47 protein-coding genes (1 of these 47 cut by a window edge) are annotated in these 56237 nt (G+C 71.2%); 16 read left to right on the top strand and 31 right to left on the bottom strand.

What is annotated here, in order from left to right; genetic code table 11:
* Positions 1-168 precede the first annotated feature (168 nt).
* The 4 genes from ACG01O_RS13280 to ACG01O_RS13295 all read right to left on the bottom strand — a co-directional run bounded on the left by ACG01O_RS13280 (position 169) and on the right by ACG01O_RS13295 (position 4617).
* Positions 169-1734, bottom strand: a complete 1566-nt coding sequence (locus ACG01O_RS13280) for a Do family serine endopeptidase (RefSeq protein ID WP_394385309.1) — start codon at positions 1732-1734, stop codon at positions 169-171.
* A 203-nt stretch (positions 1735-1937) separates the two neighbouring features.
* The gene (locus ACG01O_RS13285; protein WP_394385311.1) at positions 1938-2951 is read right to left on the bottom strand and encodes an ABC transporter substrate-binding protein; all 1014 of its coding nucleotides are present in this window, start codon (positions 2949-2951) and stop codon (positions 1938-1940) included.
* A 26-nt stretch (positions 2952-2977) separates the two neighbouring features.
* On the bottom strand, positions 2978-3850 hold the full coding sequence (locus tag ACG01O_RS13290) for an ABC transporter permease (RefSeq protein WP_394385313.1): 873 nt from the start codon (positions 3848-3850) through the stop codon (positions 2978-2980).
* A 5-nt stretch (positions 3851-3855) separates the two neighbouring features.
* Positions 3856-4617: an ABC transporter ATP-binding protein gene (locus tag ACG01O_RS13295; RefSeq protein ID WP_394385315.1), complete on the bottom strand. Its 762-nt coding sequence runs from the start codon at positions 4615-4617 to the stop codon at positions 3856-3858.
* Positions 4618-4683: 66 nt separating this feature from the next.
* Between ACG01O_RS13295 and ACG01O_RS13300 the strand changes: the two genes are divergently transcribed.
* Both ACG01O_RS13300 and ACG01O_RS13305 read left to right on the top strand, forming a co-directional pair.
* Positions 4684-5352: a response regulator transcription factor gene (locus ACG01O_RS13300; protein ID WP_394385316.1), complete on the top strand. Its 669-nt coding sequence runs from the start codon at positions 4684-4686 to the stop codon at positions 5350-5352.
* Entirely contained in the window at positions 5349-6734 is a 1386-nt protein-coding gene (locus ACG01O_RS13305; RefSeq protein ID WP_394385318.1) for a sensor histidine kinase, read from the top strand. The genes ACG01O_RS13300 and ACG01O_RS13305 overlap by 4 nt, the downstream gene beginning before the upstream one ends.
* Positions 6735-6773: 39 nt before the next feature.
* Here ACG01O_RS13305 and ACG01O_RS13310 read toward each other — a convergent pair whose 3' ends face one another.
* From ACG01O_RS13310 to ACG01O_RS13325, 4 genes are read right to left on the bottom strand one after another with little or no spacing between them, the layout of a single operon-like run.
* Positions 6774-8324: a metallophosphoesterase family protein gene (locus tag ACG01O_RS13310; RefSeq protein ID WP_394385320.1), complete on the bottom strand. Its 1551-nt coding sequence runs from the start codon at positions 8322-8324 to the stop codon at positions 6774-6776.
* The gene (locus ACG01O_RS13315; RefSeq protein ID WP_394385322.1) at positions 8321-9733 is read right to left on the bottom strand and encodes a metallophosphoesterase family protein; all 1413 of its coding nucleotides are present in this window, start codon (positions 9731-9733) and stop codon (positions 8321-8323) included. The genes ACG01O_RS13310 and ACG01O_RS13315 overlap by 4 nt, the downstream gene beginning before the upstream one ends.
* Positions 9734-9769: 36 nt before the next feature.
* Entirely contained in the window at positions 9770-11383 is a 1614-nt protein-coding gene (locus ACG01O_RS13320) for a metallophosphoesterase family protein (protein ID WP_394385324.1), read from the bottom strand.
* Between the two features lie 8 nt (positions 11384-11391).
* Positions 11392-12999: a metallophosphoesterase family protein gene (locus ACG01O_RS13325; RefSeq protein ID WP_394385326.1), complete on the bottom strand. Its 1608-nt coding sequence runs from the start codon at positions 12997-12999 to the stop codon at positions 11392-11394.
* 142 nt (positions 13000-13141) lie between these two features.
* On the opposite strand from ACG01O_RS13325, the gene ACG01O_RS13330 reads away from it, so the two are divergent.
* Entirely contained in the window at positions 13142-13402 is a 261-nt protein-coding gene (locus ACG01O_RS13330; RefSeq protein ID WP_394385328.1) for a hypothetical protein, read from the top strand.
* Positions 13403-13725: 323 nt separating this feature from the next.
* The gene (locus tag ACG01O_RS13335) at positions 13726-14292 is read left to right on the top strand and encodes a hypothetical protein (protein ID WP_394385330.1); all 567 of its coding nucleotides are present in this window, start codon (positions 13726-13728) and stop codon (positions 14290-14292) included.
* 142 nt (positions 14293-14434) lie between these two features.
* Here ACG01O_RS13335 and ACG01O_RS13340 read toward each other — a convergent pair whose 3' ends face one another.
* The 11 genes from ACG01O_RS13340 to ACG01O_RS13390 form a co-directional block, all read right to left on the bottom strand.
* Positions 14435-15748 carry a hypothetical protein gene (locus tag ACG01O_RS13340; protein ID WP_394385332.1) on the bottom strand — a complete coding sequence of 438 codons (1314 nt, stop codon included), beginning with the start codon at positions 15746-15748 and terminating at the stop codon, positions 14435-14437.
* Between the two features lie 9 nt (positions 15749-15757).
* Complete coding sequence (locus ACG01O_RS13345) at positions 15758-16363, bottom strand: hypothetical protein (RefSeq protein ID WP_394385334.1); 606 nt, start codon at positions 16361-16363, stop codon at positions 15758-15760.
* Between the two features lie 21 nt (positions 16364-16384).
* Positions 16385-18043 (bottom strand): YHYH protein, encoded by a 1659-nt coding sequence (locus ACG01O_RS13350; protein WP_394385336.1) that lies wholly within the window; start codon positions 18041-18043, stop codon positions 16385-16387.
* 101 nt (positions 18044-18144) lie between these two features.
* Positions 18145-19536: an ATP-binding protein gene (locus ACG01O_RS13355; RefSeq protein ID WP_394385338.1), complete on the bottom strand. Its 1392-nt coding sequence runs from the start codon at positions 19534-19536 to the stop codon at positions 18145-18147.
* A 10-nt stretch (positions 19537-19546) separates the two neighbouring features.
* Complete coding sequence (locus tag ACG01O_RS13360; RefSeq protein ID WP_394385340.1) at positions 19547-20242, bottom strand: response regulator transcription factor; 696 nt, start codon at positions 20240-20242, stop codon at positions 19547-19549.
* 182 nt (positions 20243-20424) lie between these two features.
* Positions 20425-21084: an arginine N-succinyltransferase gene (locus ACG01O_RS13365; RefSeq protein ID WP_394385342.1), complete on the bottom strand. Its 660-nt coding sequence runs from the start codon at positions 21082-21084 to the stop codon at positions 20425-20427.
* On the bottom strand, positions 21081-22103 hold the full coding sequence (locus tag ACG01O_RS13370) for an arginine N-succinyltransferase (RefSeq protein WP_394385344.1): 1023 nt from the start codon (positions 22101-22103) through the stop codon (positions 21081-21083). Before ACG01O_RS13370 ends, ACG01O_RS13365 begins: the two co-directional genes overlap by 4 nt.
* Positions 22100-23095 carry a GlxA family transcriptional regulator gene (locus tag ACG01O_RS13375; RefSeq protein WP_394385346.1) on the bottom strand — a complete coding sequence of 332 codons (996 nt, stop codon included), beginning with the start codon at positions 23093-23095 and terminating at the stop codon, positions 22100-22102. The genes ACG01O_RS13370 and ACG01O_RS13375 overlap by 4 nt, the downstream gene beginning before the upstream one ends.
* Positions 23096-23111: 16 nt before the next feature.
* Positions 23112-24497, bottom strand: a complete 1386-nt coding sequence (locus ACG01O_RS13380; protein ID WP_394385348.1) for a YfcC family protein — start codon at positions 24495-24497, stop codon at positions 23112-23114.
* Positions 24494-25612 carry a M14 family metallopeptidase gene (locus ACG01O_RS13385; protein WP_394385350.1) on the bottom strand — a complete coding sequence of 373 codons (1119 nt, stop codon included), beginning with the start codon at positions 25610-25612 and terminating at the stop codon, positions 24494-24496. Before ACG01O_RS13385 ends, ACG01O_RS13380 begins: the two co-directional genes overlap by 4 nt.
* A complete protein-coding gene (locus ACG01O_RS13390) occupies positions 25609-26826 on the bottom strand; it encodes a cyanophycinase (RefSeq protein ID WP_394385352.1) in 1218 nt (405 codons plus the stop codon). The genes ACG01O_RS13385 and ACG01O_RS13390 overlap by 4 nt, the downstream gene beginning before the upstream one ends.
* A gap of 239 nt (positions 26827-27065) precedes the next feature.
* Here ACG01O_RS13390 and ACG01O_RS13395 point away from each other — a divergent pair, with 239 nt between their 5' ends.
* Positions 27066-29831: a TonB-dependent receptor gene (locus tag ACG01O_RS13395; RefSeq protein ID WP_394385354.1), complete on the top strand. Its 2766-nt coding sequence runs from the start codon at positions 27066-27068 to the stop codon at positions 29829-29831.
* 2 nt (positions 29832-29833) lie between these two features.
* Here the strand turns inward: ACG01O_RS13395 and ACG01O_RS13400 are convergent, their stop codons facing one another.
* The 4 genes from ACG01O_RS13400 to ACG01O_RS13415 all read right to left on the bottom strand — a co-directional run bounded on the left by ACG01O_RS13400 (position 29834) and on the right by ACG01O_RS13415 (position 33980).
* Positions 29834-31306 carry an aminotransferase-like domain-containing protein gene (locus tag ACG01O_RS13400; protein ID WP_394385356.1) on the bottom strand — a complete coding sequence of 491 codons (1473 nt, stop codon included), beginning with the start codon at positions 31304-31306 and terminating at the stop codon, positions 29834-29836.
* Between the two features lie 10 nt (positions 31307-31316).
* On the bottom strand, positions 31317-31901 hold the full coding sequence (locus ACG01O_RS13405) for a LysE family translocator (protein WP_394385358.1): 585 nt from the start codon (positions 31899-31901) through the stop codon (positions 31317-31319).
* A 100-nt stretch (positions 31902-32001) separates the two neighbouring features.
* Entirely contained in the window at positions 32002-33315 is a 1314-nt protein-coding gene (locus tag ACG01O_RS13410; RefSeq protein ID WP_394385360.1) for a sensor histidine kinase, read from the bottom strand.
* Positions 33312-33980, bottom strand: coding sequence for a response regulator (locus ACG01O_RS13415; protein ID WP_394385362.1), 669 nt, complete (start codon positions 33978-33980; stop codon positions 33312-33314). Before ACG01O_RS13415 ends, ACG01O_RS13410 begins: the two co-directional genes overlap by 4 nt.
* Positions 33981-34029: 49 nt before the next feature.
* On the opposite strand from ACG01O_RS13415, the gene ACG01O_RS13420 reads away from it, so the two are divergent.
* Positions 34030-34446, top strand: a complete 417-nt coding sequence (locus tag ACG01O_RS13420; RefSeq protein ID WP_394385364.1) for a DUF1801 domain-containing protein — start codon at positions 34030-34032, stop codon at positions 34444-34446.
* 7 nt (positions 34447-34453) lie between these two features.
* Here the strand turns inward: ACG01O_RS13420 and ACG01O_RS13425 are convergent, their stop codons facing one another.
* The 4 genes from ACG01O_RS13425 to ACG01O_RS13440 all read right to left on the bottom strand — a co-directional run bounded on the left by ACG01O_RS13425 (position 34454) and on the right by ACG01O_RS13440 (position 41044).
* Entirely contained in the window at positions 34454-35044 is a 591-nt protein-coding gene (locus tag ACG01O_RS13425; protein ID WP_394385366.1) for an HD domain-containing protein, read from the bottom strand.
* An 85-nt stretch (positions 35045-35129) separates the two neighbouring features.
* Positions 35130-37931: a hypothetical protein gene (locus tag ACG01O_RS13430; protein WP_394385368.1), complete on the bottom strand. Its 2802-nt coding sequence runs from the start codon at positions 37929-37931 to the stop codon at positions 35130-35132.
* 65 nt (positions 37932-37996) lie between these two features.
* The gene (locus tag ACG01O_RS13435; RefSeq protein WP_394385372.1) at positions 37997-40543 is read right to left on the bottom strand and encodes a cache domain-containing sensor histidine kinase; all 2547 of its coding nucleotides are present in this window, start codon (positions 40541-40543) and stop codon (positions 37997-37999) included.
* A 21-nt stretch (positions 40544-40564) separates the two neighbouring features.
* Complete coding sequence (locus ACG01O_RS13440) at positions 40565-41044, bottom strand: HD-GYP domain-containing protein (protein ID WP_394385374.1); 480 nt, start codon at positions 41042-41044, stop codon at positions 40565-40567.
* Positions 41045-41144: 100 nt separating this feature from the next.
* Here ACG01O_RS13440 and ACG01O_RS13445 point away from each other — a divergent pair, with 100 nt between their 5' ends.
* The 5 genes from ACG01O_RS13445 (at position 41145) to ACG01O_RS13465 (ending at position 46064) form a co-directional block, all read left to right on the top strand.
* Positions 41145-41768 carry a helix-turn-helix domain-containing protein gene (locus ACG01O_RS13445; protein WP_394385376.1) on the top strand — a complete coding sequence of 208 codons (624 nt, stop codon included), beginning with the start codon at positions 41145-41147 and terminating at the stop codon, positions 41766-41768.
* Between the two features lie 71 nt (positions 41769-41839).
* Positions 41840-42568 (top strand): Hpt domain-containing protein, encoded by a 729-nt coding sequence (locus ACG01O_RS13450; RefSeq protein ID WP_394385378.1) that lies wholly within the window; start codon positions 41840-41842, stop codon positions 42566-42568.
* A gap of 177 nt (positions 42569-42745) precedes the next feature.
* Complete coding sequence (locus ACG01O_RS13455; RefSeq protein ID WP_394385380.1) at positions 42746-43144, top strand: response regulator; 399 nt, start codon at positions 42746-42748, stop codon at positions 43142-43144.
* 78 nt (positions 43145-43222) lie between these two features.
* Positions 43223-44824, top strand: coding sequence for a DUF1800 domain-containing protein (locus ACG01O_RS13460; protein ID WP_394385382.1), 1602 nt, complete (start codon positions 43223-43225; stop codon positions 44822-44824).
* A 7-nt stretch (positions 44825-44831) separates the two neighbouring features.
* On the top strand, positions 44832-46064 hold the full coding sequence (locus tag ACG01O_RS13465) for a DUF1501 domain-containing protein (protein ID WP_394385384.1): 1233 nt from the start codon (positions 44832-44834) through the stop codon (positions 46062-46064).
* Positions 46065-46221: 157 nt separating this feature from the next.
* Here ACG01O_RS13465 and ACG01O_RS13470 read toward each other — a convergent pair whose 3' ends face one another.
* The 4 genes from ACG01O_RS13470 to ACG01O_RS13485 form a co-directional block, all read right to left on the bottom strand.
* Complete coding sequence (locus ACG01O_RS13470) at positions 46222-48273, bottom strand: methyl-accepting chemotaxis protein (protein WP_394385386.1); 2052 nt, start codon at positions 48271-48273, stop codon at positions 46222-46224.
* Between the two features lie 123 nt (positions 48274-48396).
* On the bottom strand, positions 48397-49731 hold the full coding sequence (locus tag ACG01O_RS13475) for a DUF1501 domain-containing protein (protein WP_394385388.1): 1335 nt from the start codon (positions 49729-49731) through the stop codon (positions 48397-48399).
* A gap of 176 nt (positions 49732-49907) precedes the next feature.
* Positions 49908-51599: a DUF1800 domain-containing protein gene (locus ACG01O_RS13480; protein WP_394385390.1), complete on the bottom strand. Its 1692-nt coding sequence runs from the start codon at positions 51597-51599 to the stop codon at positions 49908-49910.
* A 222-nt stretch (positions 51600-51821) separates the two neighbouring features.
* Positions 51822-52682, bottom strand: a complete 861-nt coding sequence (locus tag ACG01O_RS13485; protein ID WP_394385392.1) for a DUF6279 family lipoprotein — start codon at positions 52680-52682, stop codon at positions 51822-51824.
* Positions 52683-52791: 109 nt separating this feature from the next.
* On the opposite strand from ACG01O_RS13485, the gene ACG01O_RS13490 reads away from it, so the two are divergent.
* The 5 genes in view from ACG01O_RS13490 to ACG01O_RS13510 are tightly spaced (at most 39 nt apart) and all read left to right on the top strand, a layout consistent with a single transcriptional unit that may run on beyond the window.
* Positions 52792-53289 carry a retropepsin-like aspartic protease family protein gene (locus ACG01O_RS13490; protein WP_394385394.1) on the top strand — a complete coding sequence of 166 codons (498 nt, stop codon included), beginning with the start codon at positions 52792-52794 and terminating at the stop codon, positions 53287-53289.
* Positions 53286-54245: a TraB/GumN family protein gene (locus ACG01O_RS13495; protein WP_394385396.1), complete on the top strand. Its 960-nt coding sequence runs from the start codon at positions 53286-53288 to the stop codon at positions 54243-54245. Before ACG01O_RS13490 ends, ACG01O_RS13495 begins: the two co-directional genes overlap by 4 nt.
* A 39-nt stretch (positions 54246-54284) precedes the next feature.
* Positions 54285-55118, top strand: coding sequence for a PhaM family polyhydroxyalkanoate granule multifunctional regulatory protein (locus tag ACG01O_RS13500; protein WP_394385397.1), 834 nt, complete (start codon positions 54285-54287; stop codon positions 55116-55118).
* On the top strand, positions 55115-55990 hold the full coding sequence (locus tag ACG01O_RS13505; RefSeq protein ID WP_394385399.1) for a substrate-binding periplasmic protein: 876 nt from the start codon (positions 55115-55117) through the stop codon (positions 55988-55990). Before ACG01O_RS13500 ends, ACG01O_RS13505 begins: the two co-directional genes overlap by 4 nt.
* Positions 55991-56002: 12 nt before the next feature.
* Positions 56003-56237, top strand: the start of a protein-coding gene (locus ACG01O_RS13510; protein WP_394385401.1) for a LysR substrate-binding domain-containing protein. It continues 647 nt past the right edge of the window; 235 of the gene's 882 nt are visible here — the first part of the coding sequence; the start codon lies at positions 56003-56005; its stop codon lies beyond the right edge, outside the window.

The following is a 56237-nucleotide window of genomic DNA, read 5'->3' on the forward strand; positions in this document are numbered from 1 at the left end:
GATCTCCAGGGCGGCCTCCGGGTGCGGTGCAAACAGGAATGGGGTGAGGGGCGCAGCCTAGCCCAGCCGGCTGCTGACCCGCGTCGGTTCCTGCATGTGAAAAAGGCCCACGGCCGACGCCGTGAGCCTGGGGCGCGGGCGAGGTGGCTGCGCTGCGTGCTGTCCGGCTCAGCCCAGCCGCACCGGCACGAAGATCTGCTGGCCGTCGCGCGCCACCAGCAAGGCCACCGAGGCGGGCTTGCTCTTCAGCGCCTCGCGCACCTGCTCCACGTTGTCCACCGGCTTGCCGTTCAGGGCGAGCAGCACATCGCCGGGTTGCACGCCGGCCAGCTGGGCCGGGCCGGTCACGCGCTCCACCAGCAGGCCGCGGTCCAGGCCGGCGCTGCGCAGCTCCTGCCGTTCCAGCGGCCGCAGCGCCAGGCCCAGCTGGCCACCTTGCGGGGCGGCGCTGGCCTCTTGCACGTCCTTGTCGGCGCGGCCCAGCGGCACGGTTTCGTTCAGTCGGGTCTTGTCGCGCCACAGCTCCAGCCTGAGCTTGTCGCCCGGGCGGGCCAGGCCCACGCGGCTGGACACATCGCCCGCCACGCGCACCGGCTCGCCGTCGATGGCCGTGATCACATCCCCTGCCTTCAGCCCCGCCTTGGCCGCAGCGCTGCCCGGCACCACGCTGGACACCAGAGCACCGTCCGGCGCCTCCAGCCCGAAGGACGAAGCCAGCGGGGCCGACAGGTCTTGCAGCGTCACGCCCAGGCGGGCGTGCTCCACCTTGCCGTGGGCCACGATCTGGTCCTTGATCTTCAGCGCCACGTCGATGGGAATCGAGAACGCCAGGCCCTGGAAGCCGCCGCTTTGCGAGTAGATCTGCGCGTTCACGCCCACCACGCGGCCGGCGGCGTCGAACAGCGGGCCGCCGGAGTTGCCGGGGTTCACGGCCGCGTCGGTCTGGATGAAGGGCACCACGTTGCTGTCGCCTGGCAGCGAGCGGCCCTTGGCGCTGACGATGCCCTGGCTGGCCGACTGCTCGAAGCCGTAGGGCGAGCCGATGGCCAGCACGTAGTCGCCCACCTGCACCTGCTTGGGGTCGCCCAGCTGCACGGTGGGCAGGTTCTTGGCGTCCACCTTCAGCACAGCGATGTCGGTGGCCGGGTCGCTGCCCAGCACCTGGGCCGAGAACTCGCGCCGGTCGCTGAGCTTCACCGTCACCTGCTTGGCTTCACGCACCACGTGGGCGTTGGTCAGGATCAGGCCGTCCGTGCTGATGATGAAGCCCGACCCCTGGCCGCGGAAGGGTTGAGCGCTGCGAGGCTGCATGCGCAGGCCCGGAACGCCGCGGAAGAAGCGGAAGAACGGGTCGTTCTCCAGCCCCGGCATGGCCGCGCTGCCCGCGCCCTCGCCGTCGTCATTACCCGACGCGTTGTTGCTCGCCTTGTGCAGGCCGGCCACGGTGATGCCCACCACGGCCGGGCCTTGCGTTTGCACGATGGCGCGGTAGTTGGGCGTCTGCCCCGGCGGCAACGGTGCGACTGGCGCCGCCGGCGCCGTCACCGCGGCCACCGCGGCAGCCGTGGGCGTGAGCCGTGCCGGCCCGTCGCCGGTGGCCGGGGCGCTGCTGGGCGCCTTGTTCTGCAGCCAGGTCGGCAGCGTCCAACCCGACGCGGTGGTGGTCAACGTCACGCCGGCGGCCAACAGGGCGGCGGCGGTGGCCGTCAGTGCAGTCTTGGTGTTGCGGGTCATCGAGTGCTCCTCAGTCCAGCGGCGGTGCGGCCGGTTGCGAGTCACTCTAGGCAGCGTGCGTGAGGGCTGCGTGAGGCGAAGGTGAGGCCAAGGTTAAGGCCGCCGACCGCGCGTTGGCTGGTGGATCGGGAGGTTGCGCGGGGGCGCCCCCCAGGGTTCCTTGGAGTGAGCCCGCTGGCGGGCGGGCCTCACGTGCTCAGCGCTCAGCTGCCCTGCTTGCTGTGCAGGTTGGGAACGAACAGGTCGGTCCACTTGGCCGGCTTGGTTTTGATGGTGCCGGCTTTGCTCATGAACACGGCGTAGTCCATGACGCTGACCGGTGTGGTGGAGAACTTCATGGCCGGGTCGGCCAGCATCTTCTCCACCTCGTCCATGCTGACCTTGGCGTTGGACACCTTCAGATAAATCTGGGCGGCGGCTTTGCGGTCCTTGGCGATCAGCGCATTGGCCTCTTCCTGGGCAGCGAGGAAGGCGTTCACGTGCTTGGGGCGATCGTCCACGAAGCGTTTGGCGGCAAAGACCACATCCAAGGTGATGTTGCCGAGGACCTCCGTCGAGTCGAAGACGCGATGGACCTTGGGGTTCTGGGCCTCGATGTACGCGAACGGCGGCGAGGTGAGGTGGGCGTTGATTTCCGTCTTGCCTGTGAGCAAGGCGTTCATGGCTTCGGGGTGAGCCAGGCTGACGGTGTTGGCATCCAGCTTGTCGTACTGGTCCACACCGAACGTCTTGGCCGCCACCATCTGCAGGATCACCGCGGAGAGCGAGGTCTTGATGCCCGGGATCGCGATCTTGTCCTTGGGGCCGATGTCCTTGAGGCTCTTGACGGCCGGATTGGTGGTGTTGAGCCACAGGGCTGAGCTGCTGAGTGCGCTCAGGCCGATCACTTCCGATCGCGGGATGCCCCGTGCCTTGGACCACAGCGTGATGAAGCCCGGTGCACCGATTCCGGCGATGTCGAGGTTGCCGGCCAGCATGGCGTCGTTGATCACGTTGCCGCCGTCCAGCACGATCCAGTTGACCTGGACCGGGCCCAAGCCCATGGCCTGGGCCTGCTTCTCGATGAGGCCCTGATCGCGCATCACCATCAGCGGCAGGTACAGCAGCCCGTGGCCGTGCGAGATGCGGATCTTTTGCTCCTCCGCGTGGGCGCTGCCGGTGAATGCCAGCGTGGCGGCCAAGGCCAGCGCCATGCGGCGCGTGAATCGATTCAACATGTGTGTCTCCTGGATGTAGTTCGGGTTCAGTGCTGCATGCCCCAGCGGCGAATGGTTCGGCGTTCGATGGCGGCAAACAGCACGTTCTCGACCACCAGCCCAATCAAGATCACGAAGAACAAGCCGGCGAACACGTTGGCGGTTTCCAGCTGATTGCGGTTCTCGAAGATGAACCAGCCCAAGCCGCCTTTGCCCGACGACACGCCGAACACCAGCTCGGCGGCAATCAACGTTCGCCAGGCAAAGGCCCAGCCGATCTTCAAGCCGGTCAGGATGGCGGGGAACGCGGCCGGGATCAGGATGCGCCCCACCAGCGCAAAGTTGCCCAGGCCGTAGTTCTGGCCCACCATGCGCAGCGTTTTGGACACCGCGCGAAAGCCGCCGTGGGTGTTCAGCGCCACAGCCCACAGCACCGAGTGCACCACGACAAAGATCACGCTGCCCGTGCCCAGGCCGAACCAGATCAGCGCAAGCGGCAGCAGCGCGATGGCAGGCAGTGGGTTGAACATGGACGTGAGCGTTTCCAGCAGATCGGTGCCAACGCGCGAACTGATGGCCACCGTGGTGAGCACGGCTGCACCCGTCACGCCAATGCCGTAGGCCACCAGCAGCACCTGCAGCGACACGCCGGCACGCTCCAGCAGCACGCCATCCGCAATGCCCTTCACGAACGCGGTCACCGTCTCCAGAAAGGTGGGAAACAGCAGCGCGTTGTCGAGCCAGCGGCCGTACAGCTCCCAGATGGCAGCGAGCACGGCCAGGATGACGACCTTGCGCAGTCCGCTGTGGCGGTACAGGGCATCGAACGTCGACAGCGGTCGTTGTGCCACGCTTTCAGAGGGCGGGGCGATGTCCAGCACGATCTCGGGCCGTGCAACTTGAGGGGTGGTCATGTTCATGGCGATCAGTGGAAGAGCATGGCGTCGATGCGGGCTTCGAGCTCGGCCTGTTTGGCTGTTCCCAGTTCTGCGGGGGCCACGCTGTTGAGCTCGGCCTTCACGCGGCCCGGGTGCGGCGACAGCAACAGAATGCGGGTGCCGATGCGAACGGCTTCGTCGATGGAGTGCGTCACGAACAGCACCGTGAAGCGGGTGTCGTCCCACAGCTGCAGCAGTTCCTCCTGCATCTTGCGGCGGGTCAGGGCATCGAGTGATGCGAAGGGCTCGTCCATCAAGAGCACCGTGGGTTCCATGGCCATGCCGCGGGCAATCGCCACGCGCTGCTTCATGCCGCCCGACAGCATGTGCGGGTAGCTGTTCGTGAAGCGCGCCAGGCCCACTTTCTCGATGTAGTGGTCGGCCCGGTCGCCGGCTTCAGCGCCCCTCAGGCGGCCGCTGGATTCCAGCGCAAAGATCACGTTCTGGCGAACGGTCTTCCAGGGCAGCAGTTGGTCGAACTCCTGGAACACCATCATGCGATCGGGGCCCGGGCCATGCACCGGTGTGCCGTTCAGCAGGATCTGACCCTCGCTCGGCGTGATGTAGCCGCCGATGGCTTTGAGCAAGGTGGACTTGCCGCAGCCCGACGGGCCGAGCAGCACGAAGCGGTCTGAGGGGTGCACTTGGAAGTCGACCCGACTGGTCGCCGTGACCAGTGCATCGTCGGTTTTGTATTGCAGCGTCACGCCCTGCACATGCAGCAGCGGACGCCCGGTGTGGGCGCTCATGGCTTGTCTCCTTGCCTGTTGTGTGCTGGGCAGATTAGGCTTGGACTCTGTTGTGAATCTGACCGAATGCGCATCCTGCTTGTTGAAGACACCGAAGACGTGGCCGAGGGGGTCATTGCCGTGCTGCGGCATACCGGCCACACCGTCGACTGGCAGGTGGATGGGCGTCAAGCCGAGAGCCTGGCGATGCACGGCGACTACGACTTGGTCATCCTGGACGTGATGCTGCCGGGCCTGGACGGGCTGTCCTTGCTGCGCCGGATGCGTGATGCGGGCGTGGCCTCGCCGGTGCTGATGCTGACCGCGCGCATCCACCTCGACGACCGCGTGGATGCTTTGGATCTGGGGGCTGACGACTACCTCACCAAGCCGTTTGCCTTTCGGGAGTTGGAGGCCCGCGTGCGGGCCTTGCTGCGCCGACGCGCGGGCGATGCGACCAACCTGCTTCAGTGCGGTGCCATCGGCATCGATCGCAAGACGCGCAACGTGACCGTCGCGGGTGCGGCCGTGGATCTGTCGCGCCGTGAGGTGACGCTGCTGGAAATCATCGCTGCCCGGCCGGGGCGGATCTTCAGCAAGGAAGAGCTGATCGATCGTTTGTTCAGCGTGGACGACGCGCCCAGCGCCAATGCCGTCGAGCAGGTGATTGCGCGGTTGCGGCGCAAGCTGGAGGGCGCAGGGGTGGAGATCAAGACCCTGCGGGGCCTGGGCTACCAGTTGGTCGTCACGCCGTGAGGTGGCAACCTCGATCGCTGTATGCGCGGCTGGCGCTGGCGCTGACGCTGGTGTTGGGCGCGGCGGGCTCGGGCTTGCTGGTGGCGGCCTGGTGGTACGCGAGCGTGGCGGCTGATGAGGCGTACGACCAGATCCTGGTGTCCGGTGCGCTGCAGATTGCGGAGAACACCTGGCTGAACAAGGGTGTGCTGGATGTGGATGTGCCGTTGGCGGCTTTTGCCGTCTTGTCGGCCCGTGACCGCGTGTTCTACCAAGTGCTGGACCCTCAACGCCGCGTGGTGGCCGGAGACCCGTCGCTGCAGGTGGCGGTGCCGTGGGAAGGCATCAAGCGAGGGCCGGTCCTGTTGAGCGCCGTCGTTCAGGAGCAGCGAGTGCGTGTGGCCATCGTGGGGCGGCACGTGATGCCGCAGGACCCGCAGGGGTGGGCGGCCGTTGTGCTGGCCGAAACCCAAATCGCACGAGGGACGTTGGCGCAGAGTCTGGCCACCAAGGCGCTGTGGATCATTGGGTTGATGGGGGTCATCACCATCGGCGCTGCCATGGTGGCTGCGCAGCGCGCGTTGAAGCCCTTGCACGACGTGGCCCGCGCGATCGGCGCACGTGACGCCGCCTCCCGCGATCCCCTGGTGGTCGAGGCGCCGCCAGAAGCCGAAGTGCTGGTGCAAACCATCAACGACTTCATTGCGCGGCTCAATGCACGCATCGCGCTGATGCGACGCGTGATGGGGGATGTGGCCCATCAAATTCGCACGCCGCTGGCTGCCATTGCATCGCAGGTGGAGTTGTGGGAGTACGCGCCGGACGAGGCGACGCGGCGGGTGCAAGCGCAACGCATCAAGACGCGGCTGGAGGACGTGGGCGAACTGTCCAGTCAGATGCTGAGTCATGCCCTGGTGTTGCACCGCTCCCAGGGCGTGAGCATGGACAGGGTGGACCTCGTGGACCTTGTGCGGCAGCAGTTGATGCAACAACTGGAAGACCGGCCCGCGAGGCAGGTCGATGTCGAGTTCACTGCGCCGGACCAGCCGGTCTGGACATGCGGTGATGCGGTCATGCTCAAGGAGGCCGTGCGCAACGTGCTGGGCAATGCGCTGACGTATGGCGTGCGAACGCGCTTGTGCGTGGCGGTGAAGTCCACGGCATCTCACGCCGAGATTTGCGTGGAAGACGATGGGCCGGGCATTGAGCCGACGCGCTGGGACGCGCTGCGCCGCCCCTTCACGCCACGTGGTGACGGCCGCATCGGCGCCAGCCTGGGCTTGTCCATCGTGGACGAAGTGATGCGGGCCCACGGGGGCGAGCTGCGTTTCGAGGCCCCGGCCTCGGGCGGCTTTCGGGTCGTGCTTCGCTTGACGCTGGAACTGCAGCTGACGGGTGCGTGAAGCGGGCAGCGGCGAGGGGGCGCTGCGCTGGACGCCCATTCAGCGCCGTGCCGGCACCTCGTAGCTGAAGTCCGCGCGCGAGGTCGGGCCGGACGCGGGTGCGGCCCCGGGCGGTGCGGTGCGCCGGTAGTCCACCCGCACCCGCTGGGCATCGACGCTCACGCGCAGGTGCCCGCTGTTGGGGTGCACCACCGCGCCGGGGTAGGCCTCGGCGAAGTAGAGCGCCTCGTGGGGGTCGGCGGGTTCGGGCACGGTTTGGTAGATCACGCCGTCCAGGGTCTCGCGGGCGGAGACATGGTCATGGCCCTGGAAAAAAATCGTCACGCCCGTGCGCACGAAGAGCGCGTGGATGGGCTCGGGCCAGCCCGGGCGGCGGGTGGCGAATTCGTCGCGGCCGCGGCGGTCTTGGCCGCCCCACTCGTACAGCCGCGCCAGGCCCGCGCCGCCGCGCCCGGTGCCCAGCACGTGGTGGGCGAACACGAACTTGTACTTGGCGCGGCTTTGCGTCAGCGTCTCACGCAGCCAGCGGTACTGGGCCTCGCCCAGGGTGTTGTTCCAGAGGTCACGGCCGCCCTTGCTGCCCCCCGTGTCACCGCCCTTGTCGCCACCTTTGTCCCGCGAGCCCAGCGCGTTGTCCACCGGCTGGGGGCTGTGCCAGTACGGGTCGATCACCACGAACAGCGCGTCGCCCCAGGTCCACGCGTGGTAGTCGCGCAGCAGGCCGATGTGAGGCACTTCGAGCGTGTCGCCGCTGTAGAAGCGGTTGGGCGCGGGCTGGGGGTAGAGCCGGTTGCGTGCGTTCTGGGCCCACACCGCCACGTTGTGGGGCGTGCCGTCGAGGTTGGCGGCGGCCGCCTGCTCGTGGTTGCCGTTGACCAGAAACACCGGCGCGCTTTGCCCCACGAGGGCGAGAAACGGGCGCTGCAGCCGGTAGCGCTGGGTCACGGTGGCGGCGTTCAGCTCGGGCAGGGTGTCGACGCTGAAGTCGTCGCCCAGCGTGAGGTAGAAGTCCGGCCGATCGGCCGCCGCGGCGCGCAGGGTCTGGGCGTACATCGCCGCATCGAACTGGTGGCCACGCTCGGGGTGGCTGTCGCCCTGCAACGCGAAGCTGAACGCCTCGCCCGGTGCCCGCTGGGTGTGGAAGGCGTGCTCCGCCCCGGTGTCGAAGCGCTCAGCGCCCACGCGGCGCGACAGCAGCCGGTAGCGCTGCGCCCGCCCCGGGGCCAGGCCGGTGAGTTCGATCTCGGCCGGCTCGCCGGGTTCGAGCTGGCGCAGCGGTGTGCGGCGCCAGGCGGCCTCGCCCTCGCTCGCAAACTCCACCACGGCTTCCAGGCGGTCGGCGCTCAGCACGTTCAGCGTCACGCTGTCGCGCGTGGGCCGGCCCAGCAGCACCGAGAGGCGGTCCAGCGCGGCCACATCGGCGGGCAGCACCAGCGCGGGTTGTCGGCCCCTGCCGCCGCGTTCGCCTCGTTCGGCTTTCTCGGTGGGGCCGCGGCGGCGGGCGCCGTCGTCGTCGGCCTGGGCCAACGCGGTGTGGGCCGCCACGGCCAGCAGCGTGGCCCACAGCAGCCGGGGCAGGTGCCGCTTCATGGCGCCCCCAGTTCGGCGCGGTGCAGCACTCGCGGGCTGGCACCTTCGGTGGCCACGTATTCCGCGATCACGCGCTCCGGCGTGCAGCGCAGGCGCAGGTAGCCGCCTTCGCCGCGCACCACGCCGCTGCGGTAGCCGTAGTCGGCGCCGGCCTGGGTGTGGCCCGGGCCGCTGTGGCCGGGCTGGGGTACCTCCACGTAGGCGATGCCGTCCAGGCTCTGCCAGGCAAAGAGGTGGTCGTGGCCGTGGAACACGGCCGTCACGCCGGTGCGCCGCAGCAGCGCGTGGATGGGCTCGGCCCAGCCGGGGCGGTGGGCTGCCAGGCCGTCGCTGCCATCGGCGTTGCGGCCGCCCCATTCGCCGTAGCCGGCGGCCTCCACGCCGCCGCGGCCCTGGCGGTCCAGCCCGCCCAGCAACTGGTGCACGAACACCAGCTTGTGCCGTGCGCGGCTGTGCTGCAGGGTGTCGCGCAGCCAGCGGGTTTGGGCCTCGCCGAGCGACAGACCCCAGCGGTCGTCGCTGCGCCCGGTGGGGCCGTGCCAGTAGGGGTTGAGCACGACGAACAGCGTGTCGCCCCAGGTCCAGGCGTAGTAGTCCTGCAGGCGGGCGCCGTCGGGGTGGCGGGTCTCGTCGCCCGTGTAGATGTAGCCCGGCTCGGGGTTCGCGAAATGCCGGCGCCGCATGGCGTTGGCCCAGTCGGCCAGGCTGTCGGAGCCGCGGCGCAGCTTGGCCTCTTCGCCGTCGTGGTTGCCCAGCACCAGAAACACCGGCAGGCCCAGTTGGCCGAGGTAGTGGTGCTGCTGGGCGTACTGCGCGGCGGCGGCCTCGCGGCTGGCGTGCTTGTCCACCATGAAGGTGTCGCCCAGGTCGATGTGGAAGTCCGGCGCGTCGGCGCGGGCTGCGGCCAGGGTGCGCTGGTAGAGGGTGGGGTCGGTGTTCTGGTCGAGGTGGGAGTCGGCGGTCAGCGTGACGGTGAAGCTCGCACCGGCCGCACGCGCGGTGTGCCAGCCGCCCTGGGCCAGCGTGCGGCCATCCTCGGCGCGTAGCTCGTAGCGGTAGGCCCGGTCGGCGGCCAGGCCGTCCAGGCGCAGCAGCAGGGGCTCGCCCTGGCGCAGCGTCAGGCGGCGCTCGCCGCCGGCCGCGTCGGGTTCGCGGGCCTGCCAGCGCAGCACCACGGCCTCGTCGCGCCGCGCGGCGCGCAGGCTGAGCGTGACGGCCGTGGCCTCGGGCCGGCCCGGCACCACGTCCACCTCGGGTTGGGCGGTGAAGGGGGCGGGCTGGTGCGCCGGGCCTTGGCGCTCGGGCGGCGGCCCGGGCCGGCCGCGCGGCCGGCCGTCTTGTGCGTGGCTGGCGGCGAGCAGCAGCCCGGCAGCAGCCATCAGCAGGAGGGGGCGCAGGCGTCGCGGCATGGGGTGGGGCGTGTCAGCGGCCGAGTGTGCGGGGCTTCAGGGGCGCGGCACGGTCCAGCGGTCGTCCACCTGCGCATTTTTGCGCGTGGCGGTCTCGTCCTTGGGCAGCCAGGCGCGCACGTACTCGCTGGTCACGCCGGCGGGGCTCACGGTCACGCGCAGGTGGCCCGAGCTGCTGGCGATGGTGCCGCTGGTGTAGTGGTAGGCCTGGGCCAGGCTGGCGCCGCTGCTGGTGTTGGCCGCACTCGGCTGGGGCACCTCCTGGTAGACGATGCCGTCGAGCTGCTGGCGGGCGTAGAGGTGGTCGTGCCCGTGGAACACCGCCGTCACCTTGTTCTGCACCAGCAGGGTGTGGATGGGCGCGGCCCAGCCGGGGCGGTGCGCCGCAAAGCCGTCGCTGCCGTCGAAGTTCTTGCCGCCCCACTCGAAGAAGGGCGCGGCCTCCACGCCGCCGCGCATCTGCCCGTCCAGCCCGCCCACCAGGTTGTGCAGGAAGACGAACTTGTAGGCCGCGGTGCTGGTGGCCAGGGTGTCGGCCAGCCAGCGGTACTGGCGCTCGCCCAGGGTGAGGTTCCAGCCGTCTTTGCTGGCCTGGGCGGTGCTGTTCCAGTAGGGGTCCAGCACCACAAAGAGCGCGTCGCCCCACTGCCAGCTGTACCAGGCGGCACGCGTGCCGGTGATGGGGTCGGGCTGGGTGTCACCGCGGTAGAAGAAGCCCGGCTGCGGGTTGGCGAAGTAGGTCTGCCGCGCCTGCGTGGCCCAGGCGGGCAGGGCCTGGGCGGTGCGGGTGTCCAGCCAGCCCAGCTCGCCGTCGTGGTTGCCGTTGACGAGGAAGAGCGGCACCGAGTGGCTGAAGCGTCCGAAGTTCACCCGCTCGTAGGCGTAGCGGCGGTTCACGGTGGCGGCGTCGGGCGCCATCTGCACGAGGGCCGCCAGCGGGTCGCTGTGCTTCTCGGTCATGAAGGTGTCGCCCAGGTCGATGTGGAAGTCCGCCCGGTCGGCCAGCACGTTGTCCAGCGTGCGTTGGTACAGCGCGAGGCTGGAGTTTTCGTCGAGGTGCGAGTCGGCCTGCAGCGTGAAGCTGAAGCTCGCGCCGGCGGCCCGGGCCGTGTGCAGGGCGTAGTCAGGGCTGGCCGTGGCGCTGCCGGCGCCTGTGGCGGTGAACAGCAGCCGGTAGCGGTAGGCCGTGTCGCCCTGCAGGTTGCCCAGCGTGAGGCTGGCCACCTCGCCGGCTTTCACAGCCACTGCCGCGCTCTGCAATTCAGCCCCGCCGGCCTGCGGCGCGTAGGCCACCACGAGGGAGCCGGTTTGGTCCGCACTCAGCAGCTTGAGCGTGACCGTGCTGGCCGTGGGCGCACCCAGCAGCACGCTGCCGTTGAAGGCCGCCCCCGGGGTGGGGGCAGGGGCGGGCGCTGGGCTGGGCGCCGGAGTGGGCGCAGGGCTTGGCGCAGGGCTGGGGGCAGGCGTTGGTGCCGGGGTGGGTGCCGGGGTGGGGGCGGGTGCAGGCGTAGGTGCGGGCGCGCTGCTGCCACCCCCACCGCAGCCGCTGGCAAGCGCCACGGCCAGCAGCAGCGGGGCGGCGGGGTGGGCCCACGCGGAGCGGCGAGGTGACGGGGCTGGGCTCATGGTGGTGCTCATGGCGGGGTTCATGGCAAGGGTCAGGGCAGCGTGTAGCTGAAGACGGGTTTGCCGCTGAGCTGGGTGGCCGTTTCGTCCTTCGGCAGGAAGGTGCGCACGTACTCCACCTTCACGCCCGTGGGCGTCACGTTCACCCGCGTGTAGCCGCTGTTGGGGAACTTGTCGCCGCTCAGGTAGGCGTCGCCGTTCCAGAGCGTGTAGTTCGGGTCGGCGGGCTCGGAGACGGTCTGGTAGGTCACGCCGTCGAGCTGCTGGCGCACCCAGATGTGGTCGTGCCCCTGGAAGAAGATGCTCACGCCGGTGCGGGCCATCAGCTGGTGCAGCGGCTCGGTCCAGCTGGGGCGCTGGGTGGGGAAGTCGAAGCTGCCGTTGGCGCTCTGCCCGCCCCATTCCCACAGCTTGGCCAGCTCCACGCCGCCGCGCCCGGTGCCCATCACATGGTGGGCGAACACGAACTTGTACTTGGCGCGGCTGCCCTCCAGCGTGGCCTTGAGCCAGCGGTACTGCGCGTCGCCATGCGTCACTTGCCACATCTCGCTGCGCTTGGCGCCGTTGCCGAACACGTTGTCCACCGCCACCGGCGAATGCCAGTAGGGGTCGATCACCACGAACAGCGCGTCGCCCCAGGTCCAGGCGTAGTAGTTGCGCAGCAGCCCGATGTGATTCACCGGCGTGGTGTTGCCGCTGTAGAAGGCGTCGGGTGCGGGCTGCGCGTAGTGCGCGTTGCGCGCCGTTTGCGCCCACACCGCCACGTTGTTGGGCGTGCCGTCCAGCAGGTAGCCGGCCGCCTGCTCGTGGTTGCCGTTGACGAGGTAGATCGGCGCCTGGCGCCCCAGCAGGCCGAGGTAGGGGCGCTGCAGCGTGTAGCGGCCCGTCACCTGCGCGGCGTTGATGGTGGCCGGGTCCAGCGTGTCCACGCTGAAGTCGTCGCCCAGCATCACGTAGAAGTCCGGCCGGTCGGCCGCCACGGTCAGCAGGGTGCGGGTGTAGAGGTCGGGGTCGAACTGCGTCTTGAGCCGCTCGGGGTGCGAGTCGCCCTGCACCGCAAAGCTGAAGCTGCTGCCCGCCGGCCGCGCGGTTTGAAAGCTGTACTCCGTGCCCGGCTCGCCGCTGGCCGCGCCCGTGGGCTGAAAGTAAAGCCGGTAGAAGTGGCGCGTGTTCGCCGCCAGGCCGTCCAGCAGCACATCCACCGGCTCACCCGCCACCAGGGCCACGGGCGCCGTCTTGCGGTCCAGTTGGCCCGACACCGTTCCGTAGGCCACCCACACCTGGCCGGCCTGATCGGGCGAGAACACGTTGGCGTGAATGCTGGTGGCGCTGGGGCTGCCCAGCACCACGTTGCCGGTGAAGCTGCTGGTGCCGGGCGCCGGTGCGGGTGTCGGTGCGGGCGTGGGGGCAGGTGCAGGTGCAGGAGATGGCGCCGGCGCAGGCACCGGGGCTGGGGCGGGCGCCGGTGTGGGCGCAGGGGTTGGCGTGGGTGCGGGCGTGGGTGCGGGCGTGGGGGCCGAGCTGCCACCGCCGCAGGCGCTCACCGCCAGGGCGCAGGCCAGCACCCAGGCCCCCGCCGCCCAGGGCCTGGGGCAGCCTTCCGGCAACGTGGGGGCAAGCGGCAGCGGCGTCTTCATCATGGCCGCGGATGCTAGGAACCGCCGCCCCGCGCTGAATGACAAATTCGTCAGCCGCCGCCGGGCGTTTCTGACAGCACGGTCATGCAGCCGCGGCGCAGGTGGGTTGAAGTTCAGGCTCCATCCACGAACTTGGCGTCACCCCATGTCACTTCGCCTCGCCTCCTCGCTGATCCTGGCCGTGAGCGCCGCCACCCTGCCTGCGCTGGCTGGCACCCACGCCGCTGCCAAAGCCGGCGTGCAGCAAGACAAGCAAAAACTCGCCATCGACAAAGCCCAGCTCAAGGCCGACAAAGCCGCCGGCAACAAAACCGCCGTCGCGGCCGACAAGGCGGCGATCCAGGCCGACAAGCAGCAGCTCGACACCGACCGGGCGGCGGGGAAGGGCCAGACGGCGGGGCATTGAGCCCGGTGGCCGCAGCCAACGACGGCACGCTTGGCTTCGCCGTCGCTTTCACCCGACTCGGTGAGCGAGCCAGCCAGGCCGGCCCCGCACGCCACAAGGCCCGTAGGTTGGCGGTGAGCGCAGTGAACCCCAACGAAGCCCGCGACCCGTCGGGCCACGCCTGTCTCGCCTTAAAGACCCGGGTTGGGGTTCGTGAATTCACCCCAACCTACCGGGCTGAGCGGTCGGCAAGGCAATTGAACTGAACGACGGCAGCGCCGCGAGAGCGGACAATCCCGCGCTGACGTCTAGCTCTTTTGCCTCAGCACTGTTTCGTCGCCCCCATGCACAAGCTGATTAGTTCGCTCGTCCTAGTGGCGCTCACAGGTGCGTGCCGCGCCGACACCTTCGAGCCAGCCTTGCGATTGGCTCTGCCTGACAAGGTCGCGGGCATGTCCCTTGTCCTCTCGACTCGATCAGTGCAAACGGAAAGAGGTGCCAACTACGGTTGGCTTAGTGACGACTCGGAGCACACGTCTGGTTTCGTCACGGTAAACGTCCGTGGCGCCGAGCCCATCCCGGACGGCATCGAATCGCCTGCGATCAGGGGCGAGTTCGGCGAACGCATTGCCAAGATCGAACGTAAGCTGCCAAACGGCCGCGGGCCTGATCTCATCGGGCCGAGCGATCCGAGGCGGACCGCATACCCGGGTTGCGGCCCGCAATTCCTCTGGACCGCTTACACCTCGGAGTCGGACGAGGGGGTGAAGGTCTGGAGCGTCTACCTTTTGGCCATGAACAGCCACTTTGTGGAGGTAACGACCGGATACCTGGCGGACGACGAGACGGGTCGAGAAGTCGCCGATCGATTCGTCCAGGAAATGCGCAAGGTGCTGGGGCACTGCAGATAGCGGCGGGCACCGCCCATCGGCAGCTCCTCGCCGAATTCAGACAGTGGTGCCTTTGACGCCGACGACCGCTCCTGGCCGACAAGAGCCCTTCAGCCCAACACAACAGGCCGCACCACCGCCCCACCCGCCGCCCCCGCACCCTTCAGCCACCCCCAAACAACCCCCCCGTCTTCTCCGCCTCCGCCACCCCCGCCGCATCCAGCGGCGCGGCGTAGAGGAACGGCCCCTTGGGGTCGCGGGCGTCGTGGGGGCTGCGGTCGCGCAGGGCCTGGAGTTCGGTGCGTTGGCTCAGCGTCAGGGTCTGGCCGATCTGGGCGAAGGCCTGGGCTGCGCGGAAGGACAGGTCGCCGTCGAGCTCGCCGTAGCGGCGCGACAGCGCCAGCACGCGTGACCGGTCGGCGGGCTCGCCGGTGAGCAGGCGGCGCAGCTCGGTGGCGATCTGGCGGCGCACCGTGGCGATCTCCTGCAGCGTGGCGCGTTGTTGTTCGGGCAGGGCCTCCACGAGCGCGCGTTGCGGGCCTGACAGCAGGCTCAAAAACGTGGCGCCCGCGTCGCCGGTCAGCGCGGTGCTGATGGAGAAATCTTGCTTGCCGAGGGCGGGCGCGGTCTTGAGGCCGAAGCCGCCGAAGTACATGGCGTGGCGTTCGGGGCAGAAGTAGGTGTCGGCGTCCAGGCCGCCGCCCTGCCAGGCGAAGAGTTCGCTGGCGTGGGTCATGAGGGCCACGTCCAGCTCGTGCGGCAGGCTGCGGCGCTCGGGCGGCTCGGGGGCGTCGGGCCAGGTGCGGGAGTCGCCGAACTTCAGGCGCGCGAACTGCTCGCGCTGGGTGGGGCTCAGCGAGCGGATCACGCGGGCCATGGCCTCGGCGCGGGCCCAGGCGATCTGGCCGTCCAGCGCGTAGAGCGCGGCCGAGTGGGCGAGCACGGCGCTGCGGTTGAGCGGGCTGCGGGCGGCCGGGCCGGTGCGCTCCAGAGTCTGGCGGAAGGCCTTGATGAGGGGCAGGCGCAGCAGGCCGAAGCGGCGCACGTCGGCCGCCTGGGCGCGGGCGGCGTCGATGAGCACGGCGCGTTGCTCGGGGCTCAGGATGGCCAGCGTGTTGAACGCGATGCGGGTAAGGAAGGCGGGGCTGTGGCCGCCCTCCACGGCATCGGTGTCGCGCAGGTACTGGAAGCCGAAGTAGTCGGACACCTTGCCGGGCGGCAGGAAGGTGTCGGCCGCGAAGTTGCCGGTCAGGAAGGCCAGGCCGCTGAAGGCGAGGGTGTGCAGCTGGGCGCGGTCAGACATCGCCTGCTCCAGCGAGTAGCGCTGGCGCTCGCCCGGGGGCGGCGGGCGCGGCGGGCGGGCGGGGCGCTCGTCGGCCGGCTGGGCCAGGGCGCACGGCAGGGGGAGGGCCGCGGTCAGAGCCCAGGCCAGCAACTGGCGGCGGGGGGCGTGACGAAGGGGGTGGCGGAGCGTCATGGGGCGCACTCAGAAAGCGATGGGCACGGGGCCGGTTTTGCCGTCCACCCAGCGTTGCTGCGGACGATAGCTGACGAGCATCAGCGGCTCCAGCGCGGGCGGCAGCGCCACGGTCAGGGGGCTGCTGCGCGTGTCGAGGTCGTTCGGAATGTCACGGTCGGCCACGGCTTCCACGGCGATCACGGCGGGTTCTTCATGCACATGGGCCTGGGGCGTGACGGTCTGGCGCATCAGGCGCTGCTGCAGCTGGGCGTGCAGGTTCTTGCCGCTGGGGAAGCGCCAGCCGCTCAGCCGCAGCGGGGTGCTGCCCAGGCGCAGTTGCAGTGCATCGGTGAAGCGGGCCTGCACCTGCTGCCAGGCCTTCTCGGTCTCGGCCGGCCCTTGGGCCACCAGGGCGGCCAGGAACTCGGCCCGGGGCTGCTGGGGCGCTAGGGTGCGCTGCATCAGGCCCAGCGGCTCCACGTAGAACTGCAGGCTCAGGTGGCGGGGCTCGCGCTGCACGACGGTGAGGCGGTCGTGCTCCAGCTCATGCGCCTGGGCGCGGCCGTGCAGGCCCAGCCACAGCGCGCACAGCACGGGCAGGGCAGTGAGGGTGAGGCGTTGGCGAGGGGTCATGGTGGGTCTCGGTGGCCGTGTTCAGTGGCAGTAGACGGTGGCCGGCTGGGTGGCCACGCCGGCGCTGGTGCTGAACTCGAAGCGCCAGCAGGCGGACCGGCCCTGGTGGGCGGGCAGGGCGAGCTGGGTTTCCAGCTCGGTGCCGCTGAGCGCCACGTAACGGATGCGGTAGGTGCCCGGGGTGTTGGCGTAGCTGTCGCTGCCGGTTGCGGTGGTGGTGAAGCTGCGGGCGCTGGTGAACTGCAGCACCTGGGCGCCGGTGGCGGCCTCGGTGGCCAGCGTCATGGCGCTCACGGCAAAGGGCGTGACGGGCGGCTGGCGCATGGGCGTGTATTTGGCGGCCTGGCCGGCGAGGTCGGGGCTGGGCACGCCGTGGAAGCAGCTCAGCACGTAGGGGGCGGCGTCGGTCACGTGGTAGCTGTAGCCGGCCGGGGCGTTGCTGACCGCGTTGGTGTTGCCGCCGCACTGGCCGTCACGCGCGGCCACGCGGCCATCGGCGTCGTTGTAGCCAAAGATGCCGTAGCCATCGAGCGCCCAGCCCAGCGGGTGGGTGTCCCAGTAACTGGAAGGTTTGCCCGCCATGAGGCACACCGGGGCGGCGTGGTAGTGGTAGTCGTCAGCGCGGCCGGCGTGGCCGTTGCACACATCCAGTTCGCCCAGCACCTTGGTGTCGCCGTTCTGGCAGCCGCCTTGCTTGCAGGGGTTGAAGATGGGCACGCCGTTCACGGCCACGCCGATGGGGCCGTCCGTCGCGCTGACCGGGCTGCTGGCCGCCACCGGGTTGAGCGGGATGCGCCAGGCGTTGGTGCCGAAGAAGTGCTGCGCGGTGGGCACCTGCAAGTTGGTGGCGGTGATGCCGTCCATCATGGCATGGGTGGCCAGGCCGTCTGACGCGATGTAGGCGTAGCTGGCGTCGCAGCTGGCTTGCGCGCGGCCGGTGGTGGAGGCGTTCAGCGAGTTGCGCACGTTCACGCACGCCGTGGCGTTGCCGGGCGAGCTGCTGCTGCGGGCGTAGTTGAGGTTGAGCGTGGCCTTGCCGAGCGTGAGCGGCGTGAGGGCGGTGAGCAGCGTGTCCCCCGTCACGGAGCCGGCCGGCAGCGTGGGCGCGGCCGAGAGGGCGTACAGCGTGAAGGTGTAGACCTTGCTGCCCGGCCCTTGCGAGCACGGCGGCTGGTAGGCGGCCATGGGCCCGTCGCTGCCCACGCCGAAACGGGCCACGCCATAGGCATCGCGGGCCAGGCCGCTGCGGCTGGCGGCGATGCGGTAGACCACCCAGTTGTACTTGGTGCTGCCGTCGCCCGGCAGGGTGGTCATGAGCAGCGCGAACTCCTGCGTGCCGGCAGGCGCGCCGGTCCAGCTCAGCGCCGGGCTGGAGCCGGTGCCGTCGCAGGTGTAGTCGGCCGGCAGGGCGGCCCCCTCGGCGCCCACGCTGCTGGTGAGCGTGAAGCCGGGGGCGGGCGCCGGTGCAGGGGTCGGTGCAGGCGAGGGTGCCGGCGTGGGTGCGGGCGCAGGCGACGGGGTGGGCGCCGGCGTTGGCGCGGGTGCCGGGACGGGTGCTGGCGTGGGTGTGGGGGCTGGCGCGGGGGCACTGCCCCCACCGCCGCAGGCCGACAGCAGGTGGGCGGCGCCGGCCAGCAGCAGCGCGCCGGCGCCAAGCGAACGGGGGCGGGGAGCGGTCAAGGAGGTCATGTCGTGCGGCCCATGGCTGAGATGAGCCCATGCTAGGAAGCCGCCGTCCGCCGCGCATGACATCGGCGTCATGCAGCCGGTCGCCGCACGCGTCAGCGCGGCAGCCAGACGCGCAGGTGCACTTCGTCCTCGGCGCTGGGCAGCAACTGGGCTTCGCCCCCGTGCGCCCGCACGATCTCGCGCACCAGGCTCAGGCCGAGGCCAGTGCCGTCCACCTGCCGGCTGCGCGCAGCGTCGGCGCGGAAGAAGCGCTGGAAGAACTGGCTGCGCTGGATCGCGTCCAGCGGCGGCGCGTGGTTGCTGAACACCACCTCCACGCCTTGCTCCAGCGCCGCGGCGCGCACCCGCACCCAGCCGGGCCGGGTGCCGTGGCGCAGCGCGTTGCTCAGCAGGTTGTTGAACACCTGGCGCAGCAGCGCCGCGTCGCCGCGCACCTGCAGCCCGGCCTGGATGCTGCTGTGCAGCGGCACCTCGTCGTCCAGCAGCGGGGCGTCGGCCATCAGGTCTTGCAGCATGTCGCTGAGGTCCAGGGTGTCGGCCCGCACCGGCAGCTGGCCGGCGTCGGCCTGCGACAGCATCAGCAGGCGCCGCGTGATGGTGGCCAGCCGGGCCACCTCCTCGAGCACCTCGCCCAGCTCCTCCTGCACGGCACGGCCTTCGGTGCGGCGGATGGCCTGCTCCAGCTTGCCTTGCAGGATGGTCAGCGGCGTGCGCAGCTCGTGAGCGGCGTCGGCCGAAAAGCGCGAGGCCTGGTGGAAGCTGGCCTCCAGCCGGTCGAGCATGGTGTTGTAGGTGTCGATCAGCGCGCGGAACTCGCGGTCCTCGCGCGCGGTCGGCAGGCGCTCGTCCAGTGCCTGCGGGCGGATGCGCCGCATGGAAGCCTGCAGGCGCAGCAGCGGCCGCACCGTCATGCCCGACAGCAGCCACGCGCACAGTGCCGCCAGCAGCAGGGCCAGTGGCGCCACGCGGGCCAGGGCTTGCAGCAGGTCGCCGCGCAGTTCGCGCGACAGGGCCGCCGGGTCGGCCGCCAGTTCGGCCAGCTGGTTGCGGCCATGCACCCGGGCCAGATGCCAGGACGAGCCGTCCACCTGCAGGCGGCTCAGCGTGCAGGCGCCGCGCGGGTCGGCCGGGCCCAGCACCGCGTCGGCCTCGGCCACGCCGCCGCCCTCGGGCCAGGGGCCCGGTGACTGCAGGGCCACGCTGCCGTCTGCGGTGCGCACTCGCATGCGCAGCTCGTGCGCGCCGTGCAGTTGCAGCTTCTGCGCGATGTCGGGGCCCAGGCGCTCCCAGCGCTCGCGGCCGGCGGCCACCCCGCCCGGGTCGGCCAGGCGGCGGCCCTCCATGCACAGCCGTTCGTCCAGGCGCTGCCGGGCGTTGGACAAGGCCTGCTGCCCGCCCACCCACAGCACCGCGCCCATGGCCAGCCCGACCGTGGCCATGGTGACGATGAACACCCGCCAGCGAAAGCTGCCCTGCCAGGGCATGCGCGCCGCCTCACGCACGGAACCGGTACCCCACACCGCGCACCGACTCGATCCACTGCGCCTGCTCGGCTTCGGGCACGCCGCTGTCGGCCTGGGCGGAGCTCAAGCGTGCGCGGATGCGCTTGATGCACACGTCCACCACGTTGGTGCTGGGGTCGAAGTCGTAGCCCCACACGTGCTCCAGGATCTGCGCCCGCGTCAGCGCCTGGCCGGGCGATCGCATCAGGTACTCCAGCAGGCTGAACTCGCGGCTGGTGAGCTCCACCATCTGCTCGCGGAACTGCACGGTGCGGGCGATGCGGTCCAGCACCAGTTCACCCACCTGCAGCCGCTGCTGGCGCTCGCCGCTGACGCGGCGCAGCAGGGCCTGCAAGCGGGCGGCGAGTTCCTCCACGAAGAAGGGCTTGGCCAGGTAGTCGTCGGCACCCAGGCCCAGGCCCTGCAGGCGGTCGCCCAGTTCGTTGCGTGCGGTGAGCAGCAGCACGGGCGTGGTGACGCCGCTGCGGCGCCAGTCGGCCAGCACGTCCAGGCCGTCGCGGCCGGGCAGCATCAGGTCCAGCACGATGGCGGCAAAGCCGGGTTGCAGGCCCAGCGCGTGGCCGTCTCGGCCGTTGTCGGCGTGGGTCACGCTGAAGCCCCGCTCGCGCAGCCCCTCGCTCACGAAGGCCGCGATCTTGGGTTCATCTTCGACGAGCAAGAGCTTCATGGTGCGCGGTGATGTCTGGGCTCAGGGCCGCCAGGCGTTGCGGGATTGTTGGGCAAGACAAGGCGCCGCAGGGCGCCCGGCCACCCCATGGGCTCGCATGCTAGGAATCCGGGCGCCGGCGTCCGTGACATCTGCGTCATGAACCGGGCGCCGCCCGTGAAGGGCGGTGCAGGCGCGCTTCGCTACGCCGGTGCTCCCGGCCACGCCAGCACCGGCCCGCCGTCATCGATGCGCGCATGCACCGGCGGGTGAAAGCCCGCCGCGCGCAGGGCGGTGAGCGCGGGCTGGTGGGCCTCGGGCACTTGCAGCACGCGGCTTTCGGCCTCGGCACCCAGGAAGGACAGGTACACGGTCTGGCGCGGCAGCAGGGCGGCGAGGTGGCTGCGCCAGTCGGGGCCCAGGCGGCGTTCGGCCTCGGCCGGGTCACCCGCGTAGAAGCGTGCGCCCAGGGCTTGCCAGAAGGGCGAGTGGCCGTGGGCGTTGAGCCAGCCGGGCAGTTCGGCCACCAGCCAGGGGCCGAAGTCGGCCGGGCGTTCGCGCAGTTGGGCTTGCGCGGCCTGGATCAGCCGGCCCAGGGCCTCGGTCTGTTCGGCGGGGGGCATGCCGGGCGCGGTGTGCAGGTCGGTGAGCTCGGCGTGGCCGGTGTGGTCGTTGCCCAGCAGCAGCGTGGTCTGCACGCGGAAGAGGTTCAGCTCGGCCGCCGCATGCACCACGCGGCCCAGGCGGAAGTGGTGGCGCGGCAGCGTGAGGCCCAGGCGGGGCACGAGGCGCAGCGACGCGATGCCGTCGGGCAGGGCCAGGCGCAGGCCGGTGGCCTCGGGGGTGATGCGCACGGGGCTCATGCGGCCACCTCCGGGTGCAGCGGGGTCACGACGAGCCGGTCGCCGGGGCGTGCGCCCACGCGGGCGGCGGTGGGGGCGTCGACGGTGGCGCCGGCCTCGGCCAGCACAGCGCGAAAGCGTGCGCGGTCGGTGCAGGCCAGCAACACGGCCTCGCGCGGGCCCGGAGCGGCGGTGTCGTGCACCGTGGCGTCACGCGCCAGGCGCACGCTGCGCAGCGAGGCCAGGGGCGCCTCCACCGTGGGGCCGCCGTCGAAGATGTCGACGTAGGTGTCGGCGTCGAAGCCCTCGTCTTGCAGGATGGAAAACGGCAGCTCGCCCACCGGGTGCAGTTGGCCCAGCGCCCACTGGGCGGGTTCGGGCAGCAGGGCGACGTAGATGGGCGACGGGGGCATCAGGTCGGCGATGAAGGCCTTGCTGCGGCCGCCCACGATGCGCTCGGCCTGGGGGTAGTCCATGCCGAAGAAGCGCTGGCCCACGGCGGCCCAGAAGGGGCTTTGGCCGGCGGCGTCGGTGATGCCGGGGCTCTCGGCGGCAATGCGCTCGGAAAAGCGGTTCGCATGCGCGCGGATGAACAGCAGCCGGGCGCGCGACAGCAGCTGCGCGGCGGGGCCGTGCTCGTAGGCCGGGTCCAGGTAGAACGAGGTGAGCAGCGTGGCGCCGGTCAGGTCGTGGCACAGGTGCAGGGTGTGCATGCGCTGCGACACGCCCAGGGCCGCGCTCGCATGCACGACGAACTCGTTGCGGTAGCTGTAGAAGCGGTCGAAGAAGCCGGCGCTGGCCGCAATGCCGGAGCACCCCACCACGCGGCCGGCGGCGGTGTCTTCCAGCACGAAGAGGTAGGTCTCTTCGCCGCTGGCGTCGTCCGAGCTGCCGAAGGATTGCAGCGATGCGGCGATGCGGGCAGCGAGCTGGGCTTCGTCGTTGGGCAGCGAGCTGATGCCGTCGGCGCTGGCGGCAGCCATGCGCAGCAGGGCGGCCAGGTCGCCCTCGGCCACAGGGCGCAGCAGCAGGTGGTTCATGGGGTGTCTCCGGAAGAGGCGGGGCCACGCCAGGCCAGGGCCCGGCGGCTGCGTTCATCGCGCGGGGTGTGGCCGAAGTGGCTTTTGTAGGCGTTGGAGAAATGCGAGCCCGACGAGAAGCCGCAGCTCAGCCCGATCTGCAGGATGGACTGCGAGCTTTGTTGCAGCAGCCGCTGTGCGCGGGCCAGCCGCAGGGCGAGGTAGTGGCGCGAGGGCAGGGTGTCCAGGTGCTGCTTGAACAGCCGCTCCAGCTGCCGGCGCGACACGCCCACCAGCTGCGCCACTTCTTCGGTGGGCAGGGGTTCGGCAAGGTTGGCGTCCATCAAGGCCAGCGCCTCGGCCAGCTTGGGGCTGCCGGCGCCACGGCGCTCGCTGTAGCCGGCGCGCTGGCGTTCGTCGCGCGGGCGCAGGCCACTCAGGCCCAGCCACTGCGCCAGCTCCTGGCCCAGGCGCTCGCCGTGCTGCGCGGCCAGCCACGCGCCGCACAGGTCCAGGCTGGCCAGGCCGCCGGCGCAGGTGAGGCGCCGGCCGTCGGGGCTGATCTCCCACAAGCCGTTGGCCCAGGCCACCGCGGGGTGGGCGTCGGCCAGGCCGTCCAGCAGCGGCCAGTCGGCGCAGGCGCGTTGGCCGTCCAGCAGGCCGCAGGCGGCCAGCGCGGCGGCCCCGGCATCCAGCCCGGCCAGCACGCGGCCCTCGGCGGCCCAGCGCTGCAACTGCGCGGCCAGCGCGGGTTCGACCGGGGTGGCGTCGGGTTGGATCAGGAACACCGCGTGCCAGTCGGCCTCGGGCGGCAGCGGCACCGTGTGCAGCGGCGCGCCGTTGGCGGCCACCACCGGCCCGCCCGGCAGCGACACGCACTCGCCCCGCCACACCACCTCGTCCTGCAACTCGTTGGCGGCGGCCAGGCTGTCCAGCACACCCGCCAGCGCCAGCATCGAGAAGCCCGGCTGCAGCAGCAGGGCCACTCGGCGCTGGGGTGGGGGCGGCGTCATGCCCGGCATCGTCGCATCACCAGGCCTGCAGCGCCGCCACCGCCAGCAAGGCCAGGGCCAGAACGAGGTAGGCGGCCTGCAGCGGCAGCATCCAGCGCAGCCAGGTGCCAAAGGGCACGCCCGACAGCGCCAGCACGCCCACCGTGATGCCCGAGGTGGGAATGACCGGCGTGGTGAGCTCGCCGAACTGGAAAGCCAGCACCGCGGTCTGGCGGGTCACGCCCACCAGATCGGCCAGCGGGGCCATGACGGGCATGGTGAGCGCAGCCTGGCCCGTGCCGGAGTGGATGAAGAAGTTGATGACCGACTGGATCGCAAACATCTTCTGCGCGGCCAGCACCGGCGTGCTGGAGGCCACCAGCGGGGCCAGCGCGTTCAGCAGGGTGTCGATGATCTGGCCCTCGCGCATGAGGATGACCGTGCCCTTGGCCAGGGCGATGACGAGGGCCGTGCCCACGAGGTCGCGCGCGCCGTGCAGGAAGGCGGCCATGAACTCGTCAGCCGACAGCCGGGCCACGGCGCCCACGGCCAGCGCCATGACGAGGAAGAGGGCGGCGATCTCCTCGATGTACCAGCCGAACTGCACCACGCCGCCGATCATGACCACGAGCGTGGCGGTAAACAGCCCCAGCACCACGCGGTGCCGGCCGGTCATGCCGGCGAATGCCTCGAAGCTGGCAAGGTCCAGCGTCTGGCGGCGCTGCTGGTCCATCGCAAACGTGGGGCTCAGCTCGGGCGTGCGGCGGATGCGTGCGGCCCACCACTGCAGGAAGGCGATGGTCAGCCCCGTGGCCAGGGCCCAGCACAGCGCGCGGTAGCCCAGACCCGAGAACAGCGGCACGCCGGCAATGCCCTGCGCCACGCCCACGTTGAAGGGGTTCAGGAACGCGGTGGCAAACCCCACCTGCGAGCCCACGAACGGGATGGCCACGCCGGTGAGCGTGTCCAGCCGCAGCGCGAGTGCCAGCGGGATGAAGATGAGCACGAAGGGAATGGCTTCCTCGGCCATGCCGAAGGTGGCGCCGCCCAGCGAGAACAGCGTCACGAAGACTGGGATCACCAGCGCCCGCACCAGGCCTGAGTTGCGGTGCGCGCGGGCGACCGACTTGATCATCGCGTCGATGGCCTCGGTGCGTTGCAGCACCGCGAAGGCGCCGCCCACCGTCAGCACGAAGCCGATGATGAGTGACGCTTCCACGAAGCCCTTGATGGGCGCGGTCAGCAGCGCCACCAGCCCTTGCGGGCGGGCCTCCACGAGGTGGAAGCTGCCGGCCACGATGACCTTCTTGCCGTTGACGAGCTCGGTCTCGAAGCGCCCGCCCGGGACGATCCAGGTGGCCGCTGCGATCAGCGCGAGCAGCGCGAACAGCAGCACGTAGGTGTTGGGCAGCTTGAGCTTCATGGCGACAGCAACTTGCCCGAGCGGTAGGGCGTGGCCCCGGCAATCTTGGCCAGGCGCATGCCGCGCGTGGCGAAGCGGCGCGAGCTGCGGGCGAAGCAGCGCCCGGTTGTGCGCGCGTGCAGCGGGGTGCGGGTGTCGGTCAGGGGGCACACGATCTCGGCCACCAGGTCGCCCGCGTTCACCCAGTCGCCCGGTGCCTTTGCAAACACCACGATGCCGCTGACCGGGGCGGTCACCGGCTCCACGCCTTCCAGCGGCGTGGCCGGGCAGCCTGCGGGCACGGGTGGCGCGGGGCGGTCGATGTGGCCCAGCTGGCACAGCGCCGCCACCAGGGCGTCCGCGTCTTGGCCGGCGAGGGCGGGGCTGACCTCGGTTTCTCCGCGCAGCTCCACCGTGGCGGCCAGGCAGCCCTGGGGGTCGATGGGATAGCGGCCGTGGAAGTGCGCGGCGAGTTCCCACCACAGGCGGGCCAGGGTTTCATCGAACGGGTCGTCGCCCGACACCTCGGCCACCAGCAGGGCCTGCGCGCCCAGGTAGGCGGCCAGGGGCTGCAGCGCCTGCGCCTGCGGGGTGCCGGTGTAGACGTGCATCACGGCTTCGTTGTCGCAGTGCAGGTCCAGCACCAGGTCGGCGTCGGCCGCCAGGCTTTGCAGCAGGTGCTTCAGCGCCTCGGCCTCGCTGGCCGGTTGCCAGGCGGCCAGCAGGCTGCGGCAGGCGGCGCGAACGGTGCGGGTGTTGGCGGCGAGGTCGGGCCCCAGCCGCCCCTCCAGCGCTGCGATGACAGCCGGCGTGAGGTGGCGGAACTGCCGGTTGAAGTTGATGCCGGTGCCCAGGTCGAAGCGGCCGAAGGCGCTGCCTTGCACGTCTTGCGCCAGGCCGATGGGGTTGGCCATGGGCACGAGCACGATCTCGCCGGCGATGGCGCCCGCAGCTTCCAGCGCCGTGAAGCGCTCGATCAGCGCTTGGGCCACCCACATGGGCGGCACTTCGTCGGCATGCAGGGCGGCCTGCAGGTAGGCCTTGCGGCCCGAGGTGCCGGCGCCGAAGTGCAGGCTGCGCACACGGCGCTGCGTGCCGGCGCTGGCGGCCGGCAGGTCATGGAGGAGGGTTTTCATCGCGGGGAGAGAAGCGGTTGCGCAACGCGCACGGGAATGACGTCCAGGCGGGCCTTGAGCACGGTGACGTCCTCGCCGCCTTGGGCGCTGCTGAACCACGCGGCGCTGCCGGGGCCGCGGTACAGGCGGAACTCGAAGCCGAGGTCGGGCGCCGGGTCGCCCGGCCGGGGGCGCATCTGGTAGGCCAGGCCGCGCACCTCGGGCAGGCCGGTGTCGAACAGGTAGGCCATGGCGTTGACGATGGCCTGGTCGCCCAGGATGTCCATGAAGTACGGGCTGCCCTGCTGCAGCGCTTCGGCGTTGGGGGCGGTGGCGTGGGCCATGGGCTCGCGCAGCTTGGCGGCTGATGGCGTGCTGACGCCGGTGCTGAAGTCGTGCCGATCGCCACGGTCGAGGTAGCTGAGTTGCGCGCCGCGCAGGTTGAACGCGGTCTGGTCGGCGTTGCTGGTGGCCTCGCGCAGGTCCACCAGCAGCGCGCCGCGCGCGCCGATGATTTCCACCTGGGCACCCTTGAACACCGCGGCCGAGTTCTCTTCAATGCCCAGACCCTGCTGGAAGCCCAGCGCCCGCAGGGCCGGCAGCAGGCGCCCGATGCGGCCGCGCTTGAGGAAGTGCTGGTCGATGAACACGTCGGGTTCGATGAAGGCCAGGCCCCGGTCGAACTCTTGGCCCTCACGCCACTGGCCCTTCAGGACGAGGTGGTTGCCGGGTGGGTCCCGGAACATCATGCGGCTCATGATGGCCGCGCCCGCGCTGCTGCCGGCCACCACGCCGCCACGCGCCAGCACGCTGCGGATGGCTTGCAGCATCTCGGTGGGCTGGCCGGCGGGCTGCAGGCTGTCGACGATGTATTCCTGCGCACCGCCGGAGAAGAACACGCCCCGCGACTGGCGCACCTTGTCCAGCAGCACCGGGTCGCGCAGATTGGCTTGCAGGTCCACGCCCACCAGGCGCGGCGCGATGGGAATGGCCTCAGCCTGCGCGCCGCGCCGGTTCAGCGCGGCCACGATGGAGGCCGCGCTGCGCTCGGGGTTGCCGGCTGCGGTGGCGAACACCGCGATGCGCGCGCCGGTGCCGCCGGCTTCGTCCACGATGCGCTGCCACACCGCGTCGTTGTCGGCGCGCAGCGCGCCGCCAATGACGATGGCGGTGCCCGCCTGCGCGCTGGCCGCCCAGCAGCAGGCGGCCAGCAGAAGGGGTTTCAGGAATCTCATGGGGCCATCTTGTCAGTGCAGTGGCGCGGCAACCAGCGGGTAGGGCCTCAAAGCGGTGCGTGATGCACCGCGGACGCAATTGCATGTCGCATCGGCGCAAGGGCCGCACAGGCCGCTTGCGGCGAAGCGACGCGCACTTGTGCAGAAGCGACCGGCACGCCGAAACCCCATAGGCAAGTCAGAGACGGGCTCCCTAACCTGAAGGCATTCGCTCCCACCCCACTCCACCCGAGGCCTTCATGACCCGCTCCTTCACCCGGCACCCGCTCGCCCATGCCGCGCTGCTGTGCGCCATCACCCTGACCGCCCACGCCCAAGACCAGAAGCTCGAACGCGTGGAGGTCACCGGCTCCAGCATCAAGCGCATCGACGGTGAAACCGCGCTGCCGGTGGACGTGGTCAAGCGCCAGGACATCGACAAGATGGGCGTCACCACCGCTGCCGAGCTGCTGCAAAAGCTGACCTCCAACGTGGGCGGCCTGACGGACGGCGCCTCCATCAGCGACCAAAGCGGCGGCCAGCGCGGCTTCAACGGCGCCAACCTGCGCGGCCTGGGCGTGTCCAGCACGCTGGCGCTGCTCAACGGCCGGCGCCTGGCCAATTTCGCCAGCCCGGGCGACGACGCCGGCGTGGACCTCAACAGCATCCCGTCCGGCGCCATCCAGCGCGTGGAGGTGCTGAAGGACGGCGCCTCCGCCATCTACGGCACCGACGCGATGGGCGGCGTCATCAACTTCATCACCCGCAAGGACTACCAGGGCGCGGACGTCAGCGCCTACGCCCTCAGGAGCCACGAGGGCGGTGCGGCCAAGACCACCGTGACGCTGGGCGGCGGCTTCGGCGACTTGAAGCGCGATGGCTTCAACGCCTTTGCCACGCTGGACCTGCAAAAGCTCGGCGCGCTGGATGCCTCGCAGCGCCAATTCATCCGTGAATACAGCCTGCCCACCAGCCTGCCGCCGCAGGCCTCCAGCAACGCCTTCCCGGCCAACGTGGACCTGAGCAGCGCCCAGCTCGCCGCGCTGAACAACTTCGTGCGCGTCAACCCCGGCACCGCGCTCAAGGGCACGAACGCCGACGGCACCTGGAACCCGGGCGGCCCCAACTCCGGCTCGCGCCGCGTGAACTTCGGCAAGGCCAGCTGCACCGGCGCGCCCAACGCGAACTTCGTCGACGGCACCAGCCTGGGCGGCCGCGAAGGCTGCTCGTACGACTACGTGGCCGGCTCGCAGATCTACCCCAAGGCCAGCAAGCAAAGCCTGTTGAGCCGCGTCACGGCGCAGCTGGACGACGACAACCAGGTGTTTGCCGAGCTGATGCTGGCCCGCGCCCAGACCGACTACGCCGCGTCGCCGGCCACCGCGCGCTTTCGCACCAGCGCGGGCATCACGCTGCCCCAGTCGCTGCAGAGCGTGACCGGCGTGCTCGGCGCGGTGGACTTCCGCTTCCGCCTGGAAGACGCCGGCCAGCGCACGAGCCGCGTGCAAAGCGACGCGACACGCCTGGTGCTGGGCGCCACCGGCACCGTGGCCGGCTGGGACTACGACACCGCGCTGAGCCAAAGCACCAACAAGGCGACCGACACCGACCTCTCCGGGTGGGTGTCGCTCAGCAAGCTGGAAGCGGGCCTGAAGGCGGGCGCCTACAACCCCTTCGTGATGCCCGCTGACCGCAGCGCCGGCCGCGCCTTCATGGACTCCATCCGCCTGGACGGCGCGGCCCGCATCAGCAAGGGCACGTCCACCAGCCTGGACGGCAAGCTCACCCGGGCCATCGGCCAGCTGGGCGGCGGCGATGTGATGCTGGCGCTGGGTGCCGAGCTGCGCAAGGAAAAGACCGAGTTCCGCGCCACCGATGTGCTCAAAGGCAATGACGTGAACGGCGACCGCTCCAGCTCCGGCGAGCTGCTGGCCGACACCGACCATTCCCGCAACGTGGCCGGCGTGTTCGCCGAAGTCAGTGCGCCCATCACCCGTGAGTTGGAGGCGCAGTTCGCGCTGCGGCATGACCGCTACAACGGCGTGTACGACGCGGCCACCAAGACCACCTCGCCCGACCTCAGCACCACCAATCCCAAGCTGGGCCTGAGCTGGCGGCCGAGCAAGCAGGTGCTGACGCGTGCGTCCTACGGCACGGGGTTCCGTGCGCCGACGGTGTCGGAAATGTTCCTGCCGCTGCGCTCAGGCATCACCGCCAGCTTTGTGCGAGACCCCGTGAGCGGTGAAGTGGGCCAGCTCAACATCGACCGCTACGCCAACCCCGAGCTCAAGCCCGAGAAGAGCAAGCAAGCGAGCCTGGGCCTGGTGTTCGAGCCAGTCCGCGGCCTGCTGGGCAGCGTGGACTACTGGAGCATCCGCAAGTCCGACATCATTTCCCAGATCGGCGAAGAAACCATCTTCACCACGCCCGCCCTCTACAACGACCCCAAGGTGGTGGCGCGTGATGCCGACGGCTTCGTGGACTTCATCACCGTGAAGAAGGAGAACCGCGGCAAGCTCAACACCTCGGGCTTCGATGTGTCGCTGAACTGGCGCGGCGAGGCCACGGCCTACGGCACCTTCGGTGCGGGCCTGAACGGCACGCTGATCACCGAATACAAGTTCGCCACCGACCCGCGCTCGCCGCTGGTGGACGGCCTGGGCAAGTTCAAGGACGACAAGGCCGTGCAACGCTGGCGCCACAAGCTCAACGTCGACTGGGACTGGGGCCCGGCCAGCGTGACGGTGACGAACACCTACCTCTCCAGCTACCGCGACCAGAACGTGGACGGCCTGGCCGCCCCGGCCTACAACAACCGCGACGTCAAGGCCTACTCACTGTGGGACCTGACCGCCAGCTACCGCATCACGCCGGAGCTGCGCGTGCGCGGCGGCATCCTGAACGTGGCCGACACCGCACCGCACTTCACCAACCAGTCGCGCTACTTCCAGGTGACCTGGGACCCGACCTACGGCGACCCGCGCGGCCGCAGCGTCTTCGTGTCGCTGAGCTACCAGCTGCGCTGAGTTCAGGCCCGGCTGAGCCCGGGTGCCAGCACGCCGCGCGCCCGGGCCAGCGCCGCCTGGGTGCTGGCTGCCGCGCCCAGCTGCTCGCGCAGAAAGTCAGCCAGGCGGGGTTGCTGGCTGAAGGCGACGTTGAAGCGCAGGTGCGCGTCGGCCGCGCCATCGGCCGCGAAGGTGGCACCGCGCACCAGCAAGATGCCGCGGCGAAAGGCCTCCTTCACGAGGCCGTCCACATCCACCGCAGGCGGCAGTGAACCCCACAGGAAAAGGCCGCCCTCGCCCGCGTGCTCCAGCTGCACGCCGGCCTCGCGCAGCTGGCGGGCGGCGGCCACGCGCGCGGAGCCCAGGCGCTGCTGCAAGCGGTCCAGGTGCTTGCGCCAGCGGCCCGCGGCCAGCACCTCCAGCAGCACGAATTCATTCAGTGCGGCGGTGGTCAGCACCGACACGATCTTTTCGCGCAGCAGGGCCTTCAGCAGCGTGGGCTCGGCGGCCATGTAGCCCAGCCGCAGCGCCGGGCTCATGGCCTTGGCGAAGCTGGAGTAGTAGATGACGCTGTCCAGCCCCGACAGTTGCGCCAGCCGGGTGGGCGCCGTGGGCGTGCCGGGGTGGAAGTGGCCTTGCACATCGTCTTCGGCAATGAGCAGGTGGTGGCGCTGGGCCAGCATCAGCACGCGGTGCAGGTTGGCCGCGCTGCTGCCCCAGCCGGTGGGGTTGTGCAGCACGCTCTGGATGAACAGCAGCCGCGGGCGGTGCTGGGTGCAGGCGGCGTCCAGCGCCGCGAGGTCGATGCCGTCGTGCCGGCGTGGCACGGGCACCAGGTTCACGCCCGCCTGGCGCAGCCGGTCGAACAACAGGAAGTAGCCCGGTGTTTCCACCGCCACGGTGTCGCCCGGGCGCAGGAAGGCGCGGCAGATCAGGTCGATGGCGTGCGTGCCGCCGTAGGTGGTGAGCACGCGGCCGGCGTCCACCGCCACGCCCTGGCTGCGCAGCAGCGTGGCGATGCGCTCGCGCAGCTCCGGCAGGCCTTGCGGCGGGCAGCGCGAGGCCATGCCGGCCTGGGCGCGGGCCAGGCCGCGTTGCACGGCGGCGGCGGGCACGGCGTCTTCCAGCCAGGTGGCGGGCAGGGCGCCGCTGCTGGCCAGCAGCACGCCGGCGCGCTGGTCGTTGGCCTGCTGGGCCAGCCACACGGCCTCCTGCTCCTCGCCGGCTTCCACGCGGGCGGCGTCGGGCATGGCGTTGGCGGGGCCTTCGGCCACGTAGAAGCCGGCAGTGCCACGGGAGTCGATCAGGCCGGCGGCCACCAGGCGGTCATAGGCCGTGACCACGGTGTTGGGGCTGACGCCCAGTTGCGTGGCCAGCTGGCGGATGGAGCTCAGCCGGGCACCGGGCGGCAGCTGCGTGGCGGCAATCAGCGCGTGCAGGCGCTGCTCGATCTGGTCGGCCAGCGGGGTGGAGGAGTCGCGGTCCAGCGAGAACATCAGCAGACCTTCAACGAAGAAGCATGAGCGCCAGCACGGCGAGGGAGGCGGCCATGATGGCATTGAAGGCCCGGCGCCGCGCGGGGCTCTTCAGGAAGCGACCGATCCAGGTGCCGAACAGCGCCCACATCGACACGCACGGAAAGCCCACCGCTGCGCCCAATGCGCTCACCACCAGCGCGCCCTGCACCAGGCCCAGGCCGGTGGGCATGAACACCGAGGCGAGCGTGATCGCCTTGATCCAGCTCTTGGGGTTGACGGCCTGGAACAGCGCGGCGTGCGTGAAGCGCATCTGCGCGGGCGGGCGGTCTTGTGCGGCGGGCGCGCCGGCCAGCTTCCAGGCCAGCACCAGCATGTAGGCCGTGCCGGCCAGCTTGAGCGCGGTGTGCGCCAGCGGCCAGGCCAGGAACAGGGCCCCCAGGCCCAGGCAGGTGACGAAGGTCTGCACCGCGCCGCCCGCGTTGATGCCCAGGATGGCCGGCAACGTGCGCCGGTAGCCGTGGTGCGCGCCGCTGGCCACCAGCATCATGTTGTTGGGGCCGGGCGTGCCGGACATCAGCGTGCAGTAGGTCAGCAGGGGCATCAGGTCGTCCATGCCGCCATTGCAGCGGCGGGCGGCGTGGGCGTGAAGCTACAGCAGGGCGGTGCTGCGGGGGCGCTGTATCAGTGCGGCCACCCACACAAGGCCGGTGGCCTCAAGCGTCGGGCCAGGCGATCTCGGCCCGCAGCCCGCCCAGCGGCGCCGTGCCCAGCACCACGCGGGCCCCTTGCTGGCGTGCGGCGGCTCGCACGATGGCCAGACCCAGGCCGCTGCCCTCCACACCCGCGTGTTCGCCGCGCTGGAAGCGGTCGAACACCCGCTCGCGCTGCTCGGGCGGAATGCCGGGGCCGTCGTCGTCCACCCGCAGCAGCGGTGCGCCGCGCGGCCCGCGCAGGGCGCTGACCTCCACGGTGCGCGCGCCGTACTTCAGCGCGTTCTCCACCAGGTTGCGCAGCGCGCTGCGCAGCGCTTGCGGGTCGCCTTCCAACGGCAGCACGTCGGGCGCGGTCACGTGCAGGGCCACGCCGGCGCGCTCGGCCAGCGGGCGCAGGTCGGCCACGGTCTGCTGCGCCAGGGCGGCCAGGTCCAGCGCCTGGGCGGCGGCTGCGGCGCCGGGCTCGGCACGGGCCAGCGCCAGCAGTTGTTCCACCAGGCGCACGGCGCGGTCGATGCCGCTGCGCAGGCGGGCGATGGCTTCGTCCTGCTGCGGGCCCGGGGCCGCGTCGCGCAGCAGGCCCAGTTGCAGCTTCAGTGCGGTGAGCGGCGTGCGCAACTCGTGGGCGGCGTCGGCCACAAAGCTGCGCTGCGCGTCGAAGGCCGTGGCCAGGCGGCCCAGCAGGCCGTTGAAGGCCTCCACCAGCGGGGCAATCTCGCCGGGCAGGCCGGCGCTGGGCAGCGGCGCCAGCGCGTTGGCGTGGCCCGATTGCGCGGCTTGCACCACCCGGGCCAGCGGCGCCAGCGAAACGCCAATCAACCACCACAGCGCCGCCGCCACCAGCGGCAGCGCCACGGCCACCGGCACCACGCTGCGCAGCGCCGCCACGGCGGCCAGCTTTTGCCGCACGGCCAGGGGCTGGGCCACCTGCACCACGCGCAACGGCGTGGCGGCGCTGAACACCCGCCAGGCCTGGCCGCCCAGGCGCAGGTCCGAGTAGCCCAGCACCGCCTTGGCCGGCAGCGGCTCGGTCAGGCCCTGCGGCCGGCTGGAATACAGCTCCAGCCCCTGCAGCGACCAGATCTGCACCACGTAGTCAAAGCTCGGGTCGTTCAGCGCGGCGGCCTCGTCGGGCGCCACGCGGCCCTGGTCGCGCAGCGACAGCGCCGTCTGACGCAGCTGGTAGTCGAACAAGGCATCGGCCTCGGCGCGCACGCTGAAGTACGTGGCCCCCGCCACGGCCAGCGCTGTCACGGCGCCGAGCACGGCCAGCAGCGCAAACAGCCGGCCGCGCAGGGTGGAGAGCCATTTCATGATTTTTCAGGGCCGGCGTAGTAGCCCAGGCCCCGCACGGTGTGGAGCAGGTCGGCGCCGAGCTTCTTTCGCAGCTGGTGCATGTAGACGCTGATCGCGTTGCTCTCCAGCTCTTCGCCCCAGCCGTAGAGGCGGTCTTCCAGCTGGGCGCGCGACACGATGGCGCCGGGGCGCTCCAGCAGCGCCTCCAGCAGCGCGAATTCGCGGGCCGACAGCAGCACCGGTTTGCCGGCGCGGGTCACTTCGCGCGTAGCCGGGTTCAGGCGCAGGTCGGCCACGCTCAGCGCGGGGTCGGTGCGGCCGCCGTGGCGGCGGGTCACGGCGCGCAGCCGGGCCAGCAGCTCGTCCAGCTCGAAGGGCTTGACGAGGTAGTCGTCGGCGCCGGCGTCCAGGCCGGCCACCTTGTCGGTGAGCGCGTCGCGTGCGGTCATCACGAGCACGGGCGTGGCGTCGCCGCGGGCGCGCAGGCGCTGCAGCACCTCCAGCCCGCCGCGTTTGGGCAGGCCCAGGTCCAGCAGCACGGCGTCAAAGCGCTCGCCGCTGGCCAGCACCGCATCGGCCGCCTGGCCGTCGCGCAGCCAGTCGGCCGCAAAGCCCTGGCGGCGCAGGGCCTCGCGCAGGCTTTCGCCGATCATGGGGTCGTCTTCAACAAGCAGCAGGCGCATGGCGGCGGAATTTTGCCGTGGCCGCGCTGTGGCTCTAAGCTGCCACGTCATGAACACACCTGACCCTCGCGCCGCGTCGGATGCTGCATCTGACGCCGGTGTCCTCATCGACGAACGCATCGCCACCCTCGGCGGCTGGCGCGGCGAGACGCTGGCCACGCTGCGCGCGCTCATTCGCGCGGCCGACCCCGGCATCGTGGAAGAGTGGAAGTGGAGCAACCCGGTGTGGTCGTGCGACGGCATCGTCTGCACCGGCGAGGCCTACAAGGCGGCGGTGAAGATGACCTTCCCCAAGGGCGCGTCGCTGCCCGACCCGACCGGGCTGTTCAACGCCAGCCTGGAGGGCAACGCCCGCCGCGCGATCGATGTGGGGGAGGGCGACATGCCGGATGGGCCGGCCTTGCAGGCCTTGATTCGTGCCGCCATTGCGGCCAACCGGGCCACGGCGAAGCCGAAGAAGCGGTGAACCAGCCTCAGCCCGCCGGCCGCGGGTCCATCGCGGCCTTGTAGATGGACTGGCGCGGCTGGGCCATCAGGCGGCGCAGCATGGGCTCGAAGAACTCCAGCGGCAGGGCCTCGGCGGCGGGGTCGAAGGCGGGGTTGTCGTAGAGCGCCACGAACTCGGCCGTGCGCTCGAAGTGCTCGTGGCCGCGGAACTGCTCGCGCATGTCGCGGTTCAGGCCGATGTGGTGGAAGAAGTTGTAGCCCTGGAAGATGCCGTGGTGCTGCACCATCCAGTGGTTGGCCTCGCTCACAAAGGGCTTGAGGATGGCGGCGGCGATGTCCGGGTGGTTGAAGCTGCCCAGCGTGTCGCCGATGTCGTGCAGCAGCGCGCAGCACACGTACTCCTCGTCGCGCCCGTCGCGGTGGGCGAGCGTGGCGGTTTGCAGGCAGTGGGTGAGCCGGTCCACCGGAAAGCCGCCGAAGTCACCGTCCAGCAGGCGCAGGTGGGTCAGCACCCGGTCGGGCAGGGCGCGGGCCATCTTCACGGCCTCGGGCACGATGAGCGCCCAGTCCTCGCGGGTGCTGTGGTCCATGCGGGTGAAGCGGGCGCGGGCGGTCATGGCGTCTCCTGGGTGTGCGTTGGATTCTGCGGCGGCGGGGTCGCCGCCGCTGTCACCTGTGTCACGCGCGTCAGCCATCAACCCATCAAGGCACCCAGTGCACTTTGCCGCGCAGGGCGGGGGTGGCGCCCTCGCAGTGCTGCTCGAAGCGCAGGTCCAGTGCAGCCACCTGGCCGTTCACGAGGGTGAGGCTGTCGATGGCAAACCAGCCGGTGAGCATGTTGCAGTTGCGGCCCTCGCCGCCCCAGTTGAGCCCGCCGCGCGTGGGGTTCACGAAGGGGTAACGCTGCAGGTTGCCGTAGTAGCCGGGTTGCAGTGTGGCAATGCTGTTCATGCCGGCGAAGTCGCCCGTCCAGGATTGATCGCCATTCACGCTCACGGTGAGTTGCGTGCCGCTGAGCCGCACGCCCAGCACCGCATTGCTGCGGGTGTAGGTGCTGGTGCGGCCTTGGCCGATGTAGTCGCCCGCGTCGCTGGTGAGGTAGACGTAGGCGCCGCTGGCCGGCGTGCTGCCTGCCGCGGGGGCCCACAGCGTGGCGGGCGGCGGGTTGACCGGCCCCGGTGGCACGGTGCGGTCGCCGGCTTCCCAGTGCACCTTGCCGCGCAGGGCCGGGCCCATGCCTTCGCAGTGCTGCTCGAAGCGCAGGTCCAGCGCCGTCAACTGGCCGTTCACGCGGGTCAGGCTGTCGACGACGAACCAGCCGGTCAGGCGGTTGCAGCCGCGGCCGTCGCCGCTCCATTCCATGCTGCCCCGCGTGGGGTTGCCGAAGGGGTAGCGCATCAGCGACCCGTAATAGCCGGGCTGCAGGTCCGCCACCGTGTTCATGGCCAAGAAAGTGCCGCCCCAGCCCTGGTCGCCGCTGACCGCCACGGTCAGTTTGGCGCCGCTCAGTTGCACGCCCAGCACGGCGTTGCTTTGCGTGTAGGTCTGGGTGCGGCCGCCGCCGATGAAGTCGCCCACATCGCTGACCAGGTGGACGTAGTTGCCGCTGGCCGGCGTGCTGCCGGCGGCCGGCGCCCACAGGTCGGCCGGAGGCGGGCTGACCGGGCCGGCGGGGGCCGTGCGGTCGCCGGCCTCCCAGTGCACCTTGCCGCGCAACGCGGGCGTGGCGCCCTCGCAGTGCTGTTCAAAGCGCAGGTCCAGCGCGGCCAATGCGCCGTTCACCCAGCTGACGCGGTCCACCACGAACCAGCCGGTCAGCGTGTTGCAGCCCCGCGCCTCGCCGCCCCAGTCCAGCCCACCGCGGGTGGGGTTGGCGAAGCCCGATCGCTGCAGGTTGCCGTAGTAGCCGGGCTGCAGTTGGGCCAGGCCCTGCATGGCCTGGAAGCTGCCCGACCAGCCCTGGTCGCCGCTCACGTTCACCGAGACGCCGCCGCCCGCCACGTTCACGGTGAGCACCGCGTCGGCCTGCGTGTAGGTGTAGCGGCGGCCGTTGCCGATGAAGTCGCCCGTGTCGCTTTGCAAGTAGACATAGTTGCCGCTCGCGGGCGTGCTGCCGGCAGCGGGCGCCCACAGGTTGGCGGGCGGCGGGTTCACCGGCCCGGGTGGCGTGGTGGTGTCACTGGCGTACCACTTGATCTGACCGCGCAGTGCGGGCCCGGCCCCTTCGCAGTGCTGCTCGAAGTTCATCTCCACCGCACTCAGTGCGCCGGCCACGTAGGTGGCGCTGGTGATGGTGAAGCTGCCGGTCAGCTCGTTGCAGCCGCGGCCGTTGCCGGTCCAGTCCAGCCCGCCGGCCGTGGGGTTGTGGAAGGGATAGCGCTTGAGCCCGCTGAAGCTGCCGGGCTGCACCTGGGGCGTGCCGTCGGGCAGCTGGAAGTTGCCGTACCAGTAGTCGTCGCCCGTCACCTGCACCAGCAGCCGGTTGTCCACGGCGCGCACCGTGAGGTTGGCATTGGCGCGGGTGTAGAAGTAGCTGCGCCCGGCGCCGATGAAGTCGCCCCCGTCGCTTTGCAGCGTGATCACGCTTTGGCCGGGCTGCACCACCGGGGTGGGCACGTAGGCCGAGAGTTGCACCGCGGCGGCGTTGTTGGTGTCCACCGGGTCGCCCAGGGTGCGCGCGGTCATGACGTTGGCGATGCTGCCGCTCACGCCGCCCAGCACCGTGGCGGGCACGGTGAACTCCAGGCTGGCGCCCTTGGGCAGCCGGGGCACCACCATGCTGTACGACAGCACCTCGGGGCAGGTGGCGCCGCCGCTGGCCTTGCAGCCGAGCACGCCCAGGGTCTGGAAGTCGCCCAGCGTGTTCGTGATGACCACATCGCGCGCTTCGTCCGGGCCGATGTTGCTGACCGTCATCACGTAGGGCACGGTGCTGCCCGCGGCCACGGGTGCGGTGGGGCCGCTGCCGGTCACACGCACGTCGGCCGTGTAGGCCTGCACCACCACGGCGGCGGTGTTGTCGGTGGTGACGTCGTCGTTGGCGGCCTGCACCGCGGGCATGCTGGTCAGCGGCCCGGTGGTGCCCGGCGTGAGCGTGATGCTGAGCACCAGGGTCACGCTGGCCTTGGCCGGCAGGTCGGGCAGGGCGATGGTGGCGCCGTTGGACGACGCCGGGCACGCGCCGCCGCCGGCGCTGGCGCAGGTGAAGCCGCTGTAGCTCAGGCTCGGCGCGAGGTTGGGCGACAGGCTCACGCCGGTGGCCGTGGCCGCGCCGTCGTTGGTCACCGTGACCTGGATTTGCGTGCCGCTGTTGCTGGCCACCGGCCCAGCGGGGGTGCTGGCCGCGAGGCTGACCCGGGCGGGGCTGACCACAGGCGGCGTGGGCGTGGGGGCGGGTGCGGGGGCAGGCGCGGGGCTGGCCCCACCACCGCCGCCGCCACCGCAAGCGGCCAGCACCCACGCGGCAGCCCAACCGGCCACCCAGCTCTTGAATCTCGACTGCATGAGCTCCTCCCTGAAGCCCCTTGTGGCGGGGCCTTCGCCAATGCGCGGCGGATTCTAGGGACGACTCAGAGCCGGGCCGGGCGGCTGTCTTCGCGGGGCAGGGCCGGCAACACCAGGGTCAGCACGGCGCCGCCGCCTGGCCGGTTGGCGGCCCAAATGCGGCCGCCGTGCGCTTGCGCCAGGCGCCGGCAGATGGCCAGGCCCAGGCCGGTGCCGCCGGCGGCGTCGTGCGGCCCGCTGGACTGCACGAACGCCTCGAACACCCGCTCCAATTCGTCGGGCGGGATGCCCGGGCCTTGGTCGGACACGGTCAGGCGCACATCGCCGGCGTCGTCCAGCCCGGCGGCCAGCTCGACGCGGCCCCCCACCGGCGAGAACCGGATCGCGTTGGCCAGCAGGTTGCGCAGCAGCTGCTGCAGGCGCAGCGGGTCGGCCATCACGCCCAGGTCGTCACCGCCCAGTTGCGCGTCCAGCATCAGGTCGCGGGCGCTGAACAGCGGCGTGAGTTCGCGCACCACTTCCAGGGCCAGCGGGCGCAGGTCCAGCGGCTGGGGGTGGATGGGCTCCTGCCCGCGCTCGATCTTGGCCAGGTCCAGCAGGTCGTTCACCAGGCTCAACATGCGCTGGCCGGCCCGGTGCACATCGCTGAACAACTCGCCCACGCGGGGCTGCTCCTTGGTGCGGCGGCTGCCCAGTTCCGCAAAGCCGAGGATGGCCTGCAGCGGCGTGCGCAGTTCATGGCTGACGTTGGCGATGAACTCGGACTTGGCTTGCGACGCCCCCAACGCTGCGTCGCGTGCGGCGCGTGCGGCACGGTCGGCCTCGCGGAATTCGCTGATGTCCATGAAGCACACCACCAGCCCCATGGGCCGGCCCTGCGCGTCGGGGAAGGTGGACTTGCTCACGCGCAGGTCGCGGGGGCGGCCGTCGCGGCCACGCCAGACGGTTTCGTACGTCAGTTCGCCGCCGCGGGCCAACAGTTCGGCGTCGCGCTCGCGGTCGCGGGCCACCTCGTCGGGGGGCAGGTCGCTGCAGGCTTGCCGGCCCAGCACGTCGGCCCGCTGGCGGCCGGTGAACTGCTCCCAGGCCCGGTTCACGTCGAGGTAGCGGTTGAAGGTGTCCAGCACCGACATTGGCAAGGGGCTGCTGGCCAGCAGCGAGCGCGCCAGGCCGAGCTGGGCCCGCAGCTCGGCCTGGGCGTGCACCAAGGCGCTCACGTCGGTGGCGCTGCCCACCCACTCCAGGTGGTCCGGCTGGCGGTACAGCGGCACGACGCTGATCTCGAAGCTGCGCAGGCGGCCGCCCGCGGTCACCCAGTCGGCCCGCGTCTGGCGCGGCTGCACGGTGGCGTGCTGCTGCGGCAGGAACAGTGCGGCCACATTGGGCGCCCCGCCGAACACGGCTTCCAGGGGCTGGCCGATGACCTGGGCCACCGGCTCACCGCTGAGCCGCGCATAGCCCTCGTTGATCAGCGTCACGCGCCCGGCGGCGTCGGTGCGGAACAGCAGGTCTTGCACGGTGCCGAAGATCGCGCTGAGCTCCTGTTCACGGGCCACCACCTGGCCCAGCACCGTGTCCAGCTGCGCCAGCGACCGTTCGCGCGAGCGCAACGCGGCGGATGCCACCGCGGTGAGGCTCAACAGCGCGGCGGCAATCGCCAGCGCCGGCAGGCCCTGCTCGCGCACGGCTTGCCAGGTTTGCTCGTGCAGGCTGTTGCGCGGCAACTCCACCAGCACGTGCAGCGGGCGGCCCGGCAGGTGGCGGAACCGCATGAACTGCGGGCCTGGGCGCAGGCCGGTGCCGTCCCAGCGGCCTTCCAGCGCGGCGACGGCGGGGTCTTGCGTCAGGGCCGGGTGGCCGGCGGTCAGGCCGGGCAGCAGCGTGCCGGGTCGCACCGGCACATCGGGCGTGCGGGCCAGCAGGCGGCCGCCGTATTCCACCAGTGCGCCGGCGGCGCGGGTGTCGTTGGCGGTCAGTTCATGCAGGCTGGCCAGCGCCTCCGGGTTCACCATGGCCACCAGCAGCGCGGGGGTGTGGTGCTGCCCCGCCGGGTCGGCGGGCAAGGCCTGCAGCACCGGCAGGTAGCCCGGGCTGGGGGAGGTCAGGGCGGACGGCTCGGTGCCGGGCGTGGTGGAGGGTGATGTGGACGGCGATGTGGAAGCTGCCAGGCTCGTGCGGGCCACGAAGCGGCCAATCGCCTGCGGGCCGGCTTCGCGCCAGGCCGCCATCGCCAGCGCGGGCACCTGGGGGCCGGTGGCGGCGCTGCCCACGGCGGTCAGCACGCGGCCGTGGTCGTCCAGCAGCGCCAGCCCCTGCACGAAATGCAGGCTGGCGCGGGTCTGCTCCATCAGGGCGTGCAGTTCGGTGTGGGGGGTGCGGCGCGTGGTGGCTTGGGCCAGTTGCTCCAGGGCGGCGCGGGTGGCGTCCAGGCCGCGTGTGGCGTGTTCTTCCACCACGCGGGCCAGCAGGGTCTGCTGCAGGTCGGCCTGGGTCAGCCGGGCATGGTGGTCGCGCCACAGGGCGTAGCCGGTGCCAGCCGTCACCATGCAGGCCAGCACCAGGCCCGACAGCAAGGTGATGCGACTGGGACGCCAGCGGCTGCGGTGCGGCATGGTCGGGCCCGGCGCGTGGCGTCAGTCGACGTCGTGGCCCCAGCGGTCCAGCAGGCCGGGCGCGTGGTGCAGGAAGGCCGCCACCAGGGCGGGGTCGAAGGCCTGGCCCGCCTGCTCGGCCAGCATTGCCAGCGCGCAGTCTTCGGCCCGGGCGGGGCGAAACGGCCGCGGGCGGGTCAGGGTGTGGAAGCAGGTCACCACCGCCAGCAGCCGGCAGGCCGGCGGGATCTGCGTGTCGCGCAAGCCCAGCGGGCGGCCGTTGCCGTCCCAGCGCTCGTGCTGATGGCGGGCAAATTCAGCCGCCAGCGTGGCCGCCGCTGGGTCGGTGGGGCGGGGCTCGGTGGCAGCGCGCAGCACGCGGGCCTCCGGGGCCGTCCAGCCCAGGTGCAGGGCCAGCGCCTCGGCCAACCGGCCGACCGGGTTCGGCCCGGCCCAAGCGGGGGCTTCACTCGCCGGTTCGGGCCGGCACGCGGGGAGGTCGAGCGAGGCGGACAGGGGCATGGAGACGTCCGGTGGTTTTTGCAGAATTGTCCAATAAAAATGTTTTTATCAAATAGTGAAGGCGGGGCAAGCGCTGTCAGATTCGGCAAAATATCTCGCTGTGAACCGAACCACTTCCGTCCCTGACACCTGTTCCACCACCGAAGCCGCCCAGCGGCTGGGCATGGCCGTGCGGTCCGTGCAATTGATGGTGGACCGTGGCGAGTTGCAAGCCTGGAAGACGCCAGGCGGGCACCGCCGCATCCTGCGGGCCTCGCTGGACGCGTGGCTGGCAGGGCGCGCTGGCACTGCGCCGGCCGCGCCGGCCCTGGGCACTCCCAGCGGCGGCGCCCGGCCGCTCACGCTGCTGCTGATCGAAGACTCGGTGCACTTCCAGAACCTCATCAGCCTGGTGGTCAAGCGCGAGTTACCCGGGGCGGAACTGCACGTGGCGTCCGACGGCATCGCCGGCCTCGCCATGGCGGGCCGCCTGGAGCCGGACCTGCTGCTGATCGACATCCTGCTGCCCGGCATCGACGGCGCCGCGCTCATCACCAGCCTGCGCTCGCACCCGCAGTTCGCACGCAGCCGCTTGATCGTGATCACCGCGCTGGACGAAGCCCAGCGCGCGCCCTACGCCTTTGCGCTGACGGGCGTGCCCCTGGTGCACAAGACGGCGCTGGTGGCGGAGCTGCCTGCGCTTCTGGCCCAGGCGACCGCCTCGCTGGCCGACCAGTCCGCCTGACGGCGCCTGTGCTGCGCGCCACGCGCTTCCTGCAACCCGGTGCCGGCTCGCGCCGCGCCTGACGTGCTTCCATGACTGCCCGCATCCTGCTGATCGAAGACGACCCGTCCATCGCCCGGTTTGTGGAGCTGGCGGTGGAATGCCTGCCCGACCACGCCCCCGAGGCGCCGGCCGTGACGCTGACCGTGGCCACCCTCGTGAGCGAGGCCCGCACGGCGCTGGCCCAGGGCGGCTGGCAGTTGGTGATCAGCGACCTGATGCTGCCGGACGGCTCGGCCGAGGTGCTGCTGACCGACGGCCTGGCGCTGGCCCCTGGGGCGCCGCCGTGGGTGGTGTTCAGCGCCGGGGTGCAGGAAGAGCGGCGCGCGGCCCTGCTGTCCCGCGGGGTGGCGCGCCTGCTGCGCAAGCCGGTGCCGCTGACCGAACTGCTGGACACCGTGGCGGACATGCTGGCCCGCGGCGCCCGCGCGGCGGTGGCCCCGCCCCGCAGCGGGCCCGACCCCGTGGCGCAGCATTTCGGCGGTGACCGCGAGATGTACGAGGTGTTCCGGCAAGGCTGCCTGCAACGCTTCGCTGACGACCTGGCCCAAGGCCACGCGGCCATGGCCGCGGGCGACGCCGCTGCGCTGCGGCGTGTGGCCCACGGCCTGAAGGCGGTGCTGGAACTGATCGGCGAACCCGGCATGTCGGCCCAGGCTCGGCAACTGGAAAACGAGGCCGCCGCGTGCGCGCCGGGCCAGCCCCTGCCGTCCGGTTGGGAGGCTTTGGCGCTCGGTTTGACGGAATTGCGGGCCCGATGAGCCGCGTTTCGCATCAGGTTTTCCCGAATTTTTTGCAAATTTCTCGGTGAGAGTGTGTTTTCGCGCCGCGGCCTCTGGCCTGGCTGTATCAGTAGATTTGATAATTTCACGCATGAATGCCGCCCCGCGAACCCTGTCACCTCGAACCGACTGCTGCGCCGGGCCGGAGGCTCGCCCATGAGCGCGACCGCCTGGCAGGTGCTGTATGTCGAGGATGACCCCGTCAACGCGCTGTTGATGCAGGGCATCCTGGAGCTGCGCCAGGGCGTGGCCTTGCGGGTGGCGCGCAGCGGTGAAGAAGCGCGCCGCCTGGTGACCCAGGGCCGGGTGGACCTGCTGCTGTGCGACCTGCACCTGCCCGATGTGGACGGCAACGTGCTGCTGGCGCAACTGCGCGAGACGGGGCTGCCCGCGGAGGTGCCTGCGGTGCTGGTGACGGCGGAGTCGGAATCGGTGGCCGCGCAGCTCGCGCGCCAGCACGGCTTCCAGGGCCATTGGCGCAAGCCACTGGATGTGGCGGCCACGCTGCGCCAGCTGGACCACTGGATGGCGGTGTCGCCCCCGTCCGGGACCTGACACAAAACTTTGCGCGCGGGCCACACGGCCTTGCGTGAGGCGGGTGATTCTTCGGCACCTCAACCGGAGATCTGCCCCGTGAAGAACCGCCGCTTCATGCTCAGCAGTGGCGCCGCCCTGGCCGGTGCCCTGATGCTGGCGCGCCGCGTGCCGGCCGCCACGCTGGAAGGCGTGGCCGCCACCCCCGCCTCTGCCGCCGCTTTGGGGCCGCTCACCCCGCAAGAGCGGGCGCTGCACGCGCTCAACCGCCTGGGCTACGGCCCGACCGCTGCCGATGCGGCCGCGATCGCCGCGCAAGGTGCCGGCCCGTGGCTGGAGCGCTTCCTGGCCGAACAACTGGCCCCCACCCGCCCCGAGCCGCCGCCGGCATCGGCGCGGCGCCTGGCCGGGCTGGAGGTGTTGACGCTGGGCCAGGCCGAACTGCTGGGCCGCTACCGTGAGGCCGTCAAAAGCACCCGCGAGGCCCGACGCGAGAAAACCAAGGGCATGACGCCGGAGGCCGACGCCCTGAACGCCGTGCGTGAGCAGGTGCGGCCGCTGGTGGCGCAGGCCGCGCAGGCGCGTTTGTCACGCGCGCTGCAAAGCCCGGCGCAGCTGGACGAGGTGCTGACCGAGTTCTGGTTCAACCATTTCAACGTGTTCGCCGGCAAGGGGCCGGTGGGCGTGTTGGTGGCCGACTACGAGCAGCGCGCCGTCCGGCCGCATGTGCTGGGCCGGTTCCGCGACATGCTGGGCGCCACCGCGCGCCACCCGGCGATGCTGCTCTACCTGGACAACGCCCAAAGCGTGGTGGCCGGCTACGAGCCGCCGCACCGTGCGCGCCGCCTGCTGGACGCGCGCCCCGAGGCCAAGGCCCGCAAGGCCACGGGCCTGAACGAGAACTACGCCCGCGAGCTGATGGAGCTGCACACGCTGGGCGTGGACGGCGGCTACACGCAGCGCGACGTGACCGAACTGGCCCGCATGCTCACCGGCTGGGGCCTGGACACCCGCAAGGCCCTGCAGGGCGGCCACGGCGACCTGTTCGCCTTTGAGCCCCACAAGCACGACCCCGGCACCAAGACCTGGCTGGGCCAGACCGTGCGCCCGGCCGGCCTGGCCGAGGGCGAGCGCGCGCTGGACGTGCTGGCCAGCCACCCCGCCACCGCGCGCCACCTGGCGCACAAGTTCGCCCAGGCCTTCGTGGCCGACGAGCCGCCCGCGGCGCTGGTGCAAAAGCTGGCGGCGAACTTCCTCTCTACGGGCGGCGACCTGCGCGAGTTCACCCGCACGCTGATCCAGGCCGACGAGTTCTGGAGCCGCGAGGCCTACCAGGCCAAGTTCAAGACGCCCTACCAGTACCTGCTGTCCAGCCTGCGCGCGCTCGACCTGCAGAACTCGGCCGTGAACACCCCGCAGCCGCTGCTGGCCGCGCTGGCCCAGGCCGGCCAGCCGCTGTATGGCGCCACCACGCCCGATGGCTACAAGAACGTGGCCACCGCCTGGCGCAACCCCGAGGCGTTGACCCAGCGCGTGCAGCTGGCCACCACGCTGGGCCAGCGCAGCGGGCTGAGCGCCGAGCGGCTGGGCACCACCTTGGGCGCCGCCGTGAGCGACGCCACCCGCCGCACGCTGGCCACCGAGCCGCCGGCGCAGCAGGTGGCCTTGCTGCTGGCCAGCCCGGATTTCATGAAGCGTTGAGACCACCATGCACCGTCGTCAATTCCTGAATTTCAGCGCGCTGACCCTGGGCGGCCTGCCGCTGGCCCGCGCCCGGGCCGACAGCGCCACCGGCAAGAAGCTGGTGGTGGTGATGCTGCGCGGCGCGGTGGACGGCCTGTCCGTTGTGGCGCCTTACGGCGAGCGCGAATACGCCGCCAGCCGGCCGCAGATCGCCTTGCCCGCGCCCGGCGCCGAGGACGGCCTGTTCCGCTTGAACGCGCTGTTTGGCCTGCACCCCGCGCTGGCACCGCTGCAACGGCACTGGAGCGGCGGGCAGCTGGCCTTTGTGCATGCCAGCGGCTCGCCCGACCCGACCCGCTCGCACTTCGACGCGCAGGACTATTTCGAGTCCGGCACACCGGGCCGCAAGGCCACGGCCGACGGTTGGATGAACCGGCTGCTGGCTGGCCTGCCGGGCGAGCCCTCGCCCACGCGCGCCGTGGCCCAGGGCAGCACGCCGCCGCGCATCCTGGCCGGGTCGGCCAGCGTGGCCAGCCTGGGCCTGGGCCCCGGGGCCTTGCAGCGCCGGGCCATCGACAACCCGCAGCTGCAGGCGGGCCTCGCGCGGCTCTATGCCCAAGACCCCGCCCTGAGCCACACGCTGCAAGACACCACCGAAGGCCGCAGCGAGATGGCCCGCAGCATGGCCGCCCCCGAGCCGCACGGCATGGACCCGACGGCCGATGCCGGGGCGCCGTCGGCGCGCAGCTTCGCGGCCGATGCGCGGCGCCTGGGCCAGCTCATTCGCAAAGACGCGCACACCCAACTCGCCTTCACCGCCGTGGGCGGCTGGGACACGCACGTGAACCAGGGCGCCGCGCGCGGCCAACTCGCCAACAAGCTGGCCAGCCTGGGCGAAGGGCTGGACGCGCTGGCCACCGGCCTGGGCGATGCGCTGAAGGACACGGTCATCGTGGTGGCCAGCGAGTTCGGCCGCACGCTGCGCCAGAACGGCAATGGCGGCACCGACCATGGCCGCGGCAACGTGATGTGGCTGCTGGGCGGCCCGGTGGCCGGCGGCCAGGTGCTGGGCGACTGGCCGGGGCTGGACCGCAGCGCGCTGGCCGACGGCCGCGACCTGGCCGTGCAAACCGATTTCCGTCAGGTGCTGATGCCGCTGCTGCAGCGGCACCTGGGCCTGTCCGACGAAGGGCTGGCGCGCGTGTTCCCGAACGCACCGGCCCGCTGGCGCGACGCTGACCGGTTGCTGCGCGCCTGAACCTTGCACTGAAGCGCACGCCCCCCGGAGTTGCCCCCCGTGTTGCTGGAGACTGCCATGCTCAGAACCACGCCCCCGTTGTTCGGTTTGTGCCTGAGCATGGCCGTGCTGGCTTACTGCTTCCTGGTGGCGGCGGGGGCCTGAGCCCGCGCCGGCCTCAGAGGCCGCGCTTGGCCTGTGTCAGCAGCGTGGCCACCTCGCTGCTCACCTGGGCAAAGGCCGAGCCGGAGCCGATCAGGCGCTCAGCCTGGTCGTACTGTCCGCCGTTGATCCGCCGGGCCACGTCACCGGCCACCTGGTGGAACTGCGCGTGCTTGCCCAGCAGGGCCACAAACGTCGGGCGGGTGCCCCAGCGGCGTTGACCGTCGCCGTGCAACCAGCGGCCCAGCGGGCATTGGTCGTCACGGCACAGCGTGTCGGCGTCCAGGTGGCTGCGTTCCGCGATGGCCTGGCGCAGCTTGACCTTCCAGTCACGGTGCGCGCCGATGGCGGCATCGAAGTCGAAGTCGGCCGCCACGGCGGTGGTGGTCGGTGCGTCGTCATCGGCCCCCGAGTCGGCCGGCAGCACGAAGCGCGACACCTCGCCCACCAGGCCGTCGGCCTGGGCCTTGAGCGAGGCGGCGGCGGCGGCGGTTTCTTCCACCAGTGCGGCGTTTTGCTGCGTGGCGCGGTCCAGTTCCTGCACGGCCTGGCCGATCTGCGCGATGCCCTGGCTTTCCTCGCGTGCGGCGTGGGCCACGTCGCCCAGCAGCTGGTCCACGCGCTGGGATCCGTCCACGATCTGCGCAATGGTTTCGCCGGCGCGGCTCACGATGTCGGTGCCGGTTTCCACCTGCTCCACGCTGCGCCCGATCAGCGTCTTGATTTCCTTGGCCGCCTCGGCACTGCGTTGCGCCAGCATGCGCACCTCGCTGGCCACCACGGCGAAGCCCCGGCCCTGCTCGCCGGCGCGTGCGGCTTCCACCGCGGCGTTCAGCGCCAGGATGTTGGTCTGGAACGAGATGCCGTCGATGGTGCCGATGATGTCGGCGATGCGGGTGGACGACTCGCGGATGCCCTGCATCGTGCGCACCACCTCCTGCATCACCTGGCCGCCGTCCGCTGCGGTTTGCGCGTTGCGGCGTGCCAGGTCGGCGGCTTCGGCCGTGTGCTCGGCGCTGTGGTTGACCGTGGCCGACATCTCTTCCATCGACGCGGCCGATTCCTCGATGTTGGCCGCGGCCTGCTCGGTGCGGGCGGAGAGGTCCATCGCACCGCTGGCGATCTCGTCGCTGGAATGCATGATCTGGTCGCTGGAGCGGCGCACGCGGCGCACCATGCGACGCAGCGAGTCCTGCATGGCGGCGAGTTCGCGCATCAGGTCGGCCGCTTCGTCGCGCCCCCACGGCTCTGGCGTGGTGGTCAGGTCGCCCGAGGTCATGGCCCGCAGGTGCTCCCGCGTTTCATTCAGGCCGCCGGTCATCACCTTGTAGAAGCTCAGGAACAGGTAGCCCGCCACGCCCAGCATCAGCGCCACGACGATGGCGGCCTCGCGGATGGCGACCATCTCGGCGTCGCGCAGGTCGTCCACGTACAGGCCCGAGCCGATCACCCAGCCCCAGGGCTCGAAGCCCTTCACGAAGGACATCTTGTCCACCGGCTGTTGCTGGCCCGGTTTGGGCCACTGGTAGGCCACGAAGCCTTGGCCGTGCCGGCGCACTTCATTCACAAAACCCTGGAACAGCGGGAAGCCGTTGGGGTCTTTGATGTTGCTGCCGTCCTGGCCGTTGAGCTCGGGCTTGATCGGGTGCAGCACGATGCGGTGCTGCATGTCGTTGATCCAGAAATATTCCTTGCCGTCGTAGCGCATCTGCCCGATGACCTGCTTGGCGCGGGCCTGCGCTTCCTCGCGCGGCAGGCCGGCCGCTTCCAGCCCCTGGGCCCACACCAGCACGCTGTGGGCCACCTCCACGTGCTGGCGCACGGCGGCCTGGCGCTCGGCCAACTGGTCGTCCGCCTGGTCCTGGATCAGCCAGGCCAGCAGCGCCAGCATCGGCAGCACGAAGGTGGCGGAAATCAACAGCGCCTTGGCGCCGAACTGCAGGTTGCGAAACAGCCGGATGCCCGGCGCCCACAGGCCGTGGTGGGTGAAGAAACCGCTTTCATCGGCGCGCGAACGGGCGGCAGGGCGAGCCGGCGACCGTGTCGCAGCGGCAAGGGTGTTCGACATGGGGGATGCAGGGACAAGGAGGAGCGACCGATGCTAGGTCAATCGTTTGCAGCGCCCCTTGTCTCGAATCAACTACTCCTGCGGCTGCGGGCTTCGGTGCGCATTAATGCGCAGCTGCGGCCGTCAGCCGAAGTAGCCGAGGTTGCGAACCGTGAAATTGTTCAGATGCGGAAACACCACACCCAGGTCCGCAGCGCTCACGCCGAACCACGCCGCCAGCGTGGCGCTCATCTGATCGACCCCGGTGCTGGGCAGCCAGCGGCCCTCGCCGGACACGTCGTCCGGCCCACCCAGGGTGAGGTCGGGCATGCGCCCGTACAGCCCGCCGCGCACCGCGCCGCCCAGCACGAACTGGTGGTTGCCCCAGGCGTGGTCGGTCCCGCCGCCGGAGGCCGGTTGCAGCGTGCGGGCGAAGTCGCTGGCGGTGAAGGTGGTCACGGACTGGGCCAGCCCCAGTTGCTGCATGGCGTCGTAGAAGGCCTTGAGCGCCGGGCCCAGATCGCTGAACAAGGCCTGCTGTTGGTTGAGTTGGTCGTTGTGGGTGTCGAAGCCGCCCAGGCTCACGAAGAACAGCTGCCGGTTCACGCCCAGCCCGGCCCGGCCTTCGATCATCTTGGCCACGGTCAGCAGTTGCTGCGCGACGCTGCTGTTGAGCCCGCTGAACAGGCCCGACACGCTGCCCGTGCCGGACAGGGCCGTGTTCAAGGCATTGCTGGCCTTCAACGCTTGGTTGAGTACGCTGGCCGCAGCGTGGGCCTCGGCGTTGGCGTAGGGCAACTGCAGCAGGCCTTGGTACAGGCCGTACAGCGGGTTGGCGCTGGGGTTGTTGCCAAAGCCGCGGATGGCAAAGCTGTTGCCCGAACCCACGGTCAGCCCCTGCGCGGTGGCGCCGGTCATGAAGACGTTGTTGCCGCTGACCGACAGCGCCATGGGCACGGCGGCGCCGCTGGCCTGCAGGTCGGCCACCCGGCCGCCCCAGCCCGCGGGTGAGGCGCCCGCGCTGGTGAACGACTGACCGCGCTGCCACTGCGCCTGCTGGTCGTCGTGGGAGAACAGGTTGGGCGGCACGGCCGCATTGCCGGCCCGGTACTCGGCCTTGGTCAGCGGCTTCACCAGCGGGCCGACGTTGGCTTGCACCGCGAGGTGGCCCTGGGCCCAGATGTCGGCGAGCGGCGACAGCGCCGGGTGCAGGCCCACGTTGCTGCCGTTCAACGTGGCCAGCGACGACTGCGCCAGGCTCAACCCGCCGGCGCCTGCCACACCGCGCGCTTTGGCGTAGGCGGCGTAGCCCGCGGTGTCAGTGGGCACGACCATGTTGTTGCCGTCGTTGCCGCCGTACAGGAACACGCACACCAGGGCGCGGTAGTCGCTGCCGAGCAGCGGCGCGGCCAGCGAGGGCAGGGCGGCGCTGCCGGCGAGGGCGGCGGCGTGGGAGAGCAGATGGCGACGATTCAGCATGTCAGTTCTCCGATGGGAACGCAGGAATCTGCGGGCCGAGCGCTGGGCCGTTCCCGAGCCGGCCCGTCAGGCGATGTGCTTGCCGGTCAATCCGGCAAGCATCGCCGTCCCCACGGGGGACCGACCCGGCTGGCCCGCGTTCAGCGAGGCGAGAGTGGGCGAGGGGCCTTGTCACCTCAGTTCTCCACCAAGTACTCGGGCGACATCGCGGCCAGGAAGAGTGCCGCCTTGGCGCGGTCCAGCGGCCGGGTGGCCGGCGCCAGCTGCGCGGCCTTCAGCAGCGCGGTTTGCAGAGCCGGGCTGGCGCGTCCGGCAAACATCACGCGGTTGATCTCGGCCACCAGGGCCGCAGGCGTGGCCGCCAGGGTTTGCCAGCGCGTCAGGTCGATGGCGGTGCCTGTGGCGCCGGCCACGGTGGTGTCCGGCGGCACCGGTTTGCCGCTGAGCAGCGTGGCCAGCGCGCCGCTGAGCTTGAAGGCCGCGCTGGCGTTGAACACGCCGAAGGCGGGGCCGTCCAGGCTGGTGTTGTCCGGCAGGTCGTAGTCGGGCGTGAAGAAGTTGAAGACGCTGGGCGGGCTGTACACCGGCTGGCTGAGGTTGGCGGCCTGTGCGCGCAGCCACACGCCGTCGCTGCTGCCTCCGAGGCTGCGTATCAGGTGGGTGAGCTGCACGATGGGCTCCCGCAGCTTGCCGAAGCGGCTCGGGTCTTGCGGCGTGGCGGCTTCCGGGTCGGTCAGGATGGCGGTGAGCACGGCCTTCATGTCGCCGCGTGGCGTGGTGGTGGTGCTGGTGCGCACGCCGGCGGGGGTGGTGAGGGCCACGGTGCCGCCGTTGAACGCCTGGCTCACGCGCTGCACGTAGGCGGGGCTCGGGTTGGCGGTGACGAACTGCTGGATCAGTTGCCGCCCGATGAAGGGGCCGACGTTGGGGTGGTTGAAGATGTTGTCGATGGCGGCGTCCAGGTCGGCCTGGGCGGTTTGGCCGGCCGGCAGCGTCACCCCGTTGAGCAACCGTTTGGCGGCGGTGTCGTGGTGGTCGTTGAACGCGATCATGGGCGCGTCGTAGTAGCTCGGGTTGCCGAACCGGTTGCGGGTGGCGCCCGGCCGCGGGGCATAGGTCCAGCCGGTGAAGGCGTGGGCAAAGCCCTCCACGGTGTCTTGGTCGTACGTGGGGATGGGCTGGCCGCGTGCATCCAGGCGCGCGCTGCCATCGGCGTTGAGCTGCCACAGCCCGATGGAGAACAGCTGCAGCACCTCGCGGGCGAAGTTCTCGTTGGGCTCGATGCCCTTGGCCGGGTTGGGCTTGTCGTTGTTGGCCATGTTCAGGTAGCGGCCCATGGCGGGCGACATCGCCACCTCGCGCAGCACGTCGCGGAAGTTGCCGAACGCGTGGCGCAGGAAGATGCGCTGGTACTTCGCCATCGCGTTGGGCAGCTTGATGACGTTGCCCGACACCACCAGGATTTCGCTCAGTGCCAGGGCTGTGCGCTGGCGCAGTTGGTCTGGCTGCTGCATCGCGTTGGCGAAGAACTGCACCTGCACCGGGAAGAGCGAGTAGTTGTCGCGCTTGCAGGTGGCGGCGGTGCCGGTGGGGCAGCCTTTGTTGGGGTCGGGGTCCACCCAGGCAACGCCGGTGAAGTCGGAGTCGCGGCGGGTGAATTGGTCTTGCAGCCAGGCCAGCCGGCCGCCGCTCATCACGGCCGCCACGCTGGCCTCGGTCGGCCCGAAGCTGGCCTGGCCGAGGAAGCGCCGGGCCTCCGAATCGCTCAAGGCCGGGGCGGCACGAACATCGGCTGCGGCGGCCGGGCCGTGCAGCAGGGCTGCGGTGGCGGCCAGCACGGCCGGGACGACCAGGGGGGCGAGGCGCATGGGCAGTCTCCTCAAAGCGGCCGCGATCTTGATCCTGCGCGGCGCTGCCGTCTCGCCTGGAGTTGTGCCCATTGGTAAGCAAACCCTGCCGGCGGTTGCGACGCCCTTCCAGCCTGTCCGGGCGCTGTCATGCGGGGTGGTTGTCAGCGCTTGTCGTGCGGTTTGCACGCGGCCCGCACTTGCGGCCTCGGTGCCGCCGTGCATGCCGGCGGCCACTATCCTTCAGCCAGGCTGCTGCAGGCGCGCGAGATCGCCGGTCCAGTCGGCCCAATGCCGGCGCACCGCCTCGCGCTGCCGGGCGTCCATCTGGTTGAACACGCGCAGCAGGCTGGCGATCAGCTCCTCGCGGTGCGGCATCTCTTGCGGCAGGGTCTGGCTGTTGCGCAGCAAGAGCGCGGTGCCGCCCGGGCCGTCGTGGTGGGCCCAGGCGCGCAGGGCGTCCAGCGTGCGGGCCTGGCGGACGGCGCGGGCCTGCGCCAGGGCGGGCACGTCCGGGCGCCAGCCCTCGGCCTCGGCGCGTGCGTGCCGGCGGGTGGTGCGATCCAGGTCGCCCAGCCAGCGTTCCAGCGCGCTCACATAGCGCGAGGCGCGGTCGCTGGCGGGGCCGTTTTGCTGGGCCAGCCACTCGGCGGTCTTGTCGTCCAGCGTGCGCTCCAGGTGCTGCCATTGCGCGGGCCGCAGGTCGGCCAGCACCGGGGCGGCCAGCGGGGCGGCGTGTTGCAGGCAACGCTCCAGGCTGGCCCGCGCGCCGCGCTCCAGCGCGAGCAGCTCATCGGGCGTGACCGTGCCGTCGTCCAGCGCGGCCTGGGCCTGGCGCAGCAGGGCCTGCCAGTGCGGCAGTTCCTCGCGCCGGTGCCAGGCCTGCCAGGCGCGCAGTTGCTCGCGCAGCCGGGCTTGTTGGGGGCGGTCCAGGTCCAGGTAGCGGTCCAGCCACAGGCCACCCAGCAGGGGCAGCTGGTTGTAGGCCAGCCCGAGGCTGGAGCAGCCGGCCAGTGCCAGCGTCAGCACCAGCACCGGCAGCAGGGCCCAGCGGGAGATGCCGTGGGCGATCCGGCTGGCGATCCGGCGGGGCAGGGGCAACATGCCCGGATGCTCGCAGGCTGAGCGGGGGCTGTCATGCCGTGGGGTATTTCGGGGTCATGGGCCCGAGCAGGCCGGCACCGCCGCGTGGCGCGGTTATCGTTGCTGCACTGTGCCGTCCAAGGAACTGCCCCACACCTTCAAGCTGCTGACCATCTGGCTGGTGGTCATGCTCGGCGTGTTTCTGGCGTTCAAGGCCTGGGAGCGCGAGCGCGAGGCCAGCCGCTTCCAACTGGCCGGCCAGACCGTGGTGCTGGCGCGAGCGCCGGACGGGCACTTCCACTGGCCGGGGCGCGTCAATGGCATCGCGGTGGACTTTCTCGTGGACACCGGCGCCAGCAGCACGGCCTTGCCGCAGGCGCTGGCCGAGCAGGCTGGCCTGGCGCCGCTGGGTTCGGTGCGCACGCAAACCGCCGGGGGCGCGGTGCGCGGGTTCGTGGCTCGCGCCGACGTGACCCTGCAAGGCGGCGTGCAGGCGGCCCGGCTGCCGGTGACCGTGCTGCCCGACCTGGCCGCGCCGCTGCTGGGCATGGACGTGCTCGGCCGGCTGCATTTCTCGCAGAAGCCGGGCGAGCTTCGCATCGAACCGCAGGACGCTGACAGCCGATGACACGCCTCTTTTCCTGGCGGCCCAGCCGTTCGTGGTCGGCTCTGGGGTTGCGGCTGATGGCGCTGCTGATGTGGAGCGCCAGCGCCAGCCACGCGGCCTGCCCGCCACCGGAGCCGCCCGTGCCCACCGTGGCGCAGGTGCGCGCCTGGCTGCCCACGGCGCCGGACCGCGGCCTCTTGTGGCGCATCACCCGGGGCGGCCATAGCAGCTACCTCTACGGCACGCTGCACATCGGCAAGCCGGCGTGGGCCGTGCCGGGCCCGGCCCTGCGTGCTGCCTGGGCCGACACCGAGGTGCTGGCTGTGGAGCTGGACCCGGCGGATGTGATGCCTGCGCTGGCGGCCTTGCCGCCGCCAGCCCCGCTGCCGCCGGCCCTGGCGCGTCGCATGGCACAGCAAACCCGCGCCGCTTGCCTGCCGCCGGACGCGCTGGCGCGGTTGCCGGCGATGTTGCAGCTCAGCACGCTCACGCTGATGGAAGTGCGCCGCGACGGCTTTGACGCCGGCTTCGGTCAGGACGTGGTGCTGCTGGGCTGGGCCAAGGCCGAAGCCCGGCCCGTGTTGTCGCTGGAAAGCGTGCAGGAGCAGCTGGACGCGCTGAGCCCCGGTGAGCAGGAGGCCGAGCTGTTGGGCAGTTCGCTGCGCCAGTTGCAGCAGGGCCGTGTGCGCGCGCCGCTGCGCAAGCTGGCGGCCGCGTGGTCGCGCGGCGACCTCGCCACGCTGGGCGACTACGGCCGCTGGTGCGACTGCGCCGACAGCCCGGCCGAGCGCGCCTGGCTCGCCCGCGTGAACGACGGCCGCAACGGGCCGCTGGCGGCGCGCATCACCGCCTTGCACGGCCAGGGCCAGCGCCTGCTGGTGGCCGTGGGGGCGCTGCACATGACCGGCCCGCAGGCCTTGCCGCGCTTGTTGCAGGCCGAAGGCTTTGAGGTCGAACAACTGGTGCCGAGCCGGTAGCATCCCCCCACCGCCGGCGCTGCCGGGAGGAGACAGTCCATGAGCGACAGCAGCTTCACCAAGTTCGTGCCCGGGTTTGAATTCCTGCAAGGGCTGGTCAAGAACGCGGGTTCGGCCCTGCCGGGCATCGGCCAGTGGGTGGCGCCCACGCTGAACCCGGAGGAGTTGTCCAAGCGCATTGAAGAGCTGCGCACCGTGCAGTTCTGGCTGGAACAGAACGCCCGCATGCTGGCCGCCACCATCCAGGCGCTGGAGGTGCAGCGCATGACGCTGTCCACGCTCAAGTCCATGAACGTGCCGCTGACCGACCTGCGCGACAGCCTCAAGCTGCCCACCGGCATGGAAGCACCCGCCTGGCCCAGCATCCCGCCGGAGATCCTGTCGGCCGCAGCGCCGGCCGCGCAAGCCGCCGCCAAAACCGCCGTGAAAACCGCCGCCAAAACCGCAGCCACCACGGCCAAGGTGGCCGCCAAGACCGTGAAGACTGCCGGTGACGCCGCCAAGGCCGCCGGCGTGCCCGGCGCGGCGGTAGACCCCACCCAGTGGTGGACGGCGCTGACCCAGCAGTTCACGCAGCTCGCCACTTCCGCCATGAAAGACAGCGCCACCGACGCGGCCCGCCACCTGGCCGGCAACCTGGTGAAGCAGTCGTTCGACGCCGCCAGCGACACCCTGCGCAAGGCCGCCACCGTGCCCGGGGCCGTGGTGGGCAGTGTGGCCAAGGGCCTGGCCGGTGTGACGGACGAACCCGCTCGACCGGCCGCGCGCACTGCGTCCAGGGCGTCGGGTCAGCCCGTGCGCAAGACGGCGGCCGCCACGAAGACGGCCGCCAAAACCGCCACGAACGCGGGCAAGAGCCGGCGCACGCCGTGAAGCGACGGCCGCTGCTGCTGGCCGTGGCCTGCGGGGTGGCCGGTGTGTCCACAGGGCAAGCCGGCGCGGCCGGCGCGCGGGAGCGCGTCGTGTACCCGCTGCACGACCCGGCCCGCATCCCGTCCTGGCGCTACCTGGAAGACGTGCTCAAGCTGGCCATCCAGCGCAGCGGGGCGAACTACGAACTCGTGGAGTCGCGCCAGGCCATGGTGCAGGGCCGTGCCATGCGCGAACTGGCCGAGGGCCGCGGCGACCCCGACCTGGCTTGGACCATGACCAGCCCCGAGCGCGAAGCCGAGCTGCTGCCGGTTCGCGTGCCGGTGGACCGCGGCCTGATTGGCTGCCGTGTCGCGTTCGTGCGGCCGGGGGACCTGGACCGCTGGACGCAGGTGCGCACGCTGGCCGACCTCGCGCCGCTGGCGGCCGGGCAGGGCCACGACTGGCCGGACACCGAGATCCTGCGGGCCAACGGCCTGAAGGTGCAAACCTCCAGCCGCTACGAAACCCTGTTCGAGATGCTGCGGCTGGGCCGCATCGACTACTTCCCGCGCTCGGTCATCGAGGTGGACGACGAAGCCGCCACGTCCATGGCCCGCGGGCTGGTGATCGAGCCCCAGGTGCTGCTGCGCTACCCGGCCGCCGCCTACCTGTTCGTGCGGCCCAACCGCCCGCAGCTGGCACAGGACCTGGAGCGTGGGCTGGAGGCCGCGCTGGCCGATGGCAGCTTCCAGCGGTTGTTCCAGCGCCACTACGGCGACCTGATCGCCCGCCACCGGCTGAACCAGCGACGCGTGCTGACCCTGCGCAACCCGCTGCTGCCACCGGCCACGCCGCTGAACCGGCCGGCCTTGTGGCTGGTGCTGGGCGGCTAGAGTTCGCCCTCCATGGCCCCGCCCCGCATCCCGCCCATCCAGTGCCTGCAAGCCTTCGAGGCCGTGGCGCGGCTGCGCAGCGTGAGCGCGGCGGCGGAGGAGCTGGCGGTCACGCCCAGCGCCGTCAGCCACCGCATCCGGCAGCTCGAGTCCCAGCTGGGCTTCAAGCTCTTCGGGCGCGACTTCGTGCCCAGCGACGACGGGCAGGTCTACCTGCCGTCGGTGCGCCAGGGGCTGGCCGCGCTGC

The sequence above is a fragment of the Pelomonas baiyunensis genome (assembly GCF_043555935.1).
Lineage (GTDB): Bacteria > Pseudomonadota > Gammaproteobacteria > Burkholderiales > Burkholderiaceae_C > Pelomonas > Pelomonas baiyunensis.

Coding starts and splice junctions, on each gene's coding strand:
- ACG01O_RS13495 (WP_394385396.1), top strand. CDS start 53,286: ATGACACGCCTCTTTTCCTGGCGGCCCAGCCGTTCGTGGTCGGCTCTG.
- ACG01O_RS13390 (WP_394385352.1), bottom strand. CDS start 26,826: ATGAGATTCCTGAAACCCCTTCTGCTGGCCGCCTGCTGCTGGGCGGCC.
- ACG01O_RS13355 (WP_394385338.1), bottom strand. CDS start 19,536: ATGCCCTGGCAGGGCAGCTTTCGCTGGCGGGTGTTCATCGTCACCATG.
- ACG01O_RS13365 (WP_394385342.1), bottom strand. CDS start 21,084: ATGAGCCCCGTGCGCATCACCCCCGAGGCCACCGGCCTGCGCCTGGCC.
- ACG01O_RS13330 (WP_394385328.1), top strand. CDS start 13,142: ATGTCACTTCGCCTCGCCTCCTCGCTGATCCTGGCCGTGAGCGCCGCC.
- ACG01O_RS13500 (WP_394385397.1), top strand. CDS start 54,285: ATGAGCGACAGCAGCTTCACCAAGTTCGTGCCCGGGTTTGAATTCCTG.
- ACG01O_RS13375 (WP_394385346.1), bottom strand. CDS start 23,095: ATGACGCCGCCCCCACCCCAGCGCCGAGTGGCCCTGCTGCTGCAGCCG.
- ACG01O_RS13400 (WP_394385356.1), bottom strand. CDS start 31,306: ATGTTCTCGCTGGACCGCGACTCCTCCACCCCGCTGGCCGACCAGATC.
- ACG01O_RS13440 (WP_394385374.1), bottom strand. CDS start 41,044: ATGCCCCTGTCCGCCTCGCTCGACCTCCCCGCGTGCCGGCCCGAACCG.
- ACG01O_RS13415 (WP_394385362.1), bottom strand. CDS start 33,980: ATGCGCCTGCTGCTTGTTGAAGACGACCCCATGATCGGCGAAAGCCTG.
- ACG01O_RS13425 (WP_394385366.1), bottom strand. CDS start 35,044: ATGACCGCCCGCGCCCGCTTCACCCGCATGGACCACAGCACCCGCGAG.
- ACG01O_RS13480 (WP_394385390.1), bottom strand. CDS start 51,599: ATGCGCCTCGCCCCCCTGGTCGTCCCGGCCGTGCTGGCCGCCACCGCA.
- ACG01O_RS13450 (WP_394385378.1), top strand. CDS start 41,840: ATGACTGCCCGCATCCTGCTGATCGAAGACGACCCGTCCATCGCCCGG.
- ACG01O_RS13315 (WP_394385322.1), bottom strand. CDS start 9,733: ATGCCGCGACGCCTGCGCCCCCTCCTGCTGATGGCTGCTGCCGGGCTG.
- ACG01O_RS13455 (WP_394385380.1), top strand. CDS start 42,746: ATGAGCGCGACCGCCTGGCAGGTGCTGTATGTCGAGGATGACCCCGTC.
- ACG01O_RS13410 (WP_394385360.1), bottom strand. CDS start 33,315: ATGAAATGGCTCTCCACCCTGCGCGGCCGGCTGTTTGCGCTGCTGGCC.
- ACG01O_RS13395 (WP_394385354.1), top strand. CDS start 27,066: ATGACCCGCTCCTTCACCCGGCACCCGCTCGCCCATGCCGCGCTGCTG.
- ACG01O_RS13465 (WP_394385384.1), top strand. CDS start 44,832: ATGCACCGTCGTCAATTCCTGAATTTCAGCGCGCTGACCCTGGGCGGC.
- ACG01O_RS13295 (WP_394385315.1), bottom strand. CDS start 4,617: ATGAGCGCCCACACCGGGCGTCCGCTGCTGCATGTGCAGGGCGTGACG.
- ACG01O_RS13335 (WP_394385330.1), top strand. CDS start 13,726: ATGCACAAGCTGATTAGTTCGCTCGTCCTAGTGGCGCTCACAGGTGCG.
- ACG01O_RS13435 (WP_394385372.1), bottom strand. CDS start 40,543: ATGCCGCACCGCAGCCGCTGGCGTCCCAGTCGCATCACCTTGCTGTCG.
- ACG01O_RS13470 (WP_394385386.1), bottom strand. CDS start 48,273: ATGTCGAACACCCTTGCCGCTGCGACACGGTCGCCGGCTCGCCCTGCC.
- ACG01O_RS13325 (WP_394385326.1), bottom strand. CDS start 12,999: ATGATGAAGACGCCGCTGCCGCTTGCCCCCACGTTGCCGGAAGGCTGC.
- ACG01O_RS13360 (WP_394385340.1), bottom strand. CDS start 20,242: ATGAAGCTCTTGCTCGTCGAAGATGAACCCAAGATCGCGGCCTTCGTG.
- ACG01O_RS13485 (WP_394385392.1), bottom strand. CDS start 52,682: ATGTTGCCCCTGCCCCGCCGGATCGCCAGCCGGATCGCCCACGGCATC.
- ACG01O_RS13405 (WP_394385358.1), bottom strand. CDS start 31,901: ATGGACGACCTGATGCCCCTGCTGACCTACTGCACGCTGATGTCCGGC.
- ACG01O_RS13385 (WP_394385350.1), bottom strand. CDS start 25,612: ATGAAAACCCTCCTCCATGACCTGCCGGCCGCCAGCGCCGGCACGCAG.
- ACG01O_RS13285 (WP_394385311.1), bottom strand. CDS start 2,951: ATGTTGAATCGATTCACGCGCCGCATGGCGCTGGCCTTGGCCGCCACG.
- ACG01O_RS13320 (WP_394385324.1), bottom strand. CDS start 11,383: ATGAACCCCGCCATGAGCACCACCATGAGCCCAGCCCCGTCACCTCGC.
- ACG01O_RS13290 (WP_394385313.1), bottom strand. CDS start 3,850: ATGAACATGACCACCCCTCAAGTTGCACGGCCCGAGATCGTGCTGGAC.
- ACG01O_RS13370 (WP_394385344.1), bottom strand. CDS start 22,103: ATGAACCACCTGCTGCTGCGCCCTGTGGCCGAGGGCGACCTGGCCGCC.
- ACG01O_RS13310 (WP_394385320.1), bottom strand. CDS start 8,324: ATGAAGCGGCACCTGCCCCGGCTGCTGTGGGCCACGCTGCTGGCCGTG.
- ACG01O_RS13380 (WP_394385348.1), bottom strand. CDS start 24,497: ATGAAGCTCAAGCTGCCCAACACCTACGTGCTGCTGTTCGCGCTGCTC.
- ACG01O_RS13345 (WP_394385334.1), bottom strand. CDS start 16,363: ATGACCCCTCGCCAACGCCTCACCCTCACTGCCCTGCCCGTGCTGTGC.
- ACG01O_RS13430 (WP_394385368.1), bottom strand. CDS start 37,931: ATGCAGTCGAGATTCAAGAGCTGGGTGGCCGGTTGGGCTGCCGCGTGG.
- ACG01O_RS13420 (WP_394385364.1), top strand. CDS start 34,030: ATGAACACACCTGACCCTCGCGCCGCGTCGGATGCTGCATCTGACGCC.
- ACG01O_RS13475 (WP_394385388.1), bottom strand. CDS start 49,731: ATGCTGAATCGTCGCCATCTGCTCTCCCACGCCGCCGCCCTCGCCGGC.
- ACG01O_RS13300 (WP_394385316.1), top strand. CDS start 4,684: ATGCGCATCCTGCTTGTTGAAGACACCGAAGACGTGGCCGAGGGGGTC.
- ACG01O_RS13280 (WP_394385309.1), bottom strand. CDS start 1,734: ATGACCCGCAACACCAAGACTGCACTGACGGCCACCGCCGCCGCCCTG.
- ACG01O_RS13340 (WP_394385332.1), bottom strand. CDS start 15,748: ATGACGCTCCGCCACCCCCTTCGTCACGCCCCCCGCCGCCAGTTGCTG.